This window comes from Pseudomonas sp. MWU13-2862 (genome assembly GCF_023242495.1).
Taxonomy (GTDB): domain Bacteria; phylum Pseudomonadota; class Gammaproteobacteria; order Pseudomonadales; family Pseudomonadaceae; genus Aquipseudomonas; species Aquipseudomonas gingeri_D.
Map to the genome: position 1 here is coordinate 1 of NZ_JALMEZ010000021.1, position 56004 is coordinate 56004.

The following is a 56004-nucleotide window of genomic DNA, read 5'->3' on the forward strand; positions in this document are numbered from 1 at the left end:
GAGGCCAGTGAGCCTTGCATCGCCTGATTGGCCGCCATCGCCAGCAAGCCGGCTCCTACAGCATCAAGGGTGTTTTCAAGATAACGCCGTCCTTACATCGGCGGCTTGACCCCATCCTTACCCGCTGAAATCCCCGCCGCCGTCAGCTTGCCATCCGCGCCCTGCTGGGCAAACAGCACCACCTTCACCCCCGGCTTGAGCAGACTGCGATCGCCTGGCACCAGGTTGACCACAGGCACGCCCTCCGGCACCACGATCTTCTTCTCGCCGCCTTTGTAGCTCAAGGTCAGGGTCCGGCCGTTGGCCACCTTCAACTCCCCTACCCGGCCATTGGTCATGGTGCTGCCCTGGGCCAGATCGAACGGCCGGTGACCATCCCCGGTACCGGCCATCTCCGGTGGGAATACATGAACTTCCATCGCCGTCAGCGTGCCATCCGGGCCAGGCATCGCCGCCGTGCCGATATAGCTGCCGGGCTTGATATCCGAGAGAGTCGCGAGGGTCACACCGCGAACCTGGGTGTCCTTGGTCAGGCCGACCGTGACATCCTCATTAGCGATGGTATGCACCTTGAGCGCATCGCCGTCGAGCTCAGTGATTTCACCGCGCACCGCCACCCGCTGGGCCGGGGCATCAGCAGCCTGGGCAAGACCAACAGACATCAATACCGCCAGACTCATCGCCGAGGCCAACGCACTGCGGCGGGCCAATTTGCCGAAAATCGAATTCATGGGACGTCAGGTTCCTTGGGTGGGGAGATAAACAGTTCTCAATTCAACAGGACTGTTATAGCGCTGATAACGGGATTCGGGGGATGAAAATATCGCCTTTGCGGTTTGAGCCTTCTAACGAAGGGTAAGTTTTCAGGCATTGCATTACCCATGCATTTCGTTTATTGCGCTTTTCGTTTATTTCGAATAAATTTCCATCATTGATTCTACGCACTCGGAGCCAGCCATGACTCAATCTGCCCTCACCATCAACTTGCCCCTCGAACGCGAAGTCCAGCTCGCCATCGAAGGTCAACGCGCCCTGGCGGCCTTTCTGGCCACAAGGTTCGACACGCAGCACATCCAGATTTTCGACGAACGCAACGAGGCCCATAGCGTTGAACTACCCACCACCGCACTGAGGCTGTTGGTGGAGATTCTGGCCGAGCTTGCCGCCGGTAACGCCGTCCAGGTGGTCCCCGTCCACGCCGAGCTGACCACACAAGAAGCTGCCGACATGCTCAATGTCTCTCGTCCACACCTGATCAAGCTTCTGGAGTCAGGTGAATTGCCGTTTCACAAAACCGGCAAGCACCGCCGCGTACGGTTTGCCGATCTGATGGCCTATAAAACCCAACGCTCACTGGATAGCGAACAGGCCATGGCCGAACTCGCCGAGCAGGCACAGCAACAGAGGATGGGCTACGAGTGAGATACACCAGCCGACGATATCTGAAATAGTCTCAAAAAAACGGCGACCTCTGAAGATCGCCGTTTTTCACTCACTGACCGAACTGCTTGCCCAGCCCCGGCGGCACGCCATGGATATCGGTGTCTTCCCAGGGCCCGTTGGGGCTGATGGAGCGGCTCCAGCCGTTGTTCCAGCGATAGTAGGTGCGCTGGCGATAGAAGGTGTTGGTCTGGTTGTCGAGGACATAGACGCCCATCTGCCCGTCCCAATGACTGCTACCACCCGGCGGCGGGGCAAACGTCGGCGAGAAGCTCGGACGTGGTTTGCCCGGTGGGATCGGTTTACCCGGCGTGCCCGATGGATAAGGTTGGGTCGTCGGGCCGGAAGGCGGGATCGTCGGCCCCTCCGGCGGCGGGCGATGGACCGCACAAGCGCTCAACCCCAAGACCAGCGTTAACAGGGTGAGGCGAGCGATGGCGGTCATGGCGATTCTCTATTTATCTGGGCTGTCGATGGTCAGGTTCTGTTGCGCGGCGGTGCTGCTGGCCAACGGCTGGCTGCGCCCGATCCACTCGCCCGCCGTCGGTTGGCCGGCGCGGGATACCCGTGCAACCAGTTGGACTTCAGGAAAGTTCGACAGTTTCAATTGCGGCATCATCGCGTCCGCATCACCCAACTCGACGGTGGCCGGCAGGTCGGCGACCGTCAGGCGCTTGGCCGCCAGCGGCGCAGGCGGGCCCTGGGTGGCACGAGCGAAGATAAAGACGCTGTCGCCCGGCCGGACCTTGGCTTTCAGCTCCGCCGCCAGATCGACCCGCACTGTCAACAGCGCGCCCTTGACCACAGGCCGCTCGACGACCGCGACCTTGCCACCGCTCGCCACCAACTTCTCACTGGCACGGTCGATACCGCCCTGCAACGCGGCACGGGAATTGTCGTCCGGCGGCAATTGCGCCAGCAGGCGTTTCCAATAGTCGATGGCCTCCTGGTAACGCTGCCCTTCAAACGCCGCGATCCCCAGCAGACCCAGGCTGGTGACTTCCTTCGGATCGATCTTGAGGGCTTCGTCGGTCAGCGCCTGGACCTGCGGCGACCACTGCTTGCCATCGGCGAAGTATTGCGCCTGGGCCCACTGCCCGAGCAACTCCGGCTGGCGTCCGGCGACCTTGACGGTACGTTCGAAGACCTTCGCCGCATCGGCCGCACGGTCCTGGGCCATATAAGCACGCCCGAGGAAATACAGGCCCTCGGCCGAATCCGGCTGGGCCGCCACCGCCCGTTCCAGACGCCGGGTCATCTCTTCCACGGACTGCGGTGCCTGGGCGAATTCGCGGGTCAGTTCGACCTTGTCGCTGGCGCCGAAATGCAGGTACAGCGCCAACCCCAGCACCGGTACCAGCAGCGCCGCCAGCAACGGCAATGGCTTGCCCAGTCGCGAGACACGGGCCGGTGCCACACCTTCGGTATCGGCCAGCAACTCGCGGGCGGCTTCCGCCCGACCGCTGTCCATCTGTTCGGCGCTGAGCACGCCTTCAACCTGCTGCGCCTGCAACTCGGCGACACGCTCCTGGTAGAGGGCGACGTTCAACGCGGTGCGGTCTTCCTCGCGCTGCACGCGGCGTTCACGCAAAATCGGAATCAACAGAAAACTCAGGGCAATCAGTAACAACAGACCTGTAGCGAGCCAGAAATCAATCATTCGGTTTTCTTATCCAGCAGGTGGTCGAGGCGCTGGCGCTCCTCGGCGGAAAGCGCGTCCGGGGCGGCAGCGCCCTCGGCACGACGACGGCGGACGATCACCGCGATCACGACAAAGCCCCCCAGCAGCAGGCCGGCCGGGCCGAACCAGAGCAAGGCGGTCTTGCCGCTCAGGGCCGGCTTGTAGCGCACAAAGTCGCCATAACGGTCGACCATGAAGTCGATGATCTGCTGATTGTCCTTGCCCTCGCCGAGCATGCGGAAAATCTCTCGGCGCAGGTCGGCGGCAATCGGCGCGTTGGAATCGGCGATGTCCTGGTTCTGGCACTTGGGGCAGCGCAGTTCCTTGGTCAGGTCGCGAAAGCGTTCACGCTCGGCGTCGTTGGCGAACTCATAGGTGTCGATGGCGGCATGGGCCACGCCAACCAGACTCAGGCCCAGGACGACCGCGGCTAACCAGCGCTTCATGGCCGGACCTCGTCCACCAGCGACTGATACACCGTCGCCAGTTGTTCACGCCAGACCGTCTCGTCGATCACCCCGACGTGTTTGTAGCGAATCACGCCCTTGCCGTCGATAAAGAAGGTCTCCGGCGCGCCGTACACCCCCAGGTCCAGGCCCAGGGTGCCCTGTTCGTCGCGGATATTCAGCTGGTAGGGGTTATGGAATTCCTTCAGCCACTTCAGCGCCTCGGCATTGTCATCCTTGTAGTTGATGCCGTAGATCAGCACGCCCTGCTGGGCCAGTTTGTTCAGCACCGGATGCTCGACCCGGCAGGAAATGCACCAGGTCCCCCAGACATTCACCAGCGCCGGCTTGCCTTGCAGGTCGGCCACGGTCAGCTTCTTGTCACCCTGCACGTCGGGCAACGCGAACGCCGGGAACGGCTTGCCGATCATCGCCGACGGCAGCTCGGACGGATCGAGGTACAAGCCGCGATAGAGGAACACCGCCATCACCAGGAACGCCGCCAGCGGCAATACCATCAACCAACGCTTCATGCAGTCGCTCCACTCATGCCCAGCGCTTCACGCACGCGGCTTTTCACCTTGACCCGATAACGCCGGTCCAGGGCCGCCAGTGCACCGCCCAAACCGGTCAGCAGACCGCCGAACCAGATCCAGCGCACGAACGGCTTGACGTGTACCCGTACCGCCCAGGCGCCGTTTTCCAGTGGTTCGCCGAGGGCGACATAGAGGTCACGGGTGAAACCGGCGTCGATCCCGGCTTCGGTCATCATCGATTGCTGCACGGTGTACAGGCGTTTCTCCGGGTGCAGCAGCGCCACTTCCTTGCCGTTTTCAATCACCCGGATCGTGCCTCTGTCCGAGGTGAAGTTCGGCCCTTCGACATGCTTGGCGCCTTCGAAGATGAAGTGATAGCCGCCCAGTTCCATGGACTCGCCCGGCGCCATGCGCAGGTCGCGCTCGGCGCTTTCCTGGCTCGATAGCACCACACCCAGGGCGCAGACCGCGATGCCCAGATGCGCCAACTGCATGCCCCAATAGCTGCGGGTCAGGCTCGGCAGCCCCTTGATCAGGCCTTTGTTGCGTGTCTTGTCGAGGATGTCGCGTACCCCGGCCAGCAGCACCCAGGCCGCCAGCAGGAAGGTCGCCAGCACCGCCCAGTTGAAATCGCCATAGACCAGCCCGGCCACCACCGCCAGGGCAACGCTGCCCAACAGCACCGGGGTCAGCATGCCCACCAGCCATTTCACCGGGGTGTCTTTCCAGCGCACCAGCACGCCGATCGCCATCACCACCATCAGCAAGGCCATCAACGGAATGAACAAGGCATTGAAGTACGGCGGGCCGACCGACAGCTTGGCCCCACTGAGGGCATCGAGCACCAACGGATACAAGGTGCCCAGCAGGATCATCGAGGCCGCCACCACCAGCACCAGGTTGTTGCCCAGCAGCAGGGTTTCCCGCGACCACAGGTTGAAGCCCACATGGCTTTTCACCACCGGCGCGCGCAGGGCGAACAGGGTCAGCGAACCGCCGACCACGAACAGCAGGAAGATCAGGATAAACACACCGCGCGCCGGGTCGGAGGCGAAGGCGTGCACCGAGGTCAGCACGCCGGAACGCACCAGGAAGGTTCCCAGCAGGCTCAGGGAAAACGCCGCAATCGCCAGGAGCACGGTCCAGCTCTTGAACACCCCGCGTTTTTCCGTGACCGCCAGGGAGTGGATCAGCGCCGTACCCACCAACCAGGGCATGAACGAGGCGTTTTCCACCGGGTCCCAGAACCACCAGCCACCCCAGCCGAGTTCGTAGTAGGCCCACCAGGAGCCAAGGGTGATACCTACACCCAGGAACGCCCAGGCGACGATGGTCCAGGGCCGCGACCAGCGCGCCCAGGCGGCATCAAGACGCCCGCCAAGCAAGGCGGCGATGGCAAAGGCGAAGGCCACCGAGAAACCGACGTAGCCCATATAGAGCATCGGCGGGTGGACGATCAGGCCGACGTCCTGCAGCAACGGGTTGAGGTCGCGACCGTCCGCCGGAATCTGCGGCAGGATCCGTGAGAACGGGTTAGACGTCAGGATCAGGAACAGCAGGAAGCCGGTGCTGATCATGCCCATCACCGCCAATACCCGGGCCAGCATCACCTGGGGTAACTGCCGGGAGAAGACCGACACGGCAAAGGTCCAGCCACCGAGGATCAGGGCCCAGAGCAGCAGTGAACCTTCATGGGCGCCCCATACCGCGCTGAACTTGAAGTACCAGGGCAAGGCACTGTTGGAGTTGTTGGCGACATAACTGACGGAGAAGTCGTCGGTCATGAAGGCGTAGGTCAGTACCCCGAAGGCGAACACCAGGAAGGAGAACTGCCCCCAGGCCGCCGGCCGCGCCAGGCTCATCCACAGGCGATCACCGCGCCAGGCGCCGAACAGCGGGACGGTGGCCTGCACCAGGGCGAAGCACAGCGCGAGGATCATGGCCAGATGGCCCAACTCAGGAATCATCGATCAACCCTCCTTGGCTTGTGTCGGGGCGGATTGACCGCTGTCTTTCAACGCCTTGGTGACTTCCGGAGGCATGTATTTCTCATCGTGCTTGGCCAGCACTTCATCGGCCACCACCACGCCATCGGCGTTCAGCTTGCCGAGGGCAACAATGCCCTGCCCTTCGCGGAACAGGTCCGGAAGGATGCCGCGATAGGTAATGGTGACGGACTTGTTGAAATCGGTGACCACGAACTTCACGTCCAGCGAATCGCCGGAACGTTGCAGCGAGCCCTTCTCCACCATGCCGCCGGCGCGAATCCGCGTGCCATGGGGGGCGTCGCCATTGGCGATCTGGGTCGGAGTGTAGAACAGGTTGATATTTTCCTGCAGTGCACTCAAGGCCAGGCCCACGGCGGCGCCGACGCCGACCAGGATGGCGAGGATAATGATCAGGCGCTTTTTGCGCAGCGGGTTCACTTGGCATTCTCCCGGCGCAGACGACGCGCCTCTTGTTGCAGGTAACGCCGACGAGCCAGGATCGGCGCCGCGACGTTCAAGGCCAGTACAGCCAGGCAGATACCGTAGGCCGACCAGACATACAGGCCGTGATGGCCCATGGCGAGAAAATCGCCGAAGGTGGCAAAACTCATCGAGCCACCCCCAGCTCGTTCAGGACTTCAGCCTTGACCCAGCTGGCCCGGGCCTCGCGCTTGAGTACTTCAAGGCGCATGCGCAGCAGCACCACGGCGCCGAAGAAACAGTAGAACCCCAGCACCGTCAGCAACAGCGGCAGCCACATTTCAGCAGGCATGGCGGGTTTTTCGGTCAGGCTGAAGGTCGAGCCCTGGTGCAGGGTGCTCCACCACTCCACCGAGTATTTGATGATCGGGATATTGATCACCCCGACAATCGCCAGCACCGCGCAGGCCTTGGCGGCGCTGTCGCGATTGGTGATGGCGTTGCCCAGGGCGATCAGGCCGAAATAGAGGAACAGCAGGATCAGCATCGAGGTCAGGCGCGCATCCCAGACCCACCACGCGCCCCAGGTCGGCTTGCCCCAGATGGCCCCGGTAATCAGGGCCACGGCGGTCATCCAGGCACCGATAGGCGCGGCGCATTGCAACGCGACGTCGGCCAGTTTCATCTTCCACACCAGCCCCACCACACCGCAGACCGCCAGCATCACATAGCAGGACTGGGCCAGCATGGCTGCCGGCACGTGGATGTAGATGATGCGAAAGCTGTTGCCCTGCTGGTAGTCCGGCGGCGCGAAGGCCAGGCCCCAGACCACGCCGGTGCCGATCAACAGCACGGCGGCCACGCTCAGCCAGGGCAACAGCCGCCCGCTGATGCCATAGAACCATTTGGGCGAGCCCAGCTTATGAAACCAAGTCCAGTTCATCACGGTACATCCAGGGTCTTCGCTGGTCATCAACGGACCAGACCTCATTATTCGCCGACGCTGATCTTCAGGCCAGCCGCTATTGCAAAAGGTGTCAGGGTCACCGCCAGGGCGGCCAGGCTGCCCAGCCAAAGCAGGTAACCGGTGGCCGGCATGCCCTGCAACGCGGCCTGCAAGGCCCCGCTGCCAAGAATCAGTACCGGGATATACAAAGGCAGGATCAGCAGGGCCAGTAACAGGCCACCACGTTTCAATCCCACCGTCAGGGCCGCCCCCACCGCACCGAGCAGACTCAGTACCGGCGTACCCAAGAGTAGCGATAACAACAGCACCGGCAAGCAGGCAGTGGGCAATCCGAGCATCAGCGCCAGCAAAGGCGCGAGCAGAACCAGGGCCAGGCCGGAAAAAATCCAGTGTGCCAGTACCTTGGCCAAAACCAGAAGGGCCAGGGGGTGCGACGAAAGGACCCACTGTTCCAGGGATCCGTCCTCGAAATCGCTGCGAAACAGCCCGTCCAGCGAGAGCAGGACGGACAACAGGGCCGCCACCCAGACCAGCCCTGGAGACAAGGTTTGCAACATATTTGTCTCGGGACCGACCGCCAACGGGAACAGCGCAATCACAATGGCGAAGAACACCAGGGGATTGGCCAGTTCCGCCGGACGGCGAAACAGCAGCCGCGCTTCACGGGCGAACAACAGGCCGAAGACACTCATGCGGCCCACCGTCCCAGGTCGAGATCACGGTAACCGGCCGGCACCCGGGTCAGCGTGTGATGGGTGGTCAGCACGACCATGCCACCGCGTTCGCAATGGCCGGCCAGGTGTTCTTCGAGTTGGGCGACCCCCTGCTTGTCCAGGGCGGTGAAGGGTTCATCGAGAATCCACAGCGGCGGGCTGTCCAGGTACAACCGGGCCAGGGCCACACGGCGCTGCTGGCCGGCGGACAGGGTATGGCAGGAGACATCCTCGAAACCCCGCAGCCCGACCGCCGCCAGGGCCTGCCAGATCGCCTCGCGCCCGGCCGGCTGATGCAGGGCACAGAGCCAACTGAGGTTCTCTTCGGCGGTCAGCAGGTCCTTGATCCCGGCGGCATGGCCGATCCACAACAAGGTGCGGGCCAGCTCGCTACGCCGGGCATTCAGCGGCTGCCCGTCAAGCTGTACTTCCCCGGCGGTCGGCTGCATCAGACCGGCCAGCAGGCGCAACAGGCTGGTCTTGCCACTGCCGTTGGGGCCGCTGATCTGCAAGAGGTCGCCGGGGCGCAGCTGCAACTCGAGGTGCTCGAAGAGCATCCGCCCGTCCCGTTCACAGGCGAGCGCCAAGGCTTCTAGAAGAGGGCTGGTCAAATAATCGAGGCCTTTTTACAGTTCAAGTCGGCACGGGCGCAGCCGTTAAAGTGAAGCAGAATAAATGCTTTTGCAGCTCGACCTACAGAGCTGTGTCAATTTTTGCGCTATTTTGGACACACTTTCGGAGATGGGCGGCATTATACATGCGATGCCCTACTCCAAAGAGGGCTATTTCGACAGGCTGCGACCCGATGACAGGCGAAATCAACATCCCCCCCCTGCCCCAGTTGATCCCGGCCAACAGCCGTCCGATGCAACTGGCCAGCGAACTGCTGCAGCTGACGCCGCCGCTGGAAGGCCTGATCGCCCCCGGGCAGAGTGCCGAGGCCGAAGTCCTCTCGCTCAAGCAAACCGACCAGACCTTCCAGATGCTGCTCAAGGTCACCACCGACAGCGGTCGCCAGACCACCGTGCAGGTCAACAGCAACCTGCCGCTGCCACAAGGCACCAGTGTCGCTGTGACCCAACCGACGCCCGGCAACCTGGCGATCACCGTGCAACAGGCCCTGAGTGCCAGCATCGCCGCCCTGACCCGTCTGGATACCACGCAACTGCCGGTCGGCACCTTGCTGCAAGGCAAGGTCATGACCGCCCAGCTACTGCCACAGACACCCGGACAACCGGCGGTCTATCGCTCGCTGGTGACCCTGCTCAACACGGTCCTGAGCGGCACCACCCTGACCCTCGACAGCCCGCAGCCGCTGCGTATCGGCAGCCTGCTGAGCGCCCTGGTGCAGGACGCGCAAAGCCTGAGCCTGGTGCCGTTGGCCGCCCGTCAGGACCAATTGGCGGTGGCCCAGCAGTTGGTCACCCAGCAAGGTCGGCAAGGTTCACTCGACAGCCTGGTCAGTACGCTGCAGAACCTGTCCCAAAACGCCGAGCTGCCCGAAGACCTGCGCGCGGCCATCAACACCCTGCTGGCGGACCTGCCTGACGTCAATCAGTTGAGCAACCCCAAAGGGCTCGCCCAGGCCCTGCAAAATAGCGGGCTGTTTCTCGAAGCCAATCTGTTGCAAGGGCAGAATCCGGCGCTGACCCCCGACCTCAAGAGCAACCTGCTGCGCCTGATCGCCCAGATCATGCCGCAGTTGCCCGGCAGCCCGAACTTCGACCCCGGAGCCGCCGCCGCGCTGCTCGCCCGCACGCTCCCGGGCTTTGTCCGCAGCGCCCTGGGTACCCTCGGCCAGATCGGCGAGCCGACCCAGCCGATCAGCTTTCCGCTGCCCTCGCGCCTGCTGCAAAGCCTCACCGACGATGGCGACCTGGAAGGCCTCCTGCGCCTGGCCGCGGCCGCCGTTTCGCGCCTGCAAAGCCATCAGCTTTCCAGCCTGGAACAGACCGGGCGCACCCCCGAGGGCAATCTGCAGACCACCTGGCAGCTGGAAATCCCCATGCGCAACCTGCAGGACATCGTGCCTTTGCAGATCAAGATCCAGCATGAGGAAAAGGAGCCGCCACCCGAGCAGGAAAAACGCGAAAAGCGCGAGCAGAAGGAACAACTGTGGCGAGTGGAGCTGGCCTTTGACCTGGAACCGCTGGGGCCGCTGCAAGTCCAGGCACAGTTGGTGCGGGGCAGCCTGTCCAGCCAGTTATGGGCCGAACGTCCCTACACCGCCAGCCTGATCGCCAGCCAACTGGGCGAGTTGCGTGAACGCCTGCGGGCCTCGGGCCTGAATGTCAGCGACCTCGATTGCCATCAGGGCACGCCCCCCCAGGGCAAGCAAACCCGACTGGACCAACGCTGGGTTGACGAAACCGCATGAAGAATCCCAACACCCCACGCCAGGCCATTGCCCTCAAGTACGACGGCCAACAAGCCCCGACCCTCACCGCCAAGGGCGACGAGGAGCTGGCCGAAGCCATCCTGAAGCTGGCCCGCGACTATGAAGTACCGATCTACGAGAATGCCGAGCTGGTGAAACTGCTGGCCCGGATGGAGTTGGGCGACAGTATTCCGGAGGAGTTATACCGGACCATCGCCGAGATCATCGCCTTTGCCTGGAACCTCAAGGGGAAATTTCCGGTCGGCCAGGATCCCAATGCGCCGCCGGTAGAGAAGGATATTACCGAGCGCGGGGAGGATTACTGATCCGGCGTCCTGCAAGACCGATTCCATTCCCCCTACGTCGCCCTACAGCTCTCAAACATAGGGCGCTGTAGCCCGATTCTGATTTTGTTTTCCTGCGTTCAACACCACCACCGACGGGTCCACACTTCGTGCATTCCCCTTGCAGGAGGCACAACGGATGTTCACCTCGGCACCTCGCTTTACCTTCACTCTTCCGGACTTCGAACAGGGATTGGAAGTCCTGGCGTTCAAGGGTACGGAAGCTATCAGCCAACCCTACCGCTTCGAACTGGAGTTGGTCAGCCGGCAGCCGGACCTCAACCTCGACGAGCTGCTGCATCGGCAGGGTTTTCTCGCCTTCAACAACGACGGCGCGGGCATTCACGGCCAGATCTACGGCATCGGCCAGGGCGATACCGGCCAGCGCTGGACGCACTATCAGCTCACGCTGGTGCCGCAACTGGCCTATCTGGCCCATCGTTTCAACCAGCGAATTTTCCAGAACCGGAGCGTGCCGCAGATCATCGCCCAAGTGCTCAAGGACCATGGCATCCTCAGCAATGCCTTCAGCTTCAATCTCGCCAATCCCTTCCCCGCTCGCGAATACTGCGTGCAATACAACGAGTCCGACCTGGACTTCATCCAGCGGCTGTGTGAAGAGGACGGCCTGCACTATCACTTCCAGCACAGTGCGCAGGGCCATCACCTGGCCTTTGGCGACGACCAGACCTATTTCCGTCAACTGCCCGACAGCGTGCCATACCGACCGGACAGCGGGATGGTCGCGCAACGGCCCTGCATCCAGTCCTTCGACCTGCACCTGGAAACCCGCAGTACCCGGGCAACCTTGCGCGACTACAATTTCAAACAACCCGGTGCCCGGCTGGAAAACAGCGCCTGCGTGCTCCACTCCCTGCCGCAGCCGGACCTTGAAGATTACCGTTATCCCGGTCGCTACCACCGCGACGAACACGGCCGGCAGCTCAATCGTCGCCAGTTGGAAAGCCATCGAAGCGACAGCCGACGGGCGTCGGGCAAGAGCAATGAACCCCAACTGGCCAGTGGGCACTTCCTGCTCCTGGCCGAACATCCACAGCCAGACTGGAACACCCTCTGGCTGCTGGCCCAACTGACCCACGAAGGCAAGCAGCCGCAGGTGCTGGAGGAGTTGGCAGCGAACCAAAGCCGTACCGACAGTGATTTCCGCCAGGGCTACCGTAATACCTTTCTCGCCACCCCCAGGGAGGTGTTCTTCCGTCCACCGCTGCAAGCGCGCAAATCCCGTCGGCTCAATACCCAGAGCGCCATCGTAACCGGCCCGCCTGGCGAAGAAATCCACTGCGACGAATATGGCCGGGTGAAGGTGAAGTTCCACTGGGACCGCTCGGACGAAACCGGTGCCCAAAGCAGTTGCTGGCTACGGGTAGCCTCCAGCTGGGCCGGGCCCGGTCATGGCGCCGTGACCTTGCCCCGCGTCGGCATGGAAGTGCTGGTGACCTTTCTTGAAGGTGACCCCGACCAGCCGCTGATCACTGGCTGCCTGCCCAATCAGCGCCATCCGCCGACCTACCCGTTGCCGGCGCACAAGACCCGCAGCGTGTTCAAGAGCCGCAGCAGCCCTGGCGGTGGTGGCAGCAATGAGCTGCGTATCGAAGACCGCAAGGGCGAAGAGCAGATCTACCTGCATGCCCAGCGCGATTGGCAACAACACATCAAGCGCAATCTCTCGGTCACGGTCGGCCATGAACGACATGAGTGCGTGGAAGCCAACAGCTACTGCGAGCTCAAGGCCGAGGAACACCACACCGTTCACCAGGACCGCCGCGTCGAGGTAAAAGGCGATGACAGCCTGCTGGTCGCTGGCAGCCAACAGGTAAAGGCCGGGCTGGGTTACTTCATCGAGGCCGGACAGGAGATCCACCTGCGGGCCGGGGACAAGGTGGTGATCGACGCGGGAGAGCAACTCACCCTCAAGGTCGGCGCGCACTTCATCAAGCTCGACGCCAACGGCATCACCTTGAACGGACCCGAGGCGAACGAGGACGCGGGTATAGGCTCAGGGCCGCGGATCAAGGGGCCGTTGCTGCCGGGAGTAGTGGAGCGACCGTTGCCATCATCGAGCATTGAAACAATAGTCGCCGATGGGGGGCTGGTACAACGCCAGAAAGAACTGGCGCTCGATACGGGCTTCTCCAACTGAACCATCGCCGCGCAACGGCCGCTGACTCAGGTCGCCGGCCGAATCTCACCGATCAAGGTCTGCAACGAATAACCCAGGCGCGGCGCCAGTTCATCGGCCCGGCTCTGCAATCCGCGCAGGTCCAGCTCCTGGTCGAGGTCCGCCGGCACGATCAGGATGACATTGCCCTCCTTCACCGGCAGCTCCCAGTAGTGTCGGTGATACAGCCCGCGCAACAACGCAGCACCCAAGGGTTTGCCGTCATCGGTGGCCCATTGGTTGATCACCAGCCAGCCGCCAGGATTGAGTTTCTTCTGGCAGTTTTCCAGAAAGCTCCAGGCCAGATGGCCGACACCGGGACCGACATCGGTATACAGGTCGACAAAAATCAGGTCCGCCGACTCCGCGCTCTCCAGCAGTTCCAGCGCATCACCGACGCGGATATACAGGCGCGGATCGTCGTCCAGCCCCAGGTACTCGATGGCCAGGCGCGGCACGTCCGGGCGCAACTCGATGGCCTCGACATCCTCCAGCGGCAGGAACCGCAGGCACGCCTGGGTCAAGGTCCCGGCCCCAAGCCCCAGGAACAGCGCGCTTTCCGGCTCTTCGTGGCACAAGGCACCGATCAGCATGGCCCGGGTGTAGTCGTATTCCAGCCAACTGGGATCGGCGGTGAACACGCAGCTCTGCTCAATGGCATCGCCAAATTCGAGAAAGCGGTAATCGTCCACTTCAAGGACTCGAATCATGCCGAAGGCATCGTGCACTTCGGCGAGCAGACGCTCCACGCGCTCCTCAGCCATTTCATATCCTTGCAAGCGGGAAAAGCGCAATTGTCAGCCAAGCCGACAGAGCAGGTCACGCACTAATTACTGCTAACATGGGCCTCCCACCGTCAAACCTCGAGTTCATGATGAGCCAACCCTGGAGCCCCGACAGCTGGCGCGCCCTGCCGATCCAGCAACAACCCCAGTATCCGGACGCCGCGCACCTGCTGCGAGTCGAGCAAAGCCTGGCCAGTTATCCACCACTGGTGTTCGCCGGGGAAGCCCGTGAACTGCGCCGTCAGTTCGCCGAAGTCACCCAGGGCCGCGCCTTCCTGCTCCAGGGCGGCGATTGCGCCGAGAGCTTCGCCGAGTTCTCGGCGGCGAAGATTCGCGATACCTTCAAGGTGCTGCTGCAAATGGCCATTGTCATGACCTTTGCCGCCGGCTGCCCGGTGGTCAAGGTCGGGCGCATGGCCGGCCAGTTCGCCAAACCCCGTTCGGCCAACGACGAAACCATCAACGGCGTGACCCTGCCGGCCTACCGTGGCGATATCGTCAATGGCATCGGCTTCGATGAAAAAAGCCGCGTGCCGGACCCGGACCGCCTGTTGCAGTCCTACCATCAGGCCACGGCGACCCTGAACCTGCTGCGGGCCTTCGCCCAGGGCGGCTTTGCCGACCTGCACCAGGTGCACAAGTGGAACCTGGACTTCATCGCCAACTCGGCCCTGGCCGAGAAGTACAGCCAATTGGCCGACCGTATCGATGAAACCCTGGCGTTCATGCGTGCCTGCGGCATGGACAGCTCGCCGCAATTGCGCGAAACCAGCTTTTTCACCGCCCACGAGGCACTGCTGCTGAATTACGAAGAAGCCTTCGTGCGCCGCGACAGCCTGACCAACGATTATTACGATTGCTCGGCCCATATGCTCTGGATCGGCGACCGTACCCGTCAGCTCGATGGTGCCCACGTCGAGTTCCTGCGCGGGGTGAACAACCCGATCGGGGTCAAGGTCGGCCCGAGCATGAACACCGACGACCTGATCCGCCTGATCGATATCCTCAACCCGGACAATGATCCCGGTCGCCTGAACCTGATCGTGCGCATGGGGGCGAACAAGGTCGGCGATCACTTGCCGCAACTGATCCGCGCCGTGGAAAGCGAAGGCAAGAAGGTGCTGTGGAGCTCCGACCCGATGCACGGCAACACCATCAAGGCCAGCAGCGGCTACAAAACCCGGGATTTCGCGCAGATCCTCAGCGAGGTGAAGCAGTTCTTCCAGGTGCACCAGGCCGAAGGCAGCTACGCGGGCGGGATTCATATCGAGATGACCGGGCAGAACGTCACCGAATGCATCGGTGGCGCGCGCCCTATTACCGAGGATGGGTTGTCGGATCGTTATCACACCCATTGCGATCCGCGGATGAACGCCGATCAGTCGCTGGAACTGGCGTTTTTGATTGCCGAGACGTTGAAGCAGGTGCGGCGTTGAGTCAGTAGGTTTTTTGTTGTCTGGAAGGGCCTCTTCGCGGCGGTGCGGCGATCCGACAAGCCCAGCTCCTACAGTCCATTTTGCGTACGACACCGGACTGTAGGAGCTGGGCTTGCCCGCGAAGAGGCCCTCACAGGCACCACCATATCCAGCGCTTACAGCAACCCACGCAACCGCTGCGCACTGACCCGCTGGCAATTGAGCTGAATATCCGCCAACCCCAGCCAATCGGCCAACTGCCGCAAATTGACGGCCAACGCCGCCATCCCCGCCTCATCCAGCCCCTGCTCTTCCTCATGCACCGCATGCACGGCCAACCGCCCGAGCGCCCGTTCCGCACGCAGGTCGACCCGCGCGGCAATCCGTTCGTTGTGCAAAAACGGCAACACGTAATAGCCATACACCCGCTTGTGCTGCGGCGTGTAGATCTCCAGCCGATAACGGAAATCAAACAACCGCTCGGTGCGGCTGCGCTCCCAGATCAGCGAATCGAACGGCGACAACAACGCACTGGCCTCGACCCGGCGCGGCACCTTGATGTCCGGCAGGCAGTACACCGGCTGGCGCCAGCCCTGCACCTCGCCCACCTGCAACTCACCCGCCTCGACCAGTTCCGCCAGGCGTGCACGGCTATCGCCCGGGTCCAGGCGAAAGTAGTCACGCAGGTCCTTTTCCGTCGCCACCCCAAGGGCCGCCGCGGCCTGGCGTAACAAGCCGCGCTGGGCCTCGGCTTCGTCGATCAGCGGTTGCCCGAGCACCGCCGAGGGAATCACCCGCTCCGGCAGATCGTAGAGCCGTTCAAAGCCCCGGCGCCCGGCCACCGTCACTTCACCGGCGGCGAACAACCATTCCAACGCATGCTTCTCGGCACTCCAATCCCACCAGGGTCCGGCTTTTTCCTCACGACTCGACAGGCTGCCCGCGCCCAACGCGCCGCGCTCCTCGACCAAAGCCAGTACCCGGCGAATGGTCGCCTGCTCATCGCGGCCGAAACGCGCCATCTGCTGGTAGATCCCCTCGCCACGGGACGCCCGCTGCATGCGCCAGCGCATCAGCGGATACAGCGACATCGGCAGCAACGACGCTTCGTGCCCCCAGTATTCGAACAAGGTGCGCCGTCGCCCCTGGCTCCAGGCCGCCTGGTCGAGCAAGTCGGAGGAGTAGTTGCCCAATCGCGAGAACAACGGCAGATAGTGCGAACGCACCAAGGCGTTGACCGAATCGATCTGCACAACCCCCAGGCGCTCGATCAGCCGATTGACCTGCATCGGCTTGATCGATGCCGAGGCTCTACGCCCCTGGAAACCCTGGGCCGCGAGCACCAGGCGGCGGGCTTGTTTCAATGAAAACGACAGGTCTGCGGGCATGCACGCCTCCTTGTGAACCCGCAAACTACCGCAGTCGCCCCCTGCTTGTGTAGCGCTATCAACGGCCCTTGCCCAGCGGATCATTCCAGAAATGCCGATGGGTTTCCTGCTCGACATCGGCGCGACTGAGGCCCATGTCCTTGAGCGCGTCGTCATTCAATGCCGCCAGTACCTGACGCTCGCGCGACACCTCATGCCAACGGACAACCCGCCGCCACAAGGCCCGCAACGACAGCACCGAATGCGTGTCACCATCGATCAACAGATAACCTTTTTGACCTTTCATCATCCTGCCCTCCAGTTGGGGATGACTAAAGTCTGTACCTGGCGCTAAGATCAATCCAACGAATGTTTCTTATGCAATACATCTCGGAGATTGATGAATTGTCCAGCTACCCGAGCATCGACACCGACGTTCTGCGCACCTTTGTCGCGATTGCCGATCAAGGCGGCTTTACCAAGGCCGGCGAGTTGGTCAACCGCACACAATCAGCCGTCAGCATGCAGATGAAACGCCTGGAAGAAGACGTGCTCAAGCGCCAGTTGTTCGAGCGCGACGGACGCCAGGTGCGACTGACCGCCGAAGGCCAGGTGCTGCTCGGGTATGCCCGGCGTATCCTGAAACTGCACAGCGAAGTGTTCAACACCCTGCGCGAGCCGCATATGGTCGGCATGGTGCGGATCGGCGTACCGGATGACTACGTGATGCGTTTCCTGCCGGGCATCCTCTCGCACTTCGCGCAGTTCTATCCGCTGGTCAAGATCGAAGTGAACTGCGAATCCTCCACGCAGTTGCTGCAACGCCACGACCTGGACCTGACCATCGTCACCCGCAAACCGGGCAATGAACTCGGCCAGTTGCTGCGCCAGGAACGACTGGTCTGGGCCGAAGCCCAATGTTCCGCCAATCACGAACAAACGCCCTTGCCACTGGCCATGGACGGTATCGATTGCTTCTGCACCCAATGGGCCTGCAATGCACTGGACGCCCGTGGCCGCGACTATCGCCTGGCCTACAACTGCCCGAGCCTGTCGACGATCATGGCGGTGGTCAACGCCGGCCTGGCCATGACCGCCCAGTTGGAAAGCCTGATTCCCCAGGACTGGCGGATTCTGGGCGAAGCCGAAGACTTGCCCCAGTTGCCCCTGCTCAACATCATGCTGGTGCGCAACCTGAACAAGCCGTCGCCGATCACCGAATGCCTCGCCGAGCACATCGTCGAAGGTTTCAAACTTTGAAGCTGAGCAGCAGCGCGCCGAGCACCAGGTAAGCGCAAAACAGGCCGCGTAAGACTTTCTCGGGCAAGGCGTAGGCCACTTTCACGCCCCAACTGATGCTCATCAGGCCGCCGATGGTCATGGGGATGCCCATGCGCCAGTCCACCTCGTTATGCACCGCGTAAGTCACCAGGGTGACGCTGGTGCTCGGCAATGCCAAGGCCAACGACAGGCCCTGGGCCACCACCTGCGAAGTACCAAAGACGCTGGTCAGAACCGGCGTCGCCACCACCGCCCCGCCGACCCCGAACAACCCGCCCATGGTGCCGGATGCCGCGCCCAAGACACCGAGCCAGGGCCAAGGGTGACGCATCTGCGCCGACACCGGGGACTGATCCATGAACAGGCGCACCAGGTAGAACAGCGCCAGTGCCAGCAGAAAGCCGACAAAACCCAGGCGCATACTGCGCGGATCCAGGCCCACCGCCCACAGGGCGCCGAACCAGGCAAAACAGAAACTCATCAGTACCAGCGGCAGCGCGTGGCGCAGTTGGATGCGATTGCGCTGGTTATAACGATGCAAGGCCAGCACCACGTTGGGTACCACCATCACCAGTGCCGTGCCCTGGGCCAACTGCTGGTCGAGGCCGAACAGGATACCCAGCACTGGAATCGCGATCATCCCGCCGCCAATGCCGAACACCCCACCCACTCCGCCCATCACGACGCCCAGCAGCAAGTACTCAATCAATTCGATCACAGCCGTCTCCCCACTCAATGGCCTTCATGCTACGCAGTCCGCTCTAGCACGGAAACGCACAGCAACGCACAATGGCTATGCCAACTTCGCACAAGCAACCATTTATGAATCCCACGGCACTGACCGATCAGCTCGGCCTGTTTCTCGATGTCCTGGAAACCGGCAGTTTTTCCGCCGCCTCCCGCCTCCATCCGCTGACCCCATCCGCCGTGGCGCGACGGATCGACAGCCTGGAAAACTCGGTCGGCAGCCGCCTGTTTATCCGCAGCACCCATGCGGTCCGGGCCACGCCCGCCGGCCTGGCGTTCGCCGAACGGGCCCGGCGGATCGTTGCCGAACTGCGCCTGGCCCGGGCCGAGGCCGTGTCCCTGAGCAACGCCCCCGAGGGGCTGATCCGGGTCGATGCGCCCGCGGCTTTCGGTCGCCGCCACCTGGCACCGGCCATCGCCGACTTCCTTACCGGTTACCCGGGCCTGGATGTGCAGTTGCACCTGATCGATAGTTTCGTCGATATGCAGGGCTCCAACCTGGGCAAGGTCGATCTGGTGCTGCGCGCCGGGCAAATGGTCGATACCCGGCTGGTGGCGACGCCCTTGGCGAGCATCGTGCGGATCGCCTGTGCCAGCCCCGCCTACCTGAAAAATCGCGGCACGCCGACTCATCCGGGCGCGTTGAGCGAACATGACGGCCTGGACTGGGATGCCCTGGCCCCGTTCATGGCCTGGCGCTTTGTGCAGGACGGACAGATGCAACTGCACCGCCCGGCGCGTGTGCGCATGACCTCGAACAACGCCGAGGCGCTGCTGTCCGGAGCCCTGGCCGGCCTGGGCATCGCCCATTTGCCGACCTGGCTGGTCAGCGAATACCTGCTGCGCGGCGAACTGCTGCCGCTGTTCTGCGAAAACGGCTTGCCGGCGCCAGAGAGCTCCGGGGTCTATGCCCTGCGCCTGGAACAGCCGGCCAACTCCCGCAGCCGCTTGCTGCTGGAGTTCCTCAAGGGCCGCTTCAGCCCCGTACCACCTTGGGACCTGGCCCTGCAAAGCGGCCTGGGACGACACTAGGCTGGGAAAATTCTCTGGCGCATTAAAGATTCGACCGCTAGATTCATCGAACGTAACGCACAAGGCTTTAGTGATGACCAGCAACCGCGACAACTGTGACGACCTGCTCCTCGACAACCAGGTGTGCTTTGCCCTGCACTCCACCTCGTTGTTGATGACCAAGGTCTACAAACCCCTGCTCCAGGCCCTCAACCTGACCTACCCGCAATACCTGGCAATGATGGTGCTCTGGGAAAAGGACGGCCTGACCGTGGGCGAGATCAGCACGCGCCTGCTGACCGACCCGGGCTCCCTGACCCCCCTGCTCAAGCGCCTCGAAAGCGAGGGGCTGTTGAGCCGGACCCGGAGCAAGGAGGACGAGCGCGTGGTGATCGTCGAGTTGACCGAACAGGGCCGGGCCTTGCGCGAGCAGGCCCGGGGTATCCCGCAGTGCATTCTCGCCGCCAGCGGCGATTCCCTGGAACGCCTGCGCGCCCTTCAGGCCGAGTTGGTGGCCCTGCGTGGGCATCTGCAAGACAGCCTCTGACCCCCGCCTCTTTTCAGCGCTTCGCGCTGATCGCCGGCAAGCCGACTCCTACAAAAAAGCCGGATCGCTCCTAGCCACAGGAGCGATCCGGCTCGCCGAAACCCCTCGCGGTTACCGTTAGTCTCCCTCCCTGATCCAGCCCCAAAAAATCGAACCCTGTCTTTTTTGAAAATTTATCTTGCGCGCAAGATATTTGCGATATACATTTACCTCGCACTTAGTTAACGCGCAAACAATTAGCGCACAACACACAACCCTGAAACGACGAGGCTCATCATGCAAACGCTCTATACCGCAATCGCAACCTCCACCGGTGGCCGTGACGGCCGTGCTGTTTCCAGCGACCAGATCCTCGACGTCAAGCTCGCCACCCCGAAAGAACTCGGCGGTGCCGGCGGCGCGGCGACCAACCCGGAACAACTGTTCGCCGCCGGTTACTCGGCCTGCTTCATCGGCGCCCTGAAATTCGTCGCCAGCCAGAGCAAGCGCCAGATCCCGGCCGATGCCGCGATCACCGCCCATGTCGGCATAGGCCAGATCCCCGGTGGTTTCGGCCTGGACATCGACCTGCACATCAGCCTGCCCGGCCTGGAACAAGCCGAAGCCCAGAGCCTGGTCGATGCCGCCCACCAGGTCTGCCCGTACTCCAATGCCACCCGTGGCAACGTCGACGTCCGCCTGCACGTCACCGTCTAACCACTTCGCCACTCAAGGATCCGAACATGAACACTTTCAGCAAAGTCCTGACCGGTACCCTGCTCGCGCTGTCCGTCCAGGGCGCCTTCGCCGGTGATGTCGAGCACAACACCCAGGCGTTTCTCAATGCCTTGAACAGCGGCGGCGGCAAGCCGATGGAACAGATGACGCCGACAGAAGCACGCGCCGTGCTGTCCGGGGCACAGTCGGGGGTCAAGCTGAACCTGCCCCGCGCCGATGTCAGCCAGAAGACCATCCAGGTCGACGGCAAGCCGCTGGAGCTGACCATCGTCCGCCCGGCCGGGGTCAAGGGCACGCTGCCGGTGTTCATGTTCTTCCACGGTGGCGGCTGGGTCCTGGGGGATTTCCCGACCCACGAGCGGCTGGTCCGTGACCTGGTGGTCGGCTCGGGTGCGGCGGCGGTGTTCGTCAACTACACGCCGTCCCCGGAAGCCCACTACCCGGTGGCGATCAACCAGGCCTACGCCGCGACGAAATGGGTGGCGGAACACGGCAAGGAGATCAATGTCGACGGCAAGCGCCTGGCCGTGGCCGGCAACAGCGTCGGCGGCAATATGGCGGCGGTGGTCAGCCTGATGGCCAAGGACAAGGGCACCCCGGCGATCAAGTTCCAGCTGCTGCTGTGGCCGGTGACCGATGCCAATTTCGAGACCGCATCCTACAACCAGTACGCCGAGGGGCACTTCCTCAGCAAGAACATGATGAAATGGTTCTGGGACAACTACACCACCGATGCCAAGCAACGCGGCGAGATCTATGCCTCACCGCTGCGCGCGACAACGGACCAGCTCAAGGGCCTGCCGCCCGCGCTGATCCAGACCGCCGGCGCCGATGTGCTGCGGGACGAGGGCGAAGCCTACGGGCGCAAGCTGGATGAAGCCGGCGTAGCGGTGACCAGCGTGCGCTACAACGGCATGATCCACGACTTCGGCTTGCTCAATGTGGTCAGCCAGGTGCCGGAGGTGCGTTCGGCCATGCTGCAGGCTTCGCAAGAGCTGAAGGAACACCTGAAATAAACATCGTCCTCGGTAGGATTGCCAGCGATGCAGCCCTTTAGTCCGGCAGCGCCTGAACCGACGTCTTCGCGGGCAAGCCTGCCCACAAGGGATCGCGGCGTCACCCCAGAAACAAGCAGACACAAAAAAGCCCGGCGCATGTCCGGGCTTTTTTGTTCGTGCGGCGAAAAGCAGTGCTTATTTAGCACGGCCTTTGTAGGAACCGCCTTCACGGGTATCGATCTCGATCATGTCGCCGATTTCGATGAAGTCAGCTACCGACAGTTCGGTACCGTTCTTCAGTTTGGCAGGCTTCATCACCTTGCCGGAAGTGTCACCGCGAGCGGAACCTTCGGTGTAGTCGACCTGACGCACGATGGTGGTCGGCAGTTCTACGGAAACCAGGCGGTCTTCGAAGAACACGGCTTCGCAGACGTCGGTCATGCCTTCTTCCACGAATGGCAGAACAGCCTCGATGTCTTCGGCGTTCAGCTCGTACATGGTGTAGTCGGAGGTGTCCATGAACGTGTAGGAGTCGCCGCTGATGAAGGACAGGGTCGCTTCTTTGCGGTCGAGGATCACGTCGTCCAGTTTGTCATCGGCGCTGTAGACGATCTCGGTCTTGTAACCGGTCAGCAGGTTCTTCAGCTTGGTCTTCATGATTGCGCTGTTACGACCGGATTTGGTGAATTCAGCTTTCTGAACCAGCCAAGGATCGTTTTCGAGACGGATCACGGTCCCGGGTTTCAGTTCTTTACCAGTTTTCATTGCGAATATCCGAATTTGGATGGGATGTACATAAATCTAGGCCGCGTATCATATCCAATTTAGGTAAAGCTTCACCAGCGCCGTGGCAAGATCGGGCCGCGAAGCCTGTTCCAGACACCAGCGCTCGGCGTGCTCGGCCAGCTCCCGCTCGTTTTCCAGCAGCGTTTTCCAGGCCGACGCCATGTCGCCCGGTGTATTCCAGGCCCGCCACCAGCCCTCGAACGCCGCTTTGGCCGGTGCTGACAAACCCTGGGTGTACAACCCGAGAAAGGCCTCCAGCTTGTCCAGGTGAACGTCATCCTCCTGGCGATAGATGTGCCAGAGCAACGGCCGCCCCGCCCATTGCGCCCGCACGAACGAGTCTTCGCCGCGCACCGCGTTGAAATCGCAACTCCACAGCAGGCGGTCGTAATCCTCCTGGGGGACGAACGGCAACACCTGCACCGTCAGTTGGCCACGGGCTTCCCGGGGCCCCATCGCCAGGCCCTCGGTCCTCAGCCAACGCTGGACATCGGCCAGGATACGCCCCACCGGCACCAGCAACTGAGTCGGCCGGGTATCCGCCGCCAGGGCATCGAGCCAACTGGCCAGGCTCGCGTTTTCATAGGCGAACAGCGAGATAAGCCGTGCACCGTCTGTCGGTTCGACACCGAGCCCTCGGAGGAAATCGCCACGTGCCCGCGGATCCTGGACAAAAGCCCGACGCTGCTCCAGCAAACCGGCTTCGCGCAGCAGGCCACCCGTTCCGGCCTGGAAGCCCGGGAAGAAGAAGAATTTCTGCACCTGCTTGAACTTGACCGACGGCAGTCCGTGGCAGCCGACGATCCAGTCCTCGGCGCTCAGGTAGTCGAGATTGAGCCATAACGGCACCTTGTCCCGGGCCGCCATCGCTTCCATGTACTCATGGGGCAATCCACAGGCAAAGGCGCCGATCACCACATCGGCCGCCTGCACAGGCAACCAGGGCGTCGACCAACGGCAGACCTCGACCCCGCGCTGCGACTGCCGCTCGAGCCCGACATCGATCGCCGGGCACAGATGCTCGAAGGCTCGCAGATCATCGACCCACAGCCGCACGGCACAGTCGTGTTCGGCAGCCAGCTGCCGGGCCAGGCGCCAGGTCACCCCGATATCGCCGAAGTTATCCACAACCGTGCAGAAAATATCCCAGGTGGCCTTCATTCCGGGCTCCATTTGGCAAAAGCGCCGATTGTCCGCATAAATCCGTGCGCGCAGAAGAGCCGATGTCGATTAATCTTCATATGCGACAATGATCCTTTGCTCCGAATCGCCCTGCCAGGAGGTCACCATGCCTTACCGCCGACAAGCGCGCCGCCCCCTTTATGTCACCCTCAACCCACTGCAATTGACCGCCAGTATCGCCCTGGGCATCTGGCTGGGCGTCATGGCCCTGGCCCTGACGGCCTGGGTGGTGGCACGGATCTTTGTCCCGCAGCCCCTGGCGCCGCTGGCCGAGGCCGCCCGCCAACTGAGCAACCCGGCTCCCGCTGTCAGCAGCACCCCGGCGCCACAAAGCGGCGGCGATTCGACGCAGATGTTCGAGCAGTACAAACAGAACCTCTCCAAGAATGAAGAACAGCAGCGCCTGGAACAGGCCCGCAGCAGCTACCGCAACCTGTCCAACCCCAAGTGCCAGTTCTGGCTGCAACAGGACCAGACCGCGCCCACTGACAAGAGCCGCGCCAACGTGCTGCAGTTCTGCAATTGAGTGACGTCACCGTGATGGACAAGCACGCCGTGCATCAACGGCTCCTGGATCTGCTGGACATCGACCTCGACGTCTTGCAGCGCGCGGCACAAACCGCCTACGAAACCGCGACCCACGAAGAAAACGTCGCCGAGAACAAGTACGACACCCTGGGCCTGGAAGCCTCATACCTGGCCACCGGACAAGCCCGGCGCATGGAGGAAATCCGCCAGGCCCTCAAGCGCTGCCGGGAATTGATCCCGCGCCCGTATGACCCGCAAACCGGTATCCAGCTCGGCACCCTGCTGGCACTCGAGGCCGAGAATGGCAGCGAACAATGGCTGTTCCTGGCACCCGATGCCGCCGGGCTCAAGGTCGAGGAAGCCGGCCAGTTGATCACCGTGATCAGCCCACGCTCGCCCTTGGGCAGCGCCCTGCTGGGCAAGCAGGACGGCGACGAGGTGACGATCAAGGTCGGCGGTGTGACCCAGCGCTACAGCATCATCCGAGTGGAGTGAGGCCTGCGTTTACTTGGCCGCCGCCATCAGGCGATTGACCTCACTGCGGACCATGCTGGTGTATTCCGGCGGCGACAGGGTGTCGAGTTCCGAACGCACCCACTCCGCCCACTTGCCCTTGCGCTTGGCGCGCTCGCCGAACAGGCGCGCGGCCTCGCCCTTGGCCTTGCCCAGGTTGCTCTGCCAGAGATCGAACAGCCGGGACTTTTCGTCCTCGAGGGCGGCACGCTCAGCCAGGGACTTGTTAGCCAGATTGAAACTCATTGGAAAATCCTGCGGTGTAAATAGAGGCATATCTTACACCTCCGATGGAAATATCCTGCCGTGGATTTTGTTTCGCCCCAGGGCCACGGCTGAAAAATTTGCAACTTTCACCGGCACAATCGACTCACAGGGTGAGTCCCATCATTCTCTTGAAAGGAAGATCATCATGGCCCGCAAATCCGCCGTACAAGCCGCCGAAGACCAGATCAAGGACCAGGCCTTCAGCGAGCTGCAAGCGCTGATCCAGGACTCGGAAAAACTGCTGAAGGAAAGCGCCTCGCTGGTGGGCGAGGAAGGCGAGAACCTGCGTACCCAGATCAGCCACAAGCTCAAGCAGGCGCTGGACTCCGTGAGCCATGTGCGTGACAGCACCAAGCCGGTGGTCGAGGCGACCGAAACCTACATCGGCGGGCACCCATGGCAGACCGTGGCGATTTCCGCCGGCTTCGGCCTGGTGGTCGGCCTGTTGCTGGGCCGTCGTCACTGATCGGCCGCTGTTTGAACGCGCCCTTGCCGCCCGGCAAGGGACGCGGCCCCCGAAGCACTATCTACCACCCCAGCCTCCCGCCACCCGATAGCGTTTTTGCCATTCTCCGCGAAGCCTGGCATGCCAGCGCCCCGCGGTTCGTCAGTACGTACGAGGGCAAACGCCATGACCCTCGATTCATATCCCTACGGGTTCTCCGAAGCCCTGGAAGCACGCGACGCCCCCAATCAGCGGGAAATCGCGCGCAACATCACCCAGGCTGACCGAACCTGGTTAAGGAACATCCTGCTTCCCAACCAGGACGCCCGCCAGGCACTCGATACACCGATGTCCGTCGATAAACTCTTCATCGTCGCACAGGGCTCTCCCCCGGCCGAGCTGGCCGGAACCTTCCTGGTCAGCGGCCCACCGGGGCACCGGGTGTTCCTCTGTACCCCGGGGTTCGGCCTGGAGCCCTTCGACCATCGCGAGCTGGCACTGAGAAAGCTGCTCGAACGCCTGAGCCTGGCCACGCAACGCGACGAGCTGCTGCGCTTCGTCGCACTCAGGATCAAGACCGCCATTCGCTTTGACCCGCCGCCCACCCTGGTCTCGGAGCCGATCCGGGGAGTCGTGCTGATCGATCGACGCCAGTCGATAGAAACCTACCTCGACTACAGCCTGAAAAACCTGCAGGACGAATTGCTCAGGTTGCCGACACTGACGTCCTTGCTTAACCGACTGTTCGAAAACCAGTTGGGCCAGCGCTTCCCCCAGGTCAACCTGACAGCCCTGAGGGTGATCAGCTATGCAATACCCGCCACCGGGGAGAGCACGGCGACGCTCCCACTCACGCAGCTCTCAACCCGGCGGCTCAGCGAGACCTTGCTGGAACACTACAACCGGGGCGCCTGGCCCGCAGGGCAGAGCCGCGAATTCGTCGCCCCCGGCTATTCCTCCTCGGCGACGGATACCGTCGTTTGGGAAGCAGCACTGGCGAGTCTCTCCGGCCAGTTGTACAGCCACCTGGAAAGCACGTTGCGAGACTTCTGGAAAGAGCCCCTCGACAACGGACAACCCCGCCAGGATCTGTTTATCGATGCCATGGGCACGCGCTTTCGGGCCGAGCTGCTCCAGCAGGAACAGGACTGGAATACCCTCAGTCCCGAGGACTACTACCCCCTGTGCGGACTCTACCCGGCGGACAGCTCAAGACTGCACGAACTGACGCTCTACACCCTGCGTGTAAAAACCAGCGGGTTCAGTGGCGCACTATCCAATGCCTTTGTCGTGCGCAGCGACCGTCAGCCACGCCCGGTTTTCTTCTTCTATGCCGCCGGTCAACTGCTGGCCTTCGAAAGCGAGAGTTCACTGCTGGCCTCGGTCAAGACCCGGCTTCAAGACCCGGACCATAACAATGACTTGCGCCATGGCCTGTCACTGCGCGAACGCGCGGAGCTGAAGGACTCGCAAACCCTCGACCTCGGTCTGACAGCGGGCAACCCGGGGATCTTCAAGGCGCTGTTCAATAGCGTCGTCGCCAAACAGCTGGATAACGTGGAGTACGTGTTCACACGCTATCGCCGCAGCAACGGCATGCTGGCCCTCGCCGCGGCGTTCGAGCAAGCACTGGATGTCCGCGCCTTGATCGAGCCGCGATTGGTTGCACTCTCCCCCCTGGGTCGATGGAGCCACCGCCTGGATCTCTCTCCCAGCGAGAGGTTCGTCACACCGGGCTTGCGGCGGACACTGGCGCCCACGCTGGACACCGTCAGGTACCAGTTGAAAACACTGAGCGAGCTCAAGGAAAGCATCGCCGAGGGCCTGAACAAGCGCCCGTCCCTCAGGGACTTCATCCAGAGCGAGCTGTCCAGGGAACTGAGCCTCATCCATCGAGGCAACTTGTCACCCAGCAACCTCTACATCAATCAGTATGCGTCCGCCCTTCCGCCCCTCGGCGATACGACACTGCTGCCGAGCCATTCACAAAGCCTGGAGGAACACTTTCTCGAGCGCCTGACCCAGCACACCGGCGCGCTGGTAAAGGCCCCCCATCGCGGGCTGTTCAGCAAGGATAGCGAAGATCACTGGACACGCGTTTCCGACCTGGACATCACGCAGCTCAACACCATCGTCGAGCAGGTCCTGCCGGATTTTCTCGGGCACTACCTGCGCCAGCAGCGCTCGGTGTATGGCGAACTGTCCGAGCGTTTGAGCGACGCCGTGACCAGCGGGTTGCGCCGCGAAGCACAGTTCAAGGTGCTGCAAAACACCTTGAGCGAAACCGACCTGGAGCTGCTCGACAACCTGCTCGACAGCCAGCGCCGGGACCAACGTCCGGGTTTGCGCGGCTTCATCCCGGATGCCTTCGCACTGACGCTCAGGATCGACGCGGCGGAGCCGCCGATCAAACTGCGCAATTGCTACCTGCTGACCGAACGGGGCGGCCTGGACAGCGAGCATTCCGGCACCGTGCAGCTATGGACCCCGGTCCAGGGAGCGGAAACCTTCCATTCGTTTCACGCCGCCGAAGTCGAGCTGCAACGACGCCTGCACGACCCCGTGGAACGCCTGTCCCTGCTGGAGAATATCGCCAGAAGCGAACGACCGGCGAATCTGCCCATCCCGCAGCCCCCCACCCACTACCGGGCTTATCCGGCCCTGGGCTTTGAACTGATTCAAAACAGTTTGCGCAGCCATCAACAACACTCGCTGGTCGACAAAGCGATGGGCGACCTGGCCCAGGCCACGGCCAGCGCCTACTCGGGCGAGCACCTGCATCGGCACCTGCAGTCCTGTCTTGACACCCACTCGAAGCTGCCCACCCTTGAGAAAGCCATCCAGGCCGCGGAGAACGCCGCCCTGCACCTGGCGCTGCCAACCTGGCTGGCGAACACCAGCGACAGCCGGCAGTTCGCCCTGGCGAGCCTGCTTGACCACTATCGCCAGGATGCCGCGACGACCGGGGACTATCACCAGGACATTCCCGATATCCGCGACAACGCCAGGACCAAGGTCAAGAGCCTGCTGTCACGGGACTTTCCGGCTGCCGGCCTTGACCCCGAGCAGATCAGCGTCTCGCTGACGCTGCGCAACGCCGCCGAGATCATCCGTGAATCGCTGACCGACTTCGCCTTGCGGCACTTCGACGATATCGACCACAGCTCGATCATCGCGAGCACCCCGACGGGCTGGCTGCCCAGGGCGCTGACCAGTGATCGCCTGAAAAGCCTGGTGAAAGAGGCCGCGGTTGGCAACCACTATGGGAACCTGCTCGACTCCTATCTGTCGTCCAGCGAGAGTGGCAATGCACAACGCCAGCGCGCTTTTCGAAAACACGCTTTCTGGCAAAGCCTGCTGCACGCCTTCACCCAAGTGATCCGCAACACCCTGTCCAGCACCGCCCACGGCTATATCAAGCACCTGCTGGCGATGCCGGACGGTCTCGCCAGGAAACCCTTGAACGGACAGAGCATCGATGTTCGCCCGCTGGAATTGATCAGCGGCGCCCAGGCGAAAGCCGACCCCGTGGCCGGTTTTTATCTGATCGGTCCCAAATCCGGCGAACGCGGCCCGCGAATTCTCCTCAGCCCCCAGGGTCCGCAGCCGATTTTCCAGGAATACATCGATGAAGCCGCCTTGCGGGCCGACCTCAGGAACTCGGGCAGCCTGCAACAGCGAGTCCTCGAAAGACTGGCCCATGGGCGGCGCGCTCATTACGCACAACAGCTGTTCGGCGCACAGCGGGCGCTCCTGGGAATCAGCGACAATCCGCTGCGCGGCAATTTCTTCCAGCGGCTCTACCGGGACACCACCGCGCTGCTCAAGGACATGCTCGGCCGGCAGAGCGTGCCAGGCCAGCACCCGGTCTGGAGCAATGCCCTGTCCTGGCTCAAGGCCGGGCTTGAGCAGGGCGCGACGTTCATGCTCGGGCGGCTGCGCTTGCCGCTTCTTATCTGGCAGACCCTCCCGCAGCTCAAGGATGCGACGCAAAAGGCCTGGCAGGGCCGTTGGGGCGAGGCGATCGAAGAGTTCGTCATCAGCCTGGCGCAACTGGCGGTGGCACGCCGCGGCTGGAGCCCATCGAGCCTGACCGGCCCCGTGCAAACAGAAACCGAAGGCCTTATCGAGTCGCCCTTTGCCGACCCGGCCTGGGGCGCCAGTCGCCTGACGCCCGGACAAAAGGCCGCGATCCTCGGCCATGAAGCCCATGACGTGGCCTTGGCGGACATGAGCCCGGATCTGGTCACCGGCCTGTACCAGGACACCATGACCGGCAAGACCTTCGCGGCGGTCAGCGGAAAAGTCTTCCAGGTACAGGAAGACGATCAGCGCTGGCACATCGTCAAGGACCATAAACGGGGCCCATGGCTGCAACAGAATCCCTACAAACAGTGGTCATTCAACCTGCAAGGACACTGCCTGGAGGAACTCTCGCAATGAAGCTGTTTGACTTTTGCCTGACCCGAAGAGCAATCCGCGAACAATTGCGCGTACAGGCGATCGGGATTAACAGCATCCGTCGACTCTACCCCGACCGGGCTCGCCTGATCCGCCGTGGCCACGAACAAGCCGTGGCCTATTTGACCGCGGCCATCGGGAACATGAACCGACTTTTTTCCGACACCCGCCTGGATAAAAAGCGTCGCCTTTTCGTGGAAAAGTTCTTCGATACCTCTGCGGTGAATGAAAGCATGATCAGGAAAATCAAGTTCCGTGCGCACCTGCTGCTCGGGGAACTGCTCAATCCATCGCTCAATCCCGAGACCTCGTTACGCTATGTCGTGGGCTCGGCCCTGCACCCGGAGTACAACATCCAGGCGTTCATCCTGTCCAACGAAACGGCCAGGAGAATCTATTTGACCGAGCGCTTTTTCGAGCCCGGCTTCCAGGTCTACCTGCCCCTGCGCCCGAGAACCTTCGACATGCAGGGACACAATATGGCGGCGGTCCTGCTGCATGAAGTCAGCCATCTGGTCCTCGACACAATCGACTTCAGCCCTCTGGATGCGAGCCGGCCCTTCCTCGATCTGCTGGATACCAGCACACTGCTGGGAAGGCTGCACCACGACGCCCTGGAGCGGCTCCAGCAGCACGCTTTCTCCAGCAGCACCCCCGACAACGAATTGTTCAAGGAGCCCGACGATGACGACCGGCACTGGCATGACGTGGTGGGAAAACCTCGCCAGCGGTTGTTGCAACTCACCGGTGCCCGGAGTCTGGATGAAGCCCGGCGGATTTTTTTCTCGGATGAGAACAAAAGAGTCGATGTCATGCTGGAGAACGCGGATTCCCTGACACTGTTGCTCACTCACCTGGGAAGACCACCCGAATACCATCCCCTGCTACAGGCGGGCGCCAACCGTGCGCCCGGGATCTTGTCCACTCCGGGCGGCAAGGCTCATTGACCGGCCAGTTCACGCAACTGTTGCAGATCGCCCTCGGCCAGCACGATCCCGTCGCGTAGCGACTCGGCCCGCTGCTGGTGCCGTCGGTCACCCGGCAGGCGTTGCAGGCCGACACCCTGCATCTGGCTGACCAGCGTCCGGGCGCGCTCGGCGAAGTCCTGCCCTGCCGATTTGGCCGGGTCGATGACAATGATCAACTGCCCGGTCCAGGGGGTCTTGGCGCCGGGATGTTTCGACCAGTCGAACTCGAAGGAAAAATTGCCGCCGGTCAGGGCCGCCGCCAGCAACTCGACCATCATCGACAATGCCGACCCCTTGTGGCCGCCGAACGGCAGCAGCGCGCCGCCGTCGAGGATCGCCTTGGGCTCGCAGGTCGGCTGACCGTCGCGGTCCACGCCCATGCCGGGCGGCAGGCTGCGGCCCTCGCGGGCGGCAATCTGCACATCGCCATGGGCCATGGCGCTGGTGGCGAGGTCAAAGACGATCGGATCGCCACCGGCCCGCGGCGCGGCGAAGGCGATCGGGTTGGTCCCGAACAGCGGGCGCTCGGCGCCATGGGGCACCACGCAAGTCATGCTGTTGACCACGCTCAAAGCCACCAGCCCCTCATAGGCGAAGGGCTCGACATCCGGCCAGAGCGCGGCGAAGTGATGGGAATTGCGGATCGCCAGCACGGCAATCCCGGCACTGCGGGCCTTCTCCAGCAACAACTCGCGGGCGGCGGCCAGGGCCGGCTGGGCGAAACCGTTGGCGGCATCGACCCGGACAAAGCCGGAAGCGACATCTTCAACCAGCGGAATGGCCTTGCCATCCACCCAGCCGCTGGCGAGGGTGGAGACATACCCGGGAATCCGGAAGATACCGTGACTGTGGGCGCCATCGCGCTCGGCGCTGGCGCAGTTCTCGGCCAGGACCCGGGCGACTTCCGCCGAGGTGCCATGGCGCTGAAAGACCTGGGCAAGCAATGCCACCAGATCGCTGTAGGAAATCGTTTGAGTAGCCGTCTCGCTGGGTACAGACATCCGAAGCTCCGATTCCGATTTATTTATTATTGGATCGATGAGAGAAAAGCAGTGCTTGGGCAGGCGTCCAGACTATCCGGCGACAGGGGACTCCTTGTCAAACAGGGCATCGAAGCGGCTGGCCAACTGCTGCTCGGCGAACTGCTCGCGGATGAAGTCGACAAAGGCCCGGGTCTTGCCCGGAAGCAATTTGTGTTCGGCGTAGTAGATCGAGATATGGCCGTCGTCGACGTACCAGTCGGGCAGCACACGCTGCAAGGTCCCGGCCTGCAACCAGGGCACCGCGAACGGCATGCTCACCAGCGCCACGCCCAGGCCCTGGGCCGCCACGGCACAGGCGGCTTCCGAATCGCTCATGGTCATGCGCGGGCTCAGGTTCAGCGGTTGATGCTCGCCGTTGCGCGCGGTCAATTGCCAGGAACGCACCCGCCCGGTCTGCGGCGAACGGATCAGGATGCCGTCGCAGCCGCGCAGATCCTCGGGGGTGCTGACCCCAGGCTGGCGTGCCAGGTAATCCGCCGACGCCACCAGCACCCGATGGGCCACCGTCAGCTTTCGCGCCACCACCCCCTGGGGCAGTTCGAAACCGCCACCGATGGCCGCGTCGAAACCCTGGCCGATCAGATCCACCTGGCGGTTATCAAAATGCCAGTCCGGGCGGATATCCGGAAAACGCCGCAGGAACTCGCCGAGCAGCGGCACCACATAAAGACGCCCGAACACCGTGCCGACGCTGACCTTGAGGGTACCGGCCGGACGGCCTTCGGCACTGGCCAGGTTGGCGACGGCATTCTGGATCGTCTGCAGGCTGGCACTGACTTCGCCGAGGAACACCTGGCCGGCTTCGGTCAGGCTCAGGCTGCGGGTGCTGCGCTGGAACAGCCGTACCCCCAGCCGCGCCTCCAGCTTGGCGACACTTTTACCGACCGCCGCCGGAGTCAGGCTCAGGCGCCGCGCCGCCTCGGCAAAGCTGCCGACTTCGGCGCTGCGGACAAAACATTCGAGGCTGCTGAAGGTTTCCATGCTCACCACTATAAACTTTTGGTTTACACAGACTGTAGCAATTACCGTCTACACAGTCAGTAATCCGAGGTCGATACTCGGCTCCAACAACAAGGCCACCTCCCCACCCTTCCACGGCCTTGAACTTTGGAGAACGACATGACCGAACACAATCTGACTGGCAAAGTAGCTTTGATCCAAGGCGGCTCGCGCGGCATCGGTGCCGCCATCGTCAAGCGCCTGGCGGCCCAGGGCGCAACAGTAGCCTTCACCTACGTCAGTTCCGACGCCAAGGCCAGGGAATTGCAGGACAGCGTGATCGCCGACGGCGGCAAGGCCCTGGCGATCAAGGCCGACAGCGCCGATGCCGTCGCCATTCGCCATGCGGTCAGCAGCACCGTCGAAGCCTTTGGCCGAATCGACATCCTGGTCAACAACGCCGGCGTGCTGGCCATGGGACCACTTGACGAGTTCAAGCTGGAAGACTTCGACCGGACCCTGGCAGTCAACGTGCGCAGCGTCTTTATCGCCACCCAGGAAGCCGCCCGGCATATGGGCGAAGGCGGTCGGGTGATCAATATCGGCAGCACCAACGCCGAACGCATGCCATTCGCCGGCGGTGCCGCGTACGCCATGAGCAAGTCCGCGCTGGTGGGCCTGACCAAGGGCCTGGCGCGGGATCTCGGGCCACGGGGCATCACCGTCAACAATGTGCAGCCCGGCCCGGTGGACACCGATATGAACCCGGCCGACAGTGATTTCGCCGGCAGCCTGATCAGCCTCATGGCCGGTGGCCGTTATGGCCGGGTCGAGGAGATCGCCAGCTTCGTCGCCTATCTGGCAGGGCCGGAAGCCGGCTACATCACCGGGGCCAGCCTGACCATCGATGGCGGGTTCAGCGCGTAACACGCGGTTGCAGTGCCAACGCCTGCTCCAGCAACAGCAGAAATGCCGCGGCCGCAGGCGTCGGCGCATGCGACCACACCGCGTACAGGTACCGCGACGGCGCGTCGGACACCGGCAGCGTCACCACCCCTTCGAAGCCCTCGGCGATTTTCTTCGGCACCAGGCCCAGCGCCAGCCCCCGACGTACGAACTCCCCCACCAGCATCACATTGCCCGCCTCGAACTGCACCCGATGGCGCAAGCCCGCCGCGGCAAAGGCCTCGTCGGTCTGCCGGCGCCCCGCCGTGCCGGCCTGGAAATCCACCAGCGGCTGGTTCTCCAACTCCGCCAGCGGCAGACGCTCGAAGCGGGTCAGCGGATGCCCCAGCGGCAGCACCGCCACCAACTCCTCCTCCGCCAGCAACCGCTGCGCCAGGCCCTCGATCTTTTCCCCCGGCCATAAACCGACAAACGCCAGGTCCAGCCGCCGTTCGCGCACATCGAGCATCAGCGACTCGCTCTTGCTCATGTTCAGGTGGATATCCACCTGTGGATAAAGTCCGTGGAAACGCGCGAGCAAGCCCACCAGGTCGACTTCGGTCAGGGACGAAATCTTTCCGATGGACAGGCTGCCGCGCACTTCCCCTGAAGCCGCCGCCACTTCGGCGACAATCCGCCGGGTCGCCTCCAGCGCCGGTCGGGCGCTGCGGACAAAGGCCTCGCCGGCCGCGGTCAGGCGCACCTTGCGCGAACTGCGCTCGAACAGCGCCGCGCCCAGATCCTCTTCCAGACGGGCGATCTGATGACTGAGGGCCGACTGCACCACATGGCAGCGCTCGGCCGCACGGGTGAAACTGCCCTCATCCGCCACCGCCAGGGCGTACTCGATCTGCTTGAGGTTCATCGGCTGTATCTCGTTTCAAGATGGATAGAATGAAAACAATGCATTGGTGTCATGCTAAGACATTCCAGATAATTCGTGCATCGAATTCACACAACGAGACAGTCAATGTCCGACACCAACGCTATACACAAACCTTTGAGTTCTGCCCTGATCCTGCTGATGTCGATTGCCACCGGCCTCGCGGTTGCCAGTAACTACTACGCCCAGCCGCTGCTGCACACCATCGCCCAGCACCTGGGCCTGAGCACCGGTACCGCCGGCACCATCGTCATCACCGCCCAACTGAGTTACGGCGCCGGGCTGTTGCTGCTGGTGCCGCTGGGGGACCTGTTCGAACAACGCCGGCTGATTTTCATCATGACCCTGCTCAGTGCCCTCGGACTGCTGATCAGCGCGTTCTCGCCGAGCCTGCCCTGGCTGCTGTTCGGCACCGCGCTGGCCGGCCTGTTCTCGGTGGTGGCCCAGGTGCTGGTGCCGATGGCCGCCAGCCTGACCGCACCGGAACAACGCGGGCGGGTGGTCGGGACGCTGATGAGCGGCCTGTTGCTGGGCATTCTCCTGGCGCGCACGGCGGCGGGCCTGCTGTCCGACCTTGGCGACTGGCGCAGCATCTACCTGCTGGCGGCCGGCCTGATGTTTATCTGCGCCTTCGCCCTGCTGCGTGCCCTGCCGGAAAACCACCAGCATGCGGGACTGAGTTACCCGGCCTTGCTCGGCTCTGTGTTTCGCCTGTTCGTCGAGGAGCCGGTGCTGCGGCTGCGCGCCGTCATGGGCCTGCTGACCTTCTGCCTGTTCGCGTTGTTCTGGACGCCCCTGGCCTTCCTGCTGGCGAGCCCGCCCTATGGCTATTCGGATGGAGTGATCGGCCTGTTCGGCCTGGCCGGTGCCGTCGGTGCCATGGCGGCGAACCTCGGCGGGCGCATGGCCGATCGGGGCAGGGGCGAGTTCGCCACCACCCTGGGCCTGCTGGCGTTGCTGTTGTCGTGGCTGCCACTGGGCTTTGCCGGACATTCACTGGCGGCGCTGCTGATCGGCGTGCTGGTGCTGGACTTTGCCGTGCAGCTGATTCACGTCAGCAACCAGAACGCCGTGTTCAAGATCCGCCCCCAAGCGCGCAATCGTCTGAATGCCGGTTATATCACCTGCTATTTCATCGGCGGCGCGCTGGGCTCGCTGCTCGGGGCGCAGTTGTACGGGCCCTATGGCTGGAACGGCATCGTCACCGCAGGCGGCTTGATTTCCGCCCTGGCGCTGGGCATCTGGGTGGTGATGCAGCGCCGCAGCGGACTGTCGGTGTCCGCTGCCTGAAAGACCACGCCGTCAGACAAGGTCCCAGTCAATCGTCGGTAGCCCGACCGGCGCCAGCGGGAAATGCTTGAGCGACTGCACGATCCGATCCGCATGGTGGTATTTCTCCGCCGCCATCGCCGGATCGGGCACCGCCACCGCATACATGCCCGCCGCCTTGGCCGCCGTCACGCCAAACGGCGAGTCCTCGAACACCAGGCAGTCCTCGGCCGCCACTCCCAGGCGCTTGGCCGCCAGCAGGAAAATATCCGGCGCCGGCTTGGCTTCGCCGACTTCGGGGTCGTCGGCGGTGACAATGGTATCGAACAGCGCAAACCATTCCCGGTGCAGGGTGGTCTTCAACTCGAACGAGCCCCGCGAAGAACTGGTGCCCACCGCAATCGGAATCCCGTGGGCCGACAGATGCCGCACCAGCGCCTCGGCGCCGGACATGGAACCGGCCTTGGGGAAACGCTCGCGCATCAGCGGCTCGCGCACCTCCAGGAACTCCTGGGGGCTGATCGGCAACTCCATCGCCTCGACCACGTAACGGGCCAGGTCGCCGGCACCACGACCGATGATGTGCTGTTTGTGATCCCAGCCGAAGGTCCGGCCGTAGCGACCGACGATAAGCTGCGTCACTTCGGAATAGATGCCCTCGGTGTCGAGCAGCAAACCGTCCATATCGAAAATCACGGCCTTTACCGGGCCCGGGGTAGAGAGTGCTGCGGTCATCGCATCCGCCGTATACAGGGTTGAAAGCCTGCTAGCGTCGCAGAGCCGGGCGATTCTTTCCATCCGAGAGTGAAGCCGCTAGCATGGCCGCAGTATTTTCCAGGCCCACGGGCCCGCCGACGGCTTGCCGCCCGGCCATCCGACAGAGACGCCAGCATGATTGCCAAAGAATCCCGAACCGAGGTCGCCCTTGCCAGGTTCCTCGACGCCCACCCGCACCTGCGCGAAGAAACCCGCGACCTGAGCCCGAAGGAACAGCAGCAACAGTTCCAGTGGGCCTTCGAGGACGAAGCCGAAAACCAGGGGCTCGAACCCTGGGAACTGACCTTGCAACTGGTGGCTGAAACGCCTGAGGAGCTCAAGGCCATGCGCCTGGAAGTCCACCGCGAAGTGGCCGAGGCCCTGGGCATGGATTGGGACGAGTACTGCTCGTTCAACGAAATCAGCGAAGACTGAGCCGTTCGTCGCGCCAACGGCACTTGAGCCGGCGGCTGGGGACCAATACCAGGTAAGGACTCTTTATCGACAAGGAGACTCGCCATGAATCCGTCCCCCCTCGCCAAGCTGGCCCTGGCCGCTTTGCTGTCCTCCCTGTCCCTCGCGAGCTTCGCGGCCCAGGCCAGCAGCGGCCCGACCGATCCGCTCGAGAGCCCGCAGCCGCCCCTGGCACCGGGCGGCATCAACCCTGGCAACAATCCGGTGATCAACAACGCTGCCACACCGCCCGGCACCGAAAGCGGTATCGACCCTCGAACCCAGGGTAATGATCCCGGGCGCCAAGGCGGCATGAACACCGACGGCAACGGCCCCGTGGGTGATGAAGCCCGCAGCAACCCCGGTGGCTCCCGCAGTTCCGGCGGCACCGAAAACAACCTTCCAGGTCTCGGCAGCGGTTCCCCACAAAAATGACCTGAAGTGAGAAGGGCCGGTTCAAGTCCTTGAGCCGGCCCTTCTGACAGGCGCCTAGAGCTTGGCGGGTATTGGCCTCGCCAGTTGTCCCCCGCCAATGAAGAACGCCTGTTGATTGGCCACCAGTTCGGAACGCAATTCGCCCACCAGGTTGGAAATGGCCCTGGCACTGGTCAAGCGGACCGTGGAAATCCCGGTCACCAGCAAATCCACCCTCCCCGAATCCGGGTCGAAGACCTTCACCGTCAGCGAGCTGTCATGGCTCACCGTGCATTGGCAACGAAGGGGTAAAAAGCCGAGTTCAATGATGTTGCGCAGTTCAAGAATGGAAATCACATCAATACGTCCCTATAGAGTGATGGAAAAGTAACCGCGCAAGACAATCCGTGCGTTCTTGTCAGCAGCAGAAGCCTTGCGCTTCTGGTGCAAGCCTTCGAGAGAGGCCCTGGCAGACATCGTAGCTATTTGACGCCACTTAGTCGTCAGCACCGATCACTTTTCCTTATGTACGCCATCTCTTACACCGACTCCATCATTCCGACAGCGCCCAGGGCACTCGCTCAATTGCCCTTGTGATGGCTCATTTCCAGCTTCCTCGCCATGTCCAGATGCATCTGCAACTTGGGCAGGGTTTGTATGGCAAAGGCCTTCAACTCCGGGGAGGCGGAATGTTCGGCTTCATCCTTGAACAGCTGGATCGCGTCCTCATGGGCCTTGATCTGGTTGGCCACATAGGCGATATCGAAGGATTCACCTTCCTGCACCTGCAGCATCAGCTTGCGCGCCCGGTCGAGGATTTCCGCCTCCGGGGCCATGGGCAGGTCGTGATGGGCGGCGATGGCCTTCAGGTCGCGGTTGGCATCGGTGTGGTCCTTGATCATTTCCACGGCAAAGCTGTTGATGTCCGTGGACGTGGTTTTCTGGATCGCCAGGCGGCTGGTCTCGATCTCGGCGATCCCGGACGCCGAGGCCGTATCGATGAACTGCGCGGGGGTACCGGCATTGACCGGCCCGGCGAGGCTCGCGCCCAGCAGCAGGACAAGAGAGCTAAGACGTAACAGGGGGGCCTTGCGGCTCATGGGCTTCCTCCAGCACTTTAAAAAAACAGGTGGGCTGAAGGATTGGAAATAATCGGGCGGGCAAGGTTTAGAAAAAAACCACGGGACTGACGAACGGTGATCGCCACAGCAGTTATCCTGCTGGCTCGCGCCCCCATGACCCGGTCAATTCCCAGGCAAAAAAAAGCCCGCGGGAGGGCGGGCAAGGGAAGCTTTTGAACGAGCGCGGATACTATAGACGCTGCCTGGCAAGCAAATTATGAAACAATTTTCATCTTCGCTCGGCGGCTGACAGAAAGGAACAGGCATGCTTTGGGTGGTCATGCTCGGCGGAAAACATCCCCGGGCGAAAATAGAAGTGCACGATGTGGCCTTTGTACTGGCCGACAACCTGGAGGCCACCTATCCGCAACTGCGCCAGGAGTGGTTCGGCAGCCCCGCCGGCCTGCATATCGATGCCTGGATGCAGGTCGACGGCGTCGACGGTTGGAAGGTCGAACTGAGCAATCTGGCGCCCGCCCCCGGCTCGCCGCGCCTGTACTTTATCAACCTGGGCGGCTACGAAGCCCGGGCCTTTGGCGAAGCGCATCATTACCTGCTGGTGGTGGCCCGCGACAAGGCCGAGGCCAAGCGCCTGGGCATGCGGCAGATGCTGGCAGGCTGGGAGCAGGCGCACACCGATGCCCTGCTGGATATCGACGACTGCCTGCCCATCGACCAGGTCGACGGGCGTTATATCGAACTGGTGCAGGCGCCGAATCGCGGCATTGTGCAGGGCAATGACTATATCGTCCTGCCCTGAGCATCACCTGGTCCCGATCAACGAAACTCGATGCCTGGCAGATCCATTTCGGGCACGTCGCCCAACAGGAAATCGCGAAAGGCCAGAATGCGTTCCTTGCGCAGGCTGCTTTTCAGCCAGACCAGGTAGTAAGCCTCCCCCGAGCCGACGGCAGTCCTGAACGGCAGCCCGAGCAAACCGCCACGGACATCCTCGAGGATCAGGTACAGGTCACCGATCGAAACGCCGTGCCCGCGCATGGCGGCCGAGATCCCCTGGTCCAGGGTACTGAACAGCTTGCCACGCTCCACCCTCGCCCGCCCTTCCCATCCCATACCCGCCAACCAGCGCCGCCAGTCGCGCCGGTCCGTGGACGAGTGAATCAGTTCGTGCTGCTCCAGGGTGTCGAGACTCCAGGGTCCGGCCCCCAGAAGCTGACTCGAACAGATCGGAATCAGCCACTCGTCGAAGAGCTTGCAGCACTCGACCTGGGCACCAAAACGCCCGTCGCCGAGCAGAATTGCACAGTCATAGGGTTCGGTATGGAGGTCGACGGTGTCGATATCCATCCACACGCTGGACAGTTGCACCGGCAAGTCAGGACTCACCTGCTTGAGGTTTTCCAGCGACTGCAACAGCCAGCGCATGGTCAGGCTCGACGGCGCCTTCAGCCGTAGCTGCTCGGCATTGGCGCGAAAAGGCAGACAGGCCTCCTCGATCACCTTGAACCCGGTTTTCAAGCCATGGGCCAGGCGTTGCCCGGCTTCGGTCAATTGCAGCTTCGGGCCATTGCGCTCGAACAGATGACAGCCGAACAGCGCCTCCAGATTGCGAATATGTCGACTGATGGCGCTCTGGGTCAGCGACAGTTCCTCGGCGGCGCGGGTAAACGAAGAGGACCGGGCCGCCACCTCGAAAGCACGCAGGGCATAGAGCGGTGGGATACGTTCGGCCATGGGCTCGCCTCACTATGATTAATAATCATAGTGAGGCACAGATTTATCCATTTTTCAAACCCGCGGCACTCCCTCAGGCTTGCCGGACTCGATTCTCCCGCGCAGGCGCTCCTCCATGAACCTCTCGTTGCTACTGCTTTACCTGCTGAGCATTTCCCTGCTGATCGTGACACCCGGCCCGGTGGTCGCACTGCTGGTCAACACCAGCCTGGGGGCCGGCAGTGGCCGGGCGCTGCTGACGATGCTCGGCACCAATGGGGCGTCGCTGGTACTGGCGCTGCTGGCGGCGCTGATTTTAAGCGGCGGCCTTTCGCTCAACCTGCAATTGATCAATGTCGTCAGCCTGAGCGGCTGTCTGTTTATCGGTTACCTGGGGGTAAAGAGCCTTCAGGAAGCCCTCTCGACAGCTGTCGACGGCGGTGTGCAAGCCACCAGGAGCGAGCGCCGCACCGGTTTCGTCAATGGCTTCCTGGTGGGTATTTCCAATCCCAAGGAGATCATCTTTTTCGTCTCCTTCTTCCCCCAATTCATCCAGGTCACGCCGTCCTTCGGCCATAGCGTGGCGTTGCTCGCGGTGCTCTGGGCGGTAATCGACCTGGCGGCCATGACCTTCTATATCCTGCTCGCCCGCCAGGCCTTCGCGGTCCGGCACAAGGCCAAGATCACCTTCGCTTCCGGCATCCTGCTGCTGCTGATGGCGATATTCGGAGTGCTGTACGCCGCCCGTGCGCTGCTCTCAAGCCTGAATTGAATGGCGTGTTTTAGTCATGATTCGGTCAATGAATGATGATTAGCAGCGCGCAGCCGTTCTGCTAGGGTCTTTTACCTGGGTCAGGGAGAGCGGCGGATGAACGAATTCGAACAACAGATCTTGTCGGTCAATGGGATCGAACTGAGCGTGCATGTGGCGGGGCCGCTTGACGGCCGGCCGGTGTGGCTTCTCCACGGCTTCCCGGAATGCTGGCATTCCTGGCGCAACCAGGTGCCGGCGCTGGTGCAGGCGGGTTATCGGGTGTTTGTCCCGGAGATGCGTGGCTATGGGCGCAGCAGTGCCCCCGCCGATGTGAACGCGTACGACCTGCTGACACTCTGCGCCGATATCCAGGCCGCCATGGATGCCTTCGGGCACACGCAAGCCTGCATCGTCGGCCACGACTGGGGCGCGCCGGTGGCCTGGCACCTGGCGTTACTGGAGCCGCAGCGGGTCAAGGCGCTGGTCACCTTGTCGGTGCCTTTTGGCGGACGCCCCAAGCGCCCGGCGACCGAACTGATGCGCGAGCACTATGCCGATCGCTTCAACTACATCCTCTATTTCCAGGAACCCGGGGTCGCCGAACAAGAACTCGATGCGGATATCGACCGAAGCTTGCGGGCGTTTATGGGCGACACCGAAGTCTTCCTGCAAACCAAGGCGGTCGATGCACGTTTGTTTGACGACGTGGCAGTGGCCACGGAGTTACCCGATTGGTGCGCGCCCGAGGATTACGAAATCTACCGGCAGACCTTTGCCGGCCAGGGCTTTCGTGGCGCGCTGAACTGGTATCGCAACTTCGAACGCAACTGGCAGCGCACGGAGTTTCTGGCAGGTTTGCAGGTCCGGCAGCCGACATTGTTCCTGATCGGCGATCGCGACCCGGTGGGTGTGCTGGAAGCCCACACCATCAAACGCATGCCGGGGCTGGTGCCGCAACTCGAACAACAACTGATCGAGGATTGCGGGCACTGGATACAGAGTGAGAAAGCCGAGGCCGTGAATGCGGCGATGCTCGGTTTTCTTCGACGGGTTTATGCCGAGGGGGCCGGAACAGCGAGCTGAGACAACGGGCGACTGGCAATCAGGATAAACAGCACCGACAGCAGCGCACAAAGCGCTCCCAGCAGAATCGAAGCCACGTAGCTCTGATAAAGGTCAAACAGCAGCCCCGCGACACTCCCGCCGATCAGGGCAGCGACCCCGACGGACATGTACAGGGCGCCCAGAATGGCTCCCAGGCTCGCCGTGCCGAACCAGTTGGCCGCCACCGCCGGGTAGAGGGAAATGCAGCCCCCATTGGCCACGCCGAAACACACGGCGAACAGCGCCAGCGTGGTGAAGGTATGGGCACCGAGCCACAGCAGATTGAGCAGCACCAGCGCGAAGGTCAGCAGCATCAGCAAGCGCCGTGCGCCCATCCGGTCACCGAGGCTGCCCAGGAACAAGCGGCCGGCGACGTTGCCGACGCCGATAAGGCCGATCAGCAAATTGGCTTGGGTAGCGGAAATACCAAACTGGCGCGCGTAGGGATTGATGTGCACCAGCGCAAGAAACAGACCGACCGATCCAAAGAAAATCGCCCCGAAATACCACCAGAATCGCGCCGTTCCCGCGGCTTCGGCCAAGCCCATGCCGTTGGCGGCCACATGATGCTGGGGGCTCGAGGAAGAAGGCACGAGACCATCCGGAAAAAGACCCAGCTCCTGTGGATGACTCCTGACCAGCGAAGCCACCAACAGACCGACCACAAGAATGGCCCCGGCAAAGATCTGCAGGGTCGACTCCCAGGAGAAATACTGCATCAGCAATCCGGCGGCCGAGGGGCCGACAAAGGTCCCGACCCCGGTGCCCGCCAGCGCAATACCCGAGGCCTGGCTGCGGTTCTTCACGAACCAGCGCTGCACCGCCGTCACCGTCGGCACATACACCAGACCGACACCCAATCCGACCAGCACACAGAAGCACACCAGGAACCACTGCAAAGAGTCAGAGGCCAGGCTGCTGAGGAAAAAACCCAGCGCCAGCAAGACGATGCCAAGGCCGATCACGACCCGGGCCGAGATGCGATCGGCCAGAGAACCGGAGAAGACCCCGACCGAGTAATAGATCAGGGCCGTCAGCGAAAACACCGAGGCCACGGAAAAACGTCCCACCTCGAAGTTGGACTGGATCTGTGAGAGGAACGCCCCGAAGGAGTAGGCACCGCCAAAGATAAGGGCCAGCAACACATGCGCCGCGAACACGACGTACCATCCCGGAAACACCTTGGTTTTCATCACAGTCTGCTCTCGGATCCTGCTTATGGTTAAGCGCAACATCCATTTCAGGTCCGCTCATGGCTGTCGCGCATTCTTGTATATACATGAATATGCAACTTTACAGCCAACCTGTATCCACGTGTATCAAAAACGCCACAAAAAAAGTAATACATTGAATTTTATATAAAAAATATAAAACCACAGACCCGGTCGGTTTTTTTCGGCCGTCGCGTTCGGAATTCTTTTGCCGCACGACGATACATTCAGTAACAGCATGTCTAGGCTTGGGACAAGGTCGTTCGGATGGGCATCATTTCTTCCCAAGGACAAGTTGCCGCACCATCAGGTTTAATCCAGACTGCCGTATCAATAGTTGTTCCACTACTTCTCGGGAAGGCAAACGTGGCATACCGGTTTTCGCTCACATCCCGAATGACGCTGCTCATTGTCATCATGTGCACAGTGCTCGTTGGCTCCGATATCTGGCGCAGTTTTACCGCTCGCTCGGTGCAACTGGGCGAAGTGACAACCGCCACCGCGAACCTTTCCCGCGCGATGGCTCAACATGCCGACGACACGTTCAAGGAAGCCGACCTGGTACTGAGCGGAGTTGTCGAGCGTGTCCAACGCGACGGCACCACCGCACCGGCACTGGAGCGCTTGCACCAGCTCTTTGCCTCGCGGCTCAGCGAACTCTCGCAACTCGATGGCCTCTATCTGTTCGACCGCAATGGCGAGTTGCTGGTCAGTTCGTTACCCGGGCCTTTGCGCAGCTACAACAACTCTGATCGTGAGTATTTCATCTTTCATCAAAATCACCCTGATCAGGGCGTGCGGATATGGCCTCCGCTGCGCAGCCGCTCTACGGGAAAGTGGACGATTCCGGTGTCGCGACGCATTGACAATCCAGACGGCAGCTTTGCCGGTATCGCCGCCGCCACGATCGATATTGATTTTTTCTCGCAGTTTTATAATCGCCTCGAGATCGGGCAGGAAGGGGCCGTTGCCCTGGAGTTTGACTCAGGCGTCATGGCCGTCCGGCGTCCATTCGAAGAACGCCTCATCGGCGCAGACATTACCAACACCCGGCTTTTCCAGGAGCACAAACTACAACCGGCAGGCGGTACCTTTTCCATTGCCTCGGCCCAGGACGGCGTGGTTCGCCTCAACAGCTTCCGTAGCCTGCAAGACTATCCGCTGTTCGTCGCCGCGGCCCTCTCGAAGGATGAGAACCTCGCCGCCTGGTGGTCGGATACGCTGTGGCATGCCGCGGGAGTGGGGTTGCTGGTCTGCGTGCTGGTCATTTTCGGCCTGCGCCTGATTCGCCAGGTAAACCTGCAAAGCAAAACCGAAAAAGAGCTGGCCGCGAGCCTGGAAACCACCCGGGCGATCCTGGAGACAGCCGCCAACCCGATTATCACGGTCGATGGCGCAGGCAAGGTACGATCACTCAACCCAGCCGGCCAACGGGCGTTCGGCTACGACACAGAGGAAATACTCGGGCGCAATATCAGGACGCTTGTCCCGGAATCTCACCTCGCGGCGTACAACGCTTATACCGCAGAATTCTCACAGCAGAGCTTCACTGAAACCGGTAGCAGCGTGGAATTGTCCGGCTTGCGCAAGGACGGGTCGACCTTTCCACTCTACGCCTCCACCAGTTCAATGAAAGGCACCGACGAACGCTGCTTCGTCTGTGTCATGACCGATATCACCGAACAGAAGAAACACCGCAGCGATCTTGCCGCCACCCGTGACCACCTCCTGTTGGCCGCCGATATCGCCGAGCTCGGCATTTGGTCATGGAACCTGTGCGACGGTACACTGCATTGGAATGATCGTATGTTCGAGATCTATGGCTACTCACAGGCGCTGGTCGAGAATGGCCTGAACTTCGAACATTGGCGCTCGCGTTTTCACCCGGATGACCTGGAGATCGTCATCGCCGCACTCAACGCGGTGATCGATGATCGCGAACAGCGCCTGCCATCGTTCCGGATCGTCCTGCCCGACGGGCGAGTGCGCTACCTGGAAACCCGCGTCCGGGTCGAGCGTGATGCCAGCGGTACACCGACCCTCATGACCGGGATCAATCATGACGTGACGGCCCAACATGAAATGGAAGTGAGCCTGCGCCATGCCAAGGAGCAGGCCGATGCGGCGAGCGCAGCCAAATCATCCTTCCTGGCGAACATGAGCCATGAAATCCGCACGCCCATGAACGCCGTATTGGGGATGTTGCATCTGGTGCAGTTCACGCCGCTGAACCTGCGCCAGCGTGACTACGTGAGCAAGGCCCAGACAGCCGCCCAATCATTGCTCGGCCTGCTCAATGACATTCTCGATTATTCGAAGATCGAGGCGGGCAAGCTCCAGCTGGATCCGCATCCATTCGACTTCGAACCCTTGATGCAGGACCTGGGTGTCGTATTGGCCGGCAACCAGGGCCAGAAGGATATCGAAGTGTTGTTCGATATCGATCCGGCCCTCCCCAGTGGCCTGATCGGCGACAGCCTGCGCTTGCAGCAGGTCTTGATCAATCTCGCCGGCAACGCCCTCAAATTCACCTTGAAAGGACAGGTCATCGTCAGTCTTGAGCTCCTGGAACGCACGGCCTCCAAGGTCCAGGTCCGAATTGCCGTAACGGACAGCGGCATCGGCATGAGCCCCGAACAGATAGAACATATCTTTGAAGGTTTCAATCAGGCCGAAGCCTCGACCTCACGCCGCTTCGGCGGCTCGGGTCTCGGCCTGGTCATCTGCAAGCGCCTGGTCAAACTGATGGGGGGCGATCTGCTGGTGGAAAGCCGCCCTGATGTGGGCAGCCGGTTCTGGTTCGATGTCTGGCTGAAGGTGGACGCAGGCGCAACGACAAGGACCCTCCCCGCCAACCATTCAATGCGGGTGCTGGTGGTCGACGACAACCCGATTGCCGCCGAGTTGCTGATGCGCACGGTGGCCGCCCTGGAATGGCAGGCCGACCTCGTCTCCTCGGGTGTCGAGGCCGTGAACAAGATAAGCAAGGCCCTCCATGAGGGAGAGCGTTATGACGTGGTCCTGATGGATTGGCGGATGCCGGATCTGAATGGCATGAGCGCGGCCAAGTTGATTCGCGAACTGAAAGGACGGCTACCGCCGCCCGTGGTCGTCATGATCACCGCCTATGGGCGCGAAGTCCTCGCCGAGAGCCATGATCGCGGCGATGCCCCTTTTGCCGGGTTCATTACCAAGCCCGTGACGCCCCGACAGCTGACCGAGGTCATTTTGCGGGCGTTGCAAGGCATCGACACACCGACTGAGACTCCAGCGCTTGAGCACAAACCTTCAAGGCGTCTTGCGGGTCTCAACTTCCTGGTGGTGGAAGACAACGCCTTGAACCGTCAGGTCATCGAGGAGCTGCTGAAATCGGAGGGCGCCTCCGTGCAATTGGCCGAAGGCGGTTTTGAGGGGGTCAACTGCGTGATAACGGGGAACACGTCCTTCGATGCCGTGCTGATGGATGTGCAGATGCCTGACATCGATGGCTACGAAGCGACCCGGAGAATTCGCGCCAACCCCCGCTTTACCACGCTGCCCATCATTGCGATTACCGCCAATGCGTCCTCTTCCGATCGGCAGGCCTGTTTGCAGGCGGGGATGAACGGGCATGTCGGCAAACCGATCGATATCGAGCATCTGGTTTCGGTGCTGCGGGCACAACTGGATGGAAAAGAGCCCCCGGCGCCAGTCGCGCGCCCTGTCGCAAATGATCCGGTCATGGAACAAGACGAACTTATTGAAGACCCTGCTTCGATCGTCAAGCGGCTGGATGGAAACCTGAACCTGATACGCAGTGTCCTGAAGATCTTTGGTGCCGAGACGGAAAAGCAACTCCAGAACCTGGACGAGCAGATAGCGCAAAAAAACCGGGTGGGCGCCGCCAGTGTATTGCATGCCATCAAGGGCAGCGCCGGCACCATGGGTGCCCTCGCGCTTTCAAGAAGAGCCGGCCAGCTTGAGCAGGCGCTGAACGCTGGCGCGGCATCGGCAGCCGACGATCCTCTGGTCAATGGCTGCAGTGCTGAACTGCGGCAATTGATGCAGGCCAGTCTTGAGCAATTGACCATAGCGTTCGCCGAGCCCGCGGGTCCGGTTGAGCCGGCTGGAGAGGCGTTGTCTTTGACTGAATGGCGGCTGCATTTAAACGAAATACTCACGCTGCTGAATGCTTCGAACCTGCAAGCCATTGCGGCGGCGGAAGCACTTCTTGCCCAAACGCCGGCGGAACGACTGGCCCGATTCAATCCGTTTATCAAACAGGTCAGGGCATTGGACTTTACGGCCGCAGCACTGAGTGCCTATGAAATGCTGGAGCAAGCCTGACCATGGAGCGAATTCTCGAAGATTGGCTGCTTCATACAAACCGACGTCCCAAGATTCTGATTGCGGACGATCAGCCCACTAATATCCGGGTGCTGTACGAGCTGTTTTCCGCACAGTGCGACATCTTCATGGCGGCCAACGGCGAGCAGGCGCTGAAAATATGCCAGGCCGAGTTGCCGGACCTGATTCTGCTCGACGTGGTGATGGAGGATATCGATGGCCACGAGGTGTGCCGCCGACTCAAGGCCGATCCGTTGACGAGCACGATACCGATCATTTTCATCACCGCGCAGAACCAGGCCGCGGATGAAGTGATTGCGCTGGGGCTCGGGGCGGTCGACTTTATTGTAAAACCCATCAACTCGGTGATCGTCCGCGCCCGGGTCCAAACTCACCTGACCTTGAAATTGCAGGGTGACTTGTTGCGTGCGCACGCCTTTCTGGATGGTTTGACCGGTGTGGGCAATCGACGCAAGTTCGATGACGATTTGCTCACCAATTGGCGCCAGTGCTTGCGCGACAAGGTGCCCATCTCCCTTATCTTGCTGGATATCGACTACTTCAAGCGTTACAACGACCGCTATGGCCATCAGAGTGGGGACAGCTGCCTGAAGTTGGTCGCCAAGACGCTTTGCGAGTCGCTCCGGCGTCCCCATGACAAGGTGGCGAGGTATGGCGGCGAGGAGTTCGCCTGCATTTTGCCGAAAACGAACCTTGAAGACGCGGCCAGGATAGCCGAGGCCATGCAGGAGCGTATCCGGGCGCTGGATATCGAGCATCTCGGCTCGGAGGTTGCTAGGGTGGTCACCACCTCCTCGGGTGTGGCGACGCTGCTGCCTGCACTCGGTGGCGGTCCGGAGGCACTGTTGGCGGCGGCGGATGTGCAGCTTTATGAGGCGAAGCGTGGCGGCCGGGCGCGGGTTTGTGCGGCTGGAGATGAGTGACGGGCGGCCTTTCGGTCACCCGCGCCACCTTGCTCCGTCAGACCTTGAAATGGCTGACCATCATCTGCAACTGATTGCCCAAGCGGGCCAGCTCGACGCTGGAGGCGGCGGTTTCGTCGCTGGCGGCGGCGGTCTGCTCGGAAATGTCGCGGACGTTGATGATGCTGCGACTGATCTCGTCGGCCACGGTGCTTTGTTGCTCGGCGGCGGCGGCGATCTGCTGGTTCATCGACTGGATGTCAGACACTGTGCGGGTGATATTTCCCAGTGAGACACCGGCCTTGCGCGTCAGCGCAACGCTGTTATCGGTCAGGCTACGGCTGTTGCTCATGACGTTGGCCACCTGCTGGGTACCGCTCTGCAAGCCGGCGACCAGGCCTTCGATTTCCTCGGTAGACTTCTGGGTGCGCTGGGCCAGGCTGCGAACTTCGTCGGCGACCACGGCAAAACCACGACCGGCCTCACCGGCACGGGCGGCTTCGATGGCGGCATTGAGCGCCAACAGGTTGGTCTGCTCGGCCACGGCCTTGATCACATCCATGACGCTACCGATCTTGTTGCTTTCCTGCTGCAGGAGGGTCATGGCCTCGGTGGAGCGCAGCACTTCCGCCGCCAGGCGTTCGATCTGCGCGATGGCCTCGGCAACCACCTTGTCACCTTCACGGGCCTGGCCGTCGGCATCCGCGGCGGCTTGCGAGGCTTGTTCGGCGTTGCGCGCGACAGCCTGCACGGTGGTACTCATTTCGTGCATGGCGGTGGCGACCTGATCGGTCTCGACCTTCTGACTGTTAACCCCGACGCTGGTCTGTTCGGTCACGGCCGACAGTTCCTCGGCGGCACTGGCGATCTGCGTGACACCATCGCGAATACCGCTGATCAGGTTGCGCAGGGTCTCGCCCATGAGCTGGATGCCTTGTTGCAGCGTGCCCAGTTCATCACGGCGAGTGACCACCTGGTTGTGAGTGAGGTCGCCACCGGCAATGCGCTCGACGACGCCGAGGGTTTCGCGGATCGGTCGGGTAATCTGGCGGGTGATGATGACCGCGGCCAGGATGCCGAACAGCAAGCTCAACAGGGTGCTGCCCAATTGCATCATGCGCGTCTGGCTGACCTCGCTATCGCGGCTGTCCACCTGCCCCTGGTAGAGGGCCTCGCTGCGAGCCGATATCTCGACCACTTGGTCGGCCAGTTCCTTGCCCGTCTGGGTAACGACATCATTGGCCGTTTTGTAGCCCAGAAAGGCGGTTCGGTAATTGCCCAGGGCGGTTTCCAGCTGGCGCAGTGCATCCGGCAGGGGCGAGCCGAAATGTTCGCCAAGCTGTTTCAGGCTGCCAATGGCTCCATTTAATTGGTTGATGGCCTTCTGCTCGGTATCCGCGTTAGCCCCGGCAATGTAACCGCGTACTTCGAAACGGCTGAGCAGGAACTGCTCCCTGGTCTGGGCGACGGCCTGGAAGCGTTCGATACGCTCTGCGTCGCCTGGGGGCATTTGCAGCACGCTGCTACTGACCGCATCGATCAGCTTCAAGGCCGCCGCGCCGTTATCACTGAAGGTTTGTCGGGCACTGTTGCGGGCGCGATAGGCGTCATGCATTTTATTCAGGGACTGCTGGAACTTGCCGATAATGACTGTCTGTTCTCCAAGCAGTTTCACAAAATCCGGGTTCTTGAACGTCTGGGTCAGTTTTTGATCCTGGGCGCTGAATGCGTCCAGGGCGGACTGCACGTTCTGGGCCGCTGCTTCATCGCCATTGCTCAGCATGTACTGCAGGCGAGCCACGCGCACCTTGTTCAGCAAGGTATTTAACAAGGTGATATCGCCCATCCGATCACTGCGCCAGATCAACTTGTCCAGGCTGGTCCAGCTGGTCAGGGCAAGGACAGTGGTCAGTGCCAGTACCAGGCCGAAGCCCAGGGCCAGCTTGAGGTTGACGCTGATATTGCCGAACCATTTGTTCATTCAATCCTCCACAATGCATGCTGTTCTTGGTTTTCGGGGCAACAGGGAGCTGTCCCCGGGGACCACCGGTGATCTTTCCATGGCAGGTACAGGCGCGGTATGGCTTCGAAGGAACGTTTTTATTGGTTTTTTCTCGATGTTATCCACAGCTGTTTGACGGCAATAAGAGCAGCCGTTACTTTCCTCGACATATCCATACGGATGGAATGGCTGAGGCGAGTTATTCGAGGTTCTCGGAAACCGCTCTTGGATAGATCGAAAGCAAGGCAAGCACCGCTGGGATAAGGGCTTTTGCCCAGGATACTCAGAACCGGAACCGGATGATAGCACTGAGCCATCATTACCGAAGAGGTTTCACAGAAGGACAACGCGAACCAGGAATCTCGGAGTCAGTCAGCGGGTCCGCCGGCCATTGCACTTCAGCAACTCCCCTCGTCCAGCATATGGCACAGCACATCCCTGGCATCACTGCTGACTCGTTGAGAATCCGTGGTGAGTGTTTTACAGGCTCGCCCATGACTGGACCTGCACCTGTTGATCCGTCCGCCAATTAAAACAGCGCCTTGTCTTACAAAATCCATCGCCATTCCCCCTTTCCCAGTTATCCGTCCGGCGTTAGGGTTCATTCATCACTGCACATTCCGCAATACAGGACTGGCTTTGGCACATGTTCGGCAAGACAAGGTGGAGGCGGCCTATTTTCGTGGAGACCTGTTTGAGAAGCGTCAGGCCATGATGTCGGATTGGGCAGTGTTCGTGACATCGGCTGGATTTCCTGCGTCACCGACCCACCCTGGACACCGTCCTTCACATCGGCACGAACGGTGATCGCCATGTCACGGCTGTGACAAGGTCCAGTTCAACAGGCGCAACAAAAAACCAATCAAAAAATCAAATGATGATCTTGCACTTCGGAAAAATATGTATAGCCGAGTCGATAACCATCCAGACCGGTCTTGTTGCAGATGAAGCGGACATCAGAACCAGGTTTCCATCTGTATGCCGTATTGCCATACCCCCCCAGCGCCGAAATCAGTTTTGCCAAAGGAGCCTGAGGTACTGTATCTGTCCAGGTCCGAAGACCAGTTCATGAAGCTTGCAAATACTCGTAATTCAGGACGTGTGAGAAGGTCTCCAACATCTGGCTTGAATGTCGGAGCGACCGTAAATTTCCAGAAGTTACCGTTGACCGCATTACGTTGCAAATAACCCTTGGGGTCGAGGTTCATGGTTTGCCAGCTCACTTCGTAGTCCATCTCGAAATTGCTGTTGATTGCATTGGCCAAGCGCATGTTCAGGGTCAGCCAACGGTAGTCGTCACCCTCGACGTATCTACTCTTGCTTTGTTCGGCCAGCAAGCTGGGGCCGATACGCCAGCCTGGCGCAACGGGTGTCTCGCCGTAAAGCGCCAGGCGCAGAGTGCGGGCATCGCTGATCAGTTCGCCATCCGAGCCAATATTCTTGACCTCTGCTCCCAGACCCTGGCCATAGAGCAGCGCCGTTTTGAAGAAGCCTTCCCTGCCAAAAAAGTTTTTCTGGTGATTAGCCAGCATGCTGTGCAAACCGGAATCCGCCGGCGACAACCCCGCTTCATTGGTACGGGTACCGAAATCGTTTTTCTTTGAGCCGATGGCATTGAACATCCACTGCCACTCACCATCCTCGAAGAACTGGTTGGAGGTCAGGATGTAGCTTTGCACCTTTGCATCAATACCGCCCAGACTGAAATCCCCGTAGGTACGCCCTATCAAGGAATAATTCGAGCGCCAATCCTTGTTCATCTGCACATCGTAGATTCCTCCCCCGGTGCCTGCCAGAAAGACAACGTCGGAGTCCAGCCAGTGGATGTCGAAGTTATCTCGATCAAATCGCTTACCTGCCCACAGGGTGGAGTTCTCGAACACGGAGTTACCCTTGAACGCGGCGATATGGTCGAGCTCTGTGAAGACCTGACGCACGTTCAGATTGCTTTCGCCAGCCGTCCAGTCATTGGCACTCTCCACCCCGTCGGCGATGGAGACCGTGAATTTGGAACGGGTACCGTTTTGCGCATAGATTTCTTTCGACAGGTCCATACGCATGTAGGTGTCGTCTTCGTTGCCGAGTCGCCCAACGGCCCCACCCACCGAACCGGCTGGGGTTATATAAGGCCCACCACGACCGCCACCAAGCCCCTCGCCAATCAGCAATCCGGAACGGGCGTAACCTTTGAAGCTGAATCCGTCAGAGAGGTGTTCAGTATCGCCCTGCTTTTCCATGCTCTGCTGACGGGCTTCGAGTTTTTCCACTCGGGCATCCAAAGTAGGCGTCGGAATGGCTGTCGCAGTGGGCGTGGCGGGCGGCAAGGCGGGATTGGCGAGTCTGATTTGCTGCAATTCCCTCGCAAGTTCCTGGGTTTGCAGCTCGGCTGCCGCCGCACGCTTTTCCGCCGCGCTTGCACGGGCTTCAAACGTACTCATGCGCTCTTCCAGAGTATCGGCCCGGGTGATTGCCGCCGATGTGCTGAGCACGCCTGCGAGTAGCCAGCTTGATACTTTCTGCATTTGGATTTCCTGTCTTGTTTTTATGGTTTTGCGCGAGTGGCCAGCCTTTTCTTCGTGAGCTGTGAATTGTCTGAATTGAAGAAAAAAGGATGCCAGATCTCGGATACGCTGCTACATTGGCAATGGTAACGTTAACTTTTATAAAAACAAAAATAAAGAGGACTCTATGAAACAGCTGAAAACTCTTCTTTCAGCGGCGCTGCTCACCCTCTGCGCCGCGCTTCCCTCTCTCTCGAGCGCAGCCGACTTGACGATCTCGTGTGGTGCGGTGGGAGCGGAATTACAACTCTGCAAGGAGGCTGTCGAGGCGTGGTCGAAGCAGACCGGCCATAACGTCGAGGTGGTTTCCACGCCTAACTCGGCCACCGAAAGGTTGTCCTTTTATCAACAGATCCTCAGCGCACAGTCCCCCGACATCGACATTATTCAAATCGATATGGTGTGGCCGGGGATGCTGGCCAATCACCTGATGGACCTGCACGAAGTGCTTCCCCCGAGTGCCACCCAAGGCTACTTCCAGTCACAGATGGATAACGCCACCGTGAATGGTCGGCTGGTGACAATGCCGTGGTTCACCGACTCGGGGCTGCTGTATTACCGCAAGGACTTGCTCGACAAGTACAACAAGCCGGTTCCCCAGACCTGGGAGGAAATGACCTCTATCGCCAGGGAGGTTCAACAGGCCGAGCGTAACGCCGGAAACCCCAATATGTGGGGCTACCTATTTCAAGGGCGCGCCTACGAGGGCCTGACGTGTAACGCACTGGAGTGGATCAGCAGCCAACCGGAAGGCGGCCTGGTCAATCCACAAGGAGACATCGTGATCAACCGCCAGGCCTCAAGGACAGCCTTGGCCCTGGCGAAAAGCTGGGTAGGCGACATCTCCCCGCGTGGCGTACTCAATTACACCGAGGAAGAAGGACGTGGTGTATTTCAATCGGGGAATGCGCTGTTCATGCGCAACTGGCCTTATGTCTGGGCCCTGGTACAAAACCAGGACAGCGCGGTAAAAGACAAGGTCGGGGTCGCTCCCCTGCCCAAAGGCGGCGCGACCGGCACGCATGCATCCACCCTTGGCGGCTGGGGCCTGGCGGTGTCACGTTACAGCACCCATCCAAAACTTGCCGCAGAGCTGGTGACCTATCTGACCAGTGCGCAGGAGCAAAAACATCGAGCTTTGGCAGGCGGCTATAACCCGGTTATCGAGTCGCTCTACCAGGATCCCGAGCTGCTCACGGCAATGCCTTATTACAGCCAACTCCATAGCATTCTCAACGATGGGGTCATGCGCCCCGCATCGATAACCGCCGATCGTTATCCACGGGTCTCAAATGCGTTCTTTGACCGAGTGCATGGCGTACTGGCGGGCGAACTGCCTGTCGACCAGGCGTTGGCCGAGCTGGAAAGCGAGCTCACGCGCATCAAACGCCGGAACTGGTAAGCCACAAGGAAGGAAATCGCCATGTCTGTCTCTTCTACTCACGCGCCCTTCGAGGAGTGCCTGCCGGCCCGGGAAACGCCTGTACAGCGCCGCCGCGTGCGCGCCGCCTGGCTGTTCCTGACACCGATGCTGATCTGTCTGGCCCTGGTGGCGGCCTGGCCGCTACTGCGCACGTTCTGGTTCAGCCTGACCGACGCCAACCTGTCGGACACCCGTGGCGGCACCTTCGTCGGCTTGAGCAATTATCTGTTCTACGACGGGGCCCACTGGTCGGGCATTCTGGTCGATCCACAATGGTGGAACGCTGTACGCAACACCTTGCATTTCACGGTCATTTCAGTGGGATTGGAAATCGTCCTGGGGCTGTTGGTGGCGTTGCTATTGAACACCAAGTTCAGCGGACGCTCGCTGGTACGTGCGTTGACTCTGATTCCGTGGGCGATTCCTACGATTGTCTCAGCGAAGATCTGGTCATGGATGCTTAACGACCAGTTCGGCATCATCAATCACCTGATGTTAAGCCTCGGCATGATTGATGCGCCCCTGGCCTGGACGGCAGACGCGGATCTGTCGATGTGGGCGGTCATCATTGTCGATGTCTGGAAGACCATCCCTTTTGTCACACTGCTGATGCTGGCCGCCTTGCAGATGTTGCCGAGCGATTGCTACGAAGCCGCCAGGGTCGATGGAATTCACCCGCTGAAAGTATTCTGGCGTGTCACGCTTCCCCTGTTGATGCCTGCGCTGCTGGTGGCGGCGATCTTCCGCATCCTCGACTCCCTGCGGGTATTCGACGTTATCTACGTGCTGACCTCGAACGCTTCGAGCACCATGAGCATGTCTGTCTATGCCCGCCAGCACCTGGTGGAGTTCCAGGACGTTGGCTACGGCAGCGCCGCCTCGACACTGCTGTTTCTGGTCGTGGCAGTGATCGCCATGCTTTATCTCTATCTCGGACGCCATCAACTGGAGGTCCGCTCATGACCCCACGCCTACTCAAAAAAGCACTGTTGCGCCTCGGATTCTGGAGTCTGATCGGGGTCCTACTACTGTATGCGGTCTTCCCTTTCTATTACGCCATAGTGACCTCACTGAAACCCTCCAGCGCATTGTTC

Annotated in this window: 55 protein-coding genes (1 of these 55 only partly in view); 27 read left to right on the plus strand and 28 right to left on the minus strand. The window is 61.5% G+C overall.

All coding sequences use genetic code 11. The features are described 5' to 3' along the window. Positions 1–92: 92 nt before the first annotated feature. Positions 93–731 carry a DUF5666 domain-containing protein gene (locus tag M5C56_RS28880; protein ID WP_247263413.1) on the minus strand — a complete coding sequence of 213 codons (639 nt, stop codon included), beginning with the start codon at positions 729–731 and terminating at the stop codon, positions 93–95. Positions 732–957: 226 nt separating this feature from the next. Between M5C56_RS28880 and M5C56_RS28885 the strand changes: the two genes are divergently transcribed. Then, positions 958–1422 carry a helix-turn-helix domain-containing protein gene (locus M5C56_RS28885; RefSeq protein ID WP_103499460.1) on the plus strand — a complete coding sequence of 155 codons (465 nt, stop codon included), beginning with the start codon at positions 958–960 and terminating at the stop codon, positions 1420–1422. 70 nt (positions 1423–1492) lie between these two features. Here the strand turns inward: M5C56_RS28885 and M5C56_RS28890 are convergent, their stop codons facing one another. From M5C56_RS28890 to ccmA, 10 genes are read right to left on the minus strand one after another with little or no spacing between them, the layout of a single operon-like run. Beyond that, positions 1493–1885, minus strand: coding sequence for a hypothetical protein (locus tag M5C56_RS28890; RefSeq protein ID WP_103499459.1), 393 nt, complete (start codon positions 1883–1885; stop codon positions 1493–1495). 9 nt (positions 1886–1894) lie between these two features. Beyond that, on the minus strand, positions 1895–3100 hold the full coding sequence (ccmI, locus tag M5C56_RS28895; RefSeq protein WP_103499458.1) for a c-type cytochrome biogenesis protein CcmI: 1206 nt from the start codon (positions 3098–3100) through the stop codon (positions 1895–1897). Further along, positions 3097–3567 carry a cytochrome c-type biogenesis protein gene (locus tag M5C56_RS28900; RefSeq protein ID WP_103499457.1) on the minus strand — a complete coding sequence of 157 codons (471 nt, stop codon included), beginning with the start codon at positions 3565–3567 and terminating at the stop codon, positions 3097–3099. Before M5C56_RS28900 ends, ccmI begins: the two co-directional genes overlap by 4 nt. Then, positions 3564–4100, minus strand: coding sequence for a DsbE family thiol:disulfide interchange protein (locus tag M5C56_RS28905; RefSeq protein ID WP_103499456.1), 537 nt, complete (start codon positions 4098–4100; stop codon positions 3564–3566). The genes M5C56_RS28900 and M5C56_RS28905 overlap by 4 nt, the downstream gene beginning before the upstream one ends. Continuing rightward, on the minus strand, positions 4097–6070 hold the full coding sequence (locus tag M5C56_RS28910) for a heme lyase CcmF/NrfE family subunit (protein ID WP_103499455.1): 1974 nt from the start codon (positions 6068–6070) through the stop codon (positions 4097–4099). Before M5C56_RS28910 ends, M5C56_RS28905 begins: the two co-directional genes overlap by 4 nt. A 3-nt stretch (positions 6071–6073) precedes the next feature. Further along, on the minus strand, positions 6074–6529 hold the full coding sequence (gene ccmE / locus M5C56_RS28915; protein WP_100940651.1) for a cytochrome c maturation protein CcmE: 456 nt from the start codon (positions 6527–6529) through the stop codon (positions 6074–6076). Next, on the minus strand, positions 6526–6702 hold the full coding sequence (gene ccmD / locus M5C56_RS28920) for a heme exporter protein CcmD (RefSeq protein WP_103499454.1): 177 nt from the start codon (positions 6700–6702) through the stop codon (positions 6526–6528). Before ccmD ends, ccmE begins: the two co-directional genes overlap by 4 nt. Beyond that, positions 6699–7457, minus strand: coding sequence for a heme ABC transporter permease (locus tag M5C56_RS28925; protein WP_177101554.1), 759 nt, complete (start codon positions 7455–7457; stop codon positions 6699–6701). Before M5C56_RS28925 ends, ccmD begins: the two co-directional genes overlap by 4 nt. Before the next feature lie 44 nt (positions 7458–7501). Continuing rightward, on the minus strand, positions 7502–8170 hold the full coding sequence (gene ccmB, locus M5C56_RS28930; RefSeq protein ID WP_103499452.1) for a heme exporter protein CcmB: 669 nt from the start codon (positions 8168–8170) through the stop codon (positions 7502–7504). Continuing rightward, positions 8167–8748 (minus strand): cytochrome c biogenesis heme-transporting ATPase CcmA, encoded by a 582-nt coding sequence (ccmA, locus tag M5C56_RS28935; protein WP_247263414.1) that lies wholly within the window; start codon positions 8746–8748, stop codon positions 8167–8169. Before ccmA ends, ccmB begins: the two co-directional genes overlap by 4 nt. Before the next feature lie 248 nt (positions 8749–8996). On the opposite strand from ccmA, the gene M5C56_RS28940 reads away from it, so the two are divergent. The 3 genes from M5C56_RS28940 to M5C56_RS28950 all read left to right on the plus strand — a co-directional run bounded on the left by M5C56_RS28940 (position 8997) and on the right by M5C56_RS28950 (position 13073). Beyond that, entirely contained in the window at positions 8997–10568 is a 1572-nt protein-coding gene (locus tag M5C56_RS28940) for a flagellar hook-length control protein FliK (protein WP_103499450.1), read from the plus strand. Continuing rightward, positions 10565–10894, plus strand: a complete 330-nt coding sequence (locus tag M5C56_RS28945; protein ID WP_103499449.1) for an EscU/YscU/HrcU family type III secretion system export apparatus switch protein — start codon at positions 10565–10567, stop codon at positions 10892–10894. Before M5C56_RS28940 ends, M5C56_RS28945 begins: the two co-directional genes overlap by 4 nt. A gap of 157 nt (positions 10895–11051) precedes the next feature. Continuing rightward, positions 11052–13073 (plus strand): type VI secretion system tip protein VgrG, encoded by a 2022-nt coding sequence (locus M5C56_RS28950; protein WP_247263415.1) that lies wholly within the window; start codon positions 11052–11054, stop codon positions 13071–13073. Positions 13074–13099: 26 nt separating this feature from the next. Here the strand turns inward: M5C56_RS28950 and M5C56_RS28955 are convergent, their stop codons facing one another. Further along, complete coding sequence (locus M5C56_RS28955) at positions 13100–13855, minus strand: spermidine synthase (protein ID WP_103499669.1); 756 nt, start codon at positions 13853–13855, stop codon at positions 13100–13102. Positions 13856–13965: 110 nt separating this feature from the next. Between M5C56_RS28955 and M5C56_RS28960 the strand changes: the two genes are divergently transcribed. Next, complete coding sequence (locus M5C56_RS28960) at positions 13966–15312, plus strand: class II 3-deoxy-7-phosphoheptulonate synthase (protein WP_100940659.1); 1347 nt, start codon at positions 13966–13968, stop codon at positions 15310–15312. Between the two features lie 155 nt (positions 15313–15467). Here M5C56_RS28960 and M5C56_RS28965 read toward each other — a convergent pair whose 3' ends face one another. After that, a complete protein-coding gene (locus M5C56_RS28965) occupies positions 15468–16679 on the minus strand; it encodes a winged helix-turn-helix domain-containing protein (RefSeq protein ID WP_103499668.1) in 1212 nt (403 codons plus the stop codon). Positions 16680–16737: 58 nt separating this feature from the next. Next, on the minus strand, positions 16738–16965 hold the full coding sequence (locus tag M5C56_RS28970; protein ID WP_103499670.1) for a DUF1127 domain-containing protein: 228 nt from the start codon (positions 16963–16965) through the stop codon (positions 16738–16740). A 98-nt stretch (positions 16966–17063) separates the two neighbouring features. Between M5C56_RS28970 and M5C56_RS28975 the strand changes: the two genes are divergently transcribed. Next, the gene (locus M5C56_RS28975) at positions 17064–17918 is read left to right on the plus strand and encodes a LysR family transcriptional regulator (RefSeq protein WP_177101648.1); all 855 of its coding nucleotides are present in this window, start codon (positions 17064–17066) and stop codon (positions 17916–17918) included. Here M5C56_RS28975 and M5C56_RS28980 read toward each other — a convergent pair. Continuing rightward, complete coding sequence (locus M5C56_RS28980; protein WP_103499666.1) at positions 17908–18657, minus strand: sulfite exporter TauE/SafE family protein; 750 nt, start codon at positions 18655–18657, stop codon at positions 17908–17910. The genes M5C56_RS28975 and M5C56_RS28980 overlap by 11 nt on opposite strands. A gap of 104 nt (positions 18658–18761) precedes the next feature. Here M5C56_RS28980 and M5C56_RS28985 point away from each other — a divergent pair, with 104 nt between their 5' ends. The 4 genes from M5C56_RS28985 to M5C56_RS29000 all read left to right on the plus strand — a co-directional run bounded on the left by M5C56_RS28985 (position 18762) and on the right by M5C56_RS29000 (position 21977). Continuing rightward, on the plus strand, positions 18762–19718 hold the full coding sequence (locus tag M5C56_RS28985; protein ID WP_103499665.1) for a LysR family transcriptional regulator: 957 nt from the start codon (positions 18762–18764) through the stop codon (positions 19716–19718). Positions 19719–19791: 73 nt separating this feature from the next. Next, on the plus strand, positions 19792–20244 hold the full coding sequence (locus M5C56_RS28990) for a MarR family transcriptional regulator (protein WP_103499664.1): 453 nt from the start codon (positions 19792–19794) through the stop codon (positions 20242–20244). A 276-nt stretch (positions 20245–20520) separates the two neighbouring features. Next, the gene (locus M5C56_RS28995) at positions 20521–20940 is read left to right on the plus strand and encodes an organic hydroperoxide resistance protein (RefSeq protein WP_103499663.1); all 420 of its coding nucleotides are present in this window, start codon (positions 20521–20523) and stop codon (positions 20938–20940) included. A gap of 26 nt (positions 20941–20966) precedes the next feature. Next, positions 20967–21977, plus strand: a complete 1011-nt coding sequence (locus M5C56_RS29000) for an alpha/beta hydrolase (RefSeq protein ID WP_103499662.1) — start codon at positions 20967–20969, stop codon at positions 21975–21977. A 177-nt stretch (positions 21978–22154) separates the two neighbouring features. Here M5C56_RS29000 and M5C56_RS29005 read toward each other — a convergent pair whose 3' ends face one another. Next, on the minus strand, positions 22155–22724 hold the full coding sequence (locus M5C56_RS29005; protein ID WP_100940667.1) for an elongation factor P: 570 nt from the start codon (positions 22722–22724) through the stop codon (positions 22155–22157). Between the two features lie 48 nt (positions 22725–22772). After that, positions 22773–23906: an elongation factor P maturation arginine rhamnosyltransferase EarP gene (earP, locus tag M5C56_RS29010; protein WP_247263416.1), complete on the minus strand. Its 1134-nt coding sequence runs from the start codon at positions 23904–23906 to the stop codon at positions 22773–22775. Between the two features lie 127 nt (positions 23907–24033). Here earP and M5C56_RS29015 point away from each other — a divergent pair, with 127 nt between their 5' ends. Both M5C56_RS29015 and M5C56_RS29020 read left to right on the plus strand, forming a co-directional pair. After that, positions 24034–24453: a hypothetical protein gene (locus tag M5C56_RS29015; RefSeq protein ID WP_103497314.1), complete on the plus strand. Its 420-nt coding sequence runs from the start codon at positions 24034–24036 to the stop codon at positions 24451–24453. A gap of 14 nt (positions 24454–24467) precedes the next feature. Further along, the gene (locus tag M5C56_RS29020; RefSeq protein ID WP_103497315.1) at positions 24468–24950 is read left to right on the plus strand and encodes a GreA/GreB family elongation factor; all 483 of its coding nucleotides are present in this window, start codon (positions 24468–24470) and stop codon (positions 24948–24950) included. A 9-nt stretch (positions 24951–24959) separates the two neighbouring features. Here the strand turns inward: M5C56_RS29020 and M5C56_RS29025 are convergent, their stop codons facing one another. Continuing rightward, the gene (locus M5C56_RS29025) at positions 24960–25214 is read right to left on the minus strand and encodes a hypothetical protein (RefSeq protein WP_100940670.1); all 255 of its coding nucleotides are present in this window, start codon (positions 25212–25214) and stop codon (positions 24960–24962) included. 166 nt (positions 25215–25380) lie between these two features. On the opposite strand from M5C56_RS29025, the gene M5C56_RS29030 reads away from it, so the two are divergent. The 3 genes from M5C56_RS29030 (at position 25381) to M5C56_RS29040 (ending at position 31088) form a co-directional block, all read left to right on the plus strand. Continuing rightward, positions 25381–25701, plus strand: coding sequence for a DUF883 family protein (locus M5C56_RS29030; RefSeq protein ID WP_103497316.1), 321 nt, complete (start codon positions 25381–25383; stop codon positions 25699–25701). A 165-nt stretch (positions 25702–25866) separates the two neighbouring features. Further along, positions 25867–30123 (plus strand): DUF6543 domain-containing protein, encoded by a 4257-nt coding sequence (locus M5C56_RS29035; protein WP_103497317.1) that lies wholly within the window; start codon positions 25867–25869, stop codon positions 30121–30123. Further along, positions 30048–31088, plus strand: coding sequence for a hypothetical protein (locus M5C56_RS29040; protein ID WP_247263417.1), 1041 nt, complete (start codon positions 30048–30050; stop codon positions 31086–31088). The genes M5C56_RS29035 and M5C56_RS29040 overlap by 76 nt, the downstream gene beginning before the upstream one ends. On the opposite strand, the gene M5C56_RS29045 is transcribed toward M5C56_RS29040, so the two are convergent. Both M5C56_RS29045 and M5C56_RS29050 read right to left on the minus strand, forming a co-directional pair. Further along, the gene (locus M5C56_RS29045) at positions 31082–32110 is read right to left on the minus strand and encodes an Ldh family oxidoreductase (RefSeq protein ID WP_103497319.1); all 1029 of its coding nucleotides are present in this window, start codon (positions 32108–32110) and stop codon (positions 31082–31084) included. The genes M5C56_RS29040 and M5C56_RS29045 overlap by 7 nt on opposite strands. Positions 32111–32182: 72 nt before the next feature. After that, entirely contained in the window at positions 32183–33133 is a 951-nt protein-coding gene (locus M5C56_RS29050; RefSeq protein WP_103497320.1) for a LysR family transcriptional regulator, read from the minus strand. 138 nt (positions 33134–33271) lie between these two features. Here M5C56_RS29050 and M5C56_RS29055 point away from each other — a divergent pair, with 138 nt between their 5' ends. Continuing rightward, positions 33272–34018, plus strand: coding sequence for a 3-oxoacyl-ACP reductase family protein (locus M5C56_RS29055; RefSeq protein WP_103497321.1), 747 nt, complete (start codon positions 33272–33274; stop codon positions 34016–34018). On the opposite strand, the gene M5C56_RS29060 is transcribed toward M5C56_RS29055, so the two are convergent. Continuing rightward, positions 34008–34901, minus strand: coding sequence for a LysR family transcriptional regulator (locus tag M5C56_RS29060; RefSeq protein WP_103497322.1), 894 nt, complete (start codon positions 34899–34901; stop codon positions 34008–34010). The genes M5C56_RS29055 and M5C56_RS29060 overlap by 11 nt on opposite strands. Positions 34902–35006: 105 nt before the next feature. Here M5C56_RS29060 and M5C56_RS29065 point away from each other — a divergent pair, with 105 nt between their 5' ends. Further along, on the plus strand, positions 35007–36209 hold the full coding sequence (locus tag M5C56_RS29065) for an MFS transporter (RefSeq protein WP_103497323.1): 1203 nt from the start codon (positions 35007–35009) through the stop codon (positions 36207–36209). Between the two features lie 12 nt (positions 36210–36221). Here M5C56_RS29065 and M5C56_RS29070 read toward each other — a convergent pair whose 3' ends face one another. Continuing rightward, the gene (locus M5C56_RS29070; protein ID WP_103497324.1) at positions 36222–36923 is read right to left on the minus strand and encodes an HAD-IA family hydrolase; all 702 of its coding nucleotides are present in this window, start codon (positions 36921–36923) and stop codon (positions 36222–36224) included. A 156-nt stretch (positions 36924–37079) separates the two neighbouring features. Between M5C56_RS29070 and M5C56_RS29075 the strand changes: the two genes are divergently transcribed. Further along, positions 37080–37379, plus strand: a complete 300-nt coding sequence (locus tag M5C56_RS29075; protein WP_103497325.1) for a DUF6388 family protein — start codon at positions 37080–37082, stop codon at positions 37377–37379. Positions 37380–37463: 84 nt separating this feature from the next. Beyond that, positions 37464–37832, plus strand: a complete 369-nt coding sequence (locus tag M5C56_RS29080; RefSeq protein WP_103497326.1) for a hypothetical protein — start codon at positions 37464–37466, stop codon at positions 37830–37832. 54 nt (positions 37833–37886) lie between these two features. On the opposite strand, the gene M5C56_RS29085 is transcribed toward M5C56_RS29080, so the two are convergent. Together M5C56_RS29085 and M5C56_RS29090 are read right to left on the minus strand one after the other, a co-directional pair. Beyond that, entirely contained in the window at positions 37887–38168 is a 282-nt protein-coding gene (locus M5C56_RS29085; protein ID WP_103497327.1) for a DUF1652 domain-containing protein, read from the minus strand. 224 nt (positions 38169–38392) lie between these two features. Next, positions 38393–38911, minus strand: a complete 519-nt coding sequence (locus tag M5C56_RS29090) for a DUF4142 domain-containing protein (RefSeq protein ID WP_103497328.1) — start codon at positions 38909–38911, stop codon at positions 38393–38395. A 286-nt stretch (positions 38912–39197) separates the two neighbouring features. Between M5C56_RS29090 and M5C56_RS29095 the strand changes: the two genes are divergently transcribed. Next, positions 39198–39692, plus strand: a complete 495-nt coding sequence (locus tag M5C56_RS29095; protein WP_103497329.1) for a DUF1543 domain-containing protein — start codon at positions 39198–39200, stop codon at positions 39690–39692. 17 nt (positions 39693–39709) lie between these two features. On the opposite strand, the gene M5C56_RS29100 is transcribed toward M5C56_RS29095, so the two are convergent. After that, positions 39710–40627, minus strand: a complete 918-nt coding sequence (locus M5C56_RS29100) for a LysR substrate-binding domain-containing protein (RefSeq protein ID WP_103497330.1) — start codon at positions 40625–40627, stop codon at positions 39710–39712. A gap of 115 nt (positions 40628–40742) precedes the next feature. On the opposite strand from M5C56_RS29100, the gene M5C56_RS29105 reads away from it, so the two are divergent. Next, positions 40743–41378, plus strand: coding sequence for a LysE family translocator (locus M5C56_RS29105; protein ID WP_103497331.1), 636 nt, complete (start codon positions 40743–40745; stop codon positions 41376–41378). A 96-nt stretch (positions 41379–41474) separates the two neighbouring features. After that, the gene (locus M5C56_RS29110; protein ID WP_103497332.1) at positions 41475–42443 is read left to right on the plus strand and encodes an alpha/beta hydrolase; all 969 of its coding nucleotides are present in this window, start codon (positions 41475–41477) and stop codon (positions 42441–42443) included. Here the strand turns inward: M5C56_RS29110 and M5C56_RS29115 are convergent. Continuing rightward, positions 42413–43657, minus strand: coding sequence for an MFS transporter (locus M5C56_RS29115; protein WP_247263418.1), 1245 nt, complete (start codon positions 43655–43657; stop codon positions 42413–42415). The two genes, M5C56_RS29110 and M5C56_RS29115, sit on opposite strands and share 31 nt — an antisense overlap. Before the next feature lie 285 nt (positions 43658–43942). On the opposite strand from M5C56_RS29115, the gene M5C56_RS29120 reads away from it, so the two are divergent. Together M5C56_RS29120 and M5C56_RS29125 are read left to right on the plus strand one after the other, a co-directional pair. Further along, a complete protein-coding gene (locus M5C56_RS29120; RefSeq protein ID WP_247263419.1) occupies positions 43943–48001 on the plus strand; it encodes a response regulator in 4059 nt (1352 codons plus the stop codon). Positions 48002–48003: 2 nt separating this feature from the next. After that, complete coding sequence (locus M5C56_RS29125; RefSeq protein ID WP_103497335.1) at positions 48004–48945, plus strand: diguanylate cyclase; 942 nt, start codon at positions 48004–48006, stop codon at positions 48943–48945. A 37-nt stretch (positions 48946–48982) separates the two neighbouring features. On the opposite strand, the gene M5C56_RS29130 is transcribed toward M5C56_RS29125, so the two are convergent. Together M5C56_RS29130 and M5C56_RS29135 are read right to left on the minus strand one after the other, a co-directional pair. After that, positions 48983–50905: a methyl-accepting chemotaxis protein gene (locus M5C56_RS29130; protein WP_103497336.1), complete on the minus strand. Its 1923-nt coding sequence runs from the start codon at positions 50903–50905 to the stop codon at positions 48983–48985. A gap of 977 nt (positions 50906–51882) precedes the next feature. Further along, entirely contained in the window at positions 51883–53448 is a 1566-nt protein-coding gene (locus tag M5C56_RS29135; RefSeq protein WP_103497338.1) for a carbohydrate porin, read from the minus strand. Between the two features lie 166 nt (positions 53449–53614). On the opposite strand from M5C56_RS29135, the gene M5C56_RS29140 reads away from it, so the two are divergent. The 3 genes in view from M5C56_RS29140 to M5C56_RS29150 are tightly spaced (at most 21 nt apart) and all read left to right on the plus strand, a layout consistent with a single transcriptional unit that may run on beyond the window. Beyond that, positions 53615–54889: an ABC transporter substrate-binding protein gene (locus tag M5C56_RS29140; RefSeq protein ID WP_103497339.1), complete on the plus strand. Its 1275-nt coding sequence runs from the start codon at positions 53615–53617 to the stop codon at positions 54887–54889. A gap of 21 nt (positions 54890–54910) precedes the next feature. Continuing rightward, complete coding sequence (locus M5C56_RS29145; protein WP_103497340.1) at positions 54911–55873, plus strand: sugar ABC transporter permease; 963 nt, start codon at positions 54911–54913, stop codon at positions 55871–55873. Continuing rightward, positions 55870–56004, plus strand: partial view of a carbohydrate ABC transporter permease gene (locus M5C56_RS29150; RefSeq protein ID WP_103497341.1) — the start only. 708 nt of this gene lie beyond the right edge of the window; 135 of the gene's 843 nt are visible here — the first part of the coding sequence; it begins with the start codon at positions 55870–55872; the stop codon falls past the right edge of the window. The genes M5C56_RS29145 and M5C56_RS29150 overlap by 4 nt, the downstream gene beginning before the upstream one ends.

Excerpts from the sequence above, each read along its gene's own strand:
- M5C56_RS28880 (WP_247263413.1), bottom strand. The coding sequence starts at position 731 with ATGAATTCGATTTTCGGCAAATTGGCCCGCCGCAGTGCGTTGGCCTCG.
- M5C56_RS28885 (WP_103499460.1), top strand. The coding sequence starts at position 958 with ATGACTCAATCTGCCCTCACCATCAACTTGCCCCTCGAACGCGAAGTC.
- M5C56_RS28890 (WP_103499459.1), bottom strand. The coding sequence starts at position 1,885 with ATGACCGCCATCGCTCGCCTCACCCTGTTAACGCTGGTCTTGGGGTTG.
- ccmI (WP_103499458.1), bottom strand. The coding sequence starts at position 3,100 with ATGATTGATTTCTGGCTCGCTACAGGTCTGTTGTTACTGATTGCCCTG.
- M5C56_RS28900 (WP_103499457.1), bottom strand. The coding sequence starts at position 3,567 with ATGAAGCGCTGGTTAGCCGCGGTCGTCCTGGGCCTGAGTCTGGTTGGC.
- M5C56_RS28905 (WP_103499456.1), bottom strand. The coding sequence starts at position 4,100 with ATGAAGCGTTGGTTGATGGTATTGCCGCTGGCGGCGTTCCTGGTGATG.
- M5C56_RS28910 (WP_103499455.1), bottom strand. The coding sequence starts at position 6,070 with ATGATTCCTGAGTTGGGCCATCTGGCCATGATCCTCGCGCTGTGCTTC.
- ccmD (WP_103499454.1), bottom strand. The coding sequence starts at position 6,702 with ATGAGTTTTGCCACCTTCGGCGATTTTCTCGCCATGGGCCATCACGGC.
- ccmB (WP_103499452.1), bottom strand. The coding sequence starts at position 8,170 with ATGAGTGTCTTCGGCCTGTTGTTCGCCCGTGAAGCGCGGCTGCTGTTT.
- ccmA (WP_247263414.1), bottom strand. The coding sequence starts at position 8,748 with ATGCTCTTCGAGCACCTCGAGTTGCAGCTGCGCCCCGGCGACCTCTTG.
- M5C56_RS28940 (WP_103499450.1), top strand. The coding sequence starts at position 8,997 with ATGACAGGCGAAATCAACATCCCCCCCCTGCCCCAGTTGATCCCGGCC.
- M5C56_RS28945 (WP_103499449.1), top strand. The coding sequence starts at position 10,565 with ATGAAGAATCCCAACACCCCACGCCAGGCCATTGCCCTCAAGTACGAC.
- M5C56_RS28950 (WP_247263415.1), top strand. The coding sequence starts at position 11,052 with ATGTTCACCTCGGCACCTCGCTTTACCTTCACTCTTCCGGACTTCGAA.
- M5C56_RS28955 (WP_103499669.1), bottom strand. The coding sequence starts at position 13,855 with ATGGCTGAGGAGCGCGTGGAGCGTCTGCTCGCCGAAGTGCACGATGCC.
- M5C56_RS28960 (WP_100940659.1), top strand. The coding sequence starts at position 13,966 with ATGAGCCAACCCTGGAGCCCCGACAGCTGGCGCGCCCTGCCGATCCAG.
- M5C56_RS28965 (WP_103499668.1), bottom strand. The coding sequence starts at position 16,679 with ATGCCCGCAGACCTGTCGTTTTCATTGAAACAAGCCCGCCGCCTGGTG.
- M5C56_RS28970 (WP_103499670.1), bottom strand. The coding sequence starts at position 16,965 with ATGAAAGGTCAAAAAGGTTATCTGTTGATCGATGGTGACACGCATTCG.
- M5C56_RS28985 (WP_103499665.1), top strand. The coding sequence starts at position 18,762 with ATGAATCCCACGGCACTGACCGATCAGCTCGGCCTGTTTCTCGATGTC.
- M5C56_RS28990 (WP_103499664.1), top strand. The coding sequence starts at position 19,792 with ATGACCAGCAACCGCGACAACTGTGACGACCTGCTCCTCGACAACCAG.
- M5C56_RS28995 (WP_103499663.1), top strand. The coding sequence starts at position 20,521 with ATGCAAACGCTCTATACCGCAATCGCAACCTCCACCGGTGGCCGTGAC.
- M5C56_RS29000 (WP_103499662.1), top strand. The coding sequence starts at position 20,967 with ATGAACACTTTCAGCAAAGTCCTGACCGGTACCCTGCTCGCGCTGTCC.
- M5C56_RS29005 (WP_100940667.1), bottom strand. The coding sequence starts at position 22,724 with ATGAAAACTGGTAAAGAACTGAAACCCGGGACCGTGATCCGTCTCGAA.
- earP (WP_247263416.1), bottom strand. The coding sequence starts at position 23,906 with ATGAAGGCCACCTGGGATATTTTCTGCACGGTTGTGGATAACTTCGGC.
- M5C56_RS29015 (WP_103497314.1), top strand. The coding sequence starts at position 24,034 with ATGCCTTACCGCCGACAAGCGCGCCGCCCCCTTTATGTCACCCTCAAC.
- M5C56_RS29020 (WP_103497315.1), top strand. The coding sequence starts at position 24,468 with ATGGACAAGCACGCCGTGCATCAACGGCTCCTGGATCTGCTGGACATC.
- M5C56_RS29025 (WP_100940670.1), bottom strand. The coding sequence starts at position 25,214 with ATGAGTTTCAATCTGGCTAACAAGTCCCTGGCTGAGCGTGCCGCCCTC.
- M5C56_RS29030 (WP_103497316.1), top strand. The coding sequence starts at position 25,381 with ATGGCCCGCAAATCCGCCGTACAAGCCGCCGAAGACCAGATCAAGGAC.
- M5C56_RS29035 (WP_103497317.1), top strand. The coding sequence starts at position 25,867 with ATGACCCTCGATTCATATCCCTACGGGTTCTCCGAAGCCCTGGAAGCA.
- M5C56_RS29040 (WP_247263417.1), top strand. The coding sequence starts at position 30,048 with ATGGCTGCAACAGAATCCCTACAAACAGTGGTCATTCAACCTGCAAGG.
- M5C56_RS29045 (WP_103497319.1), bottom strand. The coding sequence starts at position 32,110 with ATGTCTGTACCCAGCGAGACGGCTACTCAAACGATTTCCTACAGCGAT.
- M5C56_RS29050 (WP_103497320.1), bottom strand. The coding sequence starts at position 33,133 with ATGGAAACCTTCAGCAGCCTCGAATGTTTTGTCCGCAGCGCCGAAGTC.
- M5C56_RS29055 (WP_103497321.1), top strand. The coding sequence starts at position 33,272 with ATGACCGAACACAATCTGACTGGCAAAGTAGCTTTGATCCAAGGCGGC.
- M5C56_RS29060 (WP_103497322.1), bottom strand. The coding sequence starts at position 34,901 with ATGAACCTCAAGCAGATCGAGTACGCCCTGGCGGTGGCGGATGAGGGC.
- M5C56_RS29065 (WP_103497323.1), top strand. The coding sequence starts at position 35,007 with ATGTCCGACACCAACGCTATACACAAACCTTTGAGTTCTGCCCTGATC.
- M5C56_RS29070 (WP_103497324.1), bottom strand. The coding sequence starts at position 36,923 with ATGACCGCAGCACTCTCTACCCCGGGCCCGGTAAAGGCCGTGATTTTC.
- M5C56_RS29075 (WP_103497325.1), top strand. The coding sequence starts at position 37,080 with ATGATTGCCAAAGAATCCCGAACCGAGGTCGCCCTTGCCAGGTTCCTC.
- M5C56_RS29080 (WP_103497326.1), top strand. The coding sequence starts at position 37,464 with ATGAATCCGTCCCCCCTCGCCAAGCTGGCCCTGGCCGCTTTGCTGTCC.
- M5C56_RS29090 (WP_103497328.1), bottom strand. The coding sequence starts at position 38,911 with ATGAGCCGCAAGGCCCCCCTGTTACGTCTTAGCTCTCTTGTCCTGCTG.
- M5C56_RS29095 (WP_103497329.1), top strand. The coding sequence starts at position 39,198 with ATGCTTTGGGTGGTCATGCTCGGCGGAAAACATCCCCGGGCGAAAATA.
- M5C56_RS29100 (WP_103497330.1), bottom strand. The coding sequence starts at position 40,627 with ATGGCCGAACGTATCCCACCGCTCTATGCCCTGCGTGCTTTCGAGGTG.
- M5C56_RS29105 (WP_103497331.1), top strand. The coding sequence starts at position 40,743 with ATGAACCTCTCGTTGCTACTGCTTTACCTGCTGAGCATTTCCCTGCTG.
- M5C56_RS29110 (WP_103497332.1), top strand. The coding sequence starts at position 41,475 with ATGAACGAATTCGAACAACAGATCTTGTCGGTCAATGGGATCGAACTG.
- M5C56_RS29115 (WP_247263418.1), bottom strand. The coding sequence starts at position 43,657 with ATGAAAACCAAGGTGTTTCCGGGATGGTACGTCGTGTTCGCGGCGCAT.
- M5C56_RS29120 (WP_247263419.1), top strand. The coding sequence starts at position 43,943 with ATGGGCATCATTTCTTCCCAAGGACAAGTTGCCGCACCATCAGGTTTA.
- M5C56_RS29125 (WP_103497335.1), top strand. The coding sequence starts at position 48,004 with ATGGAGCGAATTCTCGAAGATTGGCTGCTTCATACAAACCGACGTCCC.
- M5C56_RS29130 (WP_103497336.1), bottom strand. The coding sequence starts at position 50,905 with ATGAACAAATGGTTCGGCAATATCAGCGTCAACCTCAAGCTGGCCCTG.
- M5C56_RS29135 (WP_103497338.1), bottom strand. The coding sequence starts at position 53,448 with ATGCAGAAAGTATCAAGCTGGCTACTCGCAGGCGTGCTCAGCACATCG.
- M5C56_RS29140 (WP_103497339.1), top strand. The coding sequence starts at position 53,615 with ATGAAACAGCTGAAAACTCTTCTTTCAGCGGCGCTGCTCACCCTCTGC.
- M5C56_RS29145 (WP_103497340.1), top strand. The coding sequence starts at position 54,911 with ATGTCTGTCTCTTCTACTCACGCGCCCTTCGAGGAGTGCCTGCCGGCC.